This is a genomic window from Mastigocoleus testarum BC008, assembly GCF_001456025.1.
Taxonomy (GTDB): domain Bacteria; phylum Cyanobacteriota; class Cyanobacteriia; order Cyanobacteriales; family Nostocaceae; genus Mastigocoleus; species Mastigocoleus testarum.
In genome coordinates this window covers 1-57,671 of record NZ_LMTZ01000097.1, presented here as the reverse complement: position 1 = coordinate 57,671, position 57,671 = coordinate 1, and the positions used below count along the sequence as shown (strand labels likewise).

The following is a 57,671-nucleotide window of genomic DNA, read 5'->3' as shown; positions in this document are numbered from 1 at the left end:
AAAGCTGAACCTGCTTCTGTTTCAGAACTGATTGAAAAACTATTAAAAGCTGAAAAGGATGTAGTTGAAGCTCATCCGGCGATTGAAAGCGTTCCATATAACCGTTTAGCGCAAAGAGGTATCGATAAGTTTTATCTCAATAGCGACGGTGCAATGAGAAGCGAATCCCATTCCTATACTTCAGTTTTCTTGTACAGTAAAACCGAAGAAGAAGGGAAAAAACCCCGGAGTGCAGGTGCTTTTAGATTGAGTAAAAGTTTGAGTGAGTTGGATCTTGATGGTTGTGTCAAAGAAACCACAGATAAAACCATCAGCCACTTAAACTACGAAAAAATCAAAACCGGTAAGTACACCGTTGTTTTTTCCCCTGATGCTTTCTTAAGCTTGCTCGGTGCTTTTTCTAATTTGTACAATGCCCAAAGTATTTTGGATAATCAAAGTTTATCGAAGGCTGACGACCTAGGAAAGGAAATAGCTTCCCCCTTACTTTCAGTCTGCGATGATTCTTTACATCCAGCAAATATTGGGGCGGAAACATTTGATGGAGAAGGAACTCCCACTCGTAAGGTTTCCTTAATTGAAAATGGAATCTTAAAAAACTTCCTTCACAGCGCGGGTACGGCGAAAAGAATGAATGCTAAGCCCACAGGAAACGCTAACATTGGGGCTAAAGTAACAGTTAGTCCTAACTTCTATCACGTTTACGCTGGCGCAACTGTAGAAAAAGAATTTAGTTTAGATACGGCGGAAAATGTTGTTTTCATTGACGATTTGCAAGCTCTCCACGCTGGAGTCAAATCCTTGCAAGGTTCTTTTTCCTTACCCTTTGATGGTTGGTTAGTGAATAAAGGTGTAAAAACCAGTATTGACTCTGCAACCGTCGCAGGAGACTTCCTCGAAGTTATGAAATCGATTGTGTTTGTCGAGAAAGAACCAGAATTAACCCCTGGAGGAGTCTGTCCCAGAATTTGGGTTGAAGGTCTTTCGATTACTGGGGAGTAGGGATTGGGGATTAGGTAATGGGTAATTGGTAATTGGTAATGGGTAATTGGTAATTGGTAATTTTTTCTCATTACTTCTTATTCATTACTTGTTACTTATTACTCATTACTGTGCGCTTACGCGCCCCGCTGCGCTAACATTACTTATTACTCATTTCTCCCAATCCCTATCCTCAAGCCAAAAACAACTTGTAGGCGGGATTTTTATTCTCATCCCAATACTGATAACCCAAAGTATCTAAAAATGCTTGCCATTCTTTCATTTCTTCTGGTGGAACCTGTATCCCAACCACAATTCGTCCGTAATCTGCACCATTATTGCGGTAGTGGAATAAACTAATATTCCAGTTGGGACTCATGGAACCAACAAACTGCATTAACGCGCCGGGACGTTCGGGAAATTCAAATCGATATAATAGCTCATTATGGGCGAGGGGCGAACGTCCGCCAACCATATGCCGTAAATGCATTTTGGTTAGTTCATCATCGGTTAAGTCAATGATTGCAAAACCATTATTTTTAATTATTTCGGCAATATTTACCCCATCAGCACGGTTTTGAATTTGGATCCCGACAAAAATTTGGGCTTCCCTCTCATGAGCGATGCGATAGTTAAATTCTGTGAGGTTACGTTTGCCGATACATTCACAAAACTTACGCAGACTTCCCGCTTCCTCTGGGATTGTTACTGCAAATATTGCTTCTCGACGTTCCCCTAATTCTGCCCTTTCGGCAACAAACCGCAAGCGGTCAAAATTCATATTTGCACCACAAGCGATCGCAACCAATGTTTTATCCTCAATTCCTTCCCGTTCTACATAGGCTTTAGCCCCTGCGATCGCTAGTGCTCCAGCTGGTTCCACAATTGACCGAGTATCTTCAAATACATCTTTAATGGCAGCGCAGGTATTATCAGTATCTACCCGAATGATGTCATCTACAAACTCTTGACACAGGCGAAAAGTCTCTTCCCCAACTTGTCGCACCGCTACACCATCGGCGAATAAACCCACCTGAGGTAAACGTACTCGACGACCCAAGCGCAAGGATTGATACATCGCATCGGCGTCAGCAGGCTCAACCCCAATAATCTTAATTTCCGGACGCAACCGTTTAACATAGGCTGCAATCCCCGAAATTAAACCACCGCCACCAATAGCAACAAAAATTGCATGAATCGGTTGCTGATACTGACGCAAAATCTCCACGCCGATTGTACCTTGTCCGGCAATTACATGGGGATCGTCAAAGGGATGGATAAAAGTTAAACCCTTTTCTGCTTCTAGTTCGCGAGCATGGACGCAAGCATCATCATAGGTATCTCCATGTAAAACAACCTCTCCACCCCGAGCTTTGACGGCATTGATTTTTACTTGGGGTGTAGTTACTGGCATCACAATAATAGCTTGCGTACCTAGTTTACTGGCTGCGAGGGCGACACCTTGGGCATGATTTCCCGCTGATGCAGCAATTACACCCTGTTTTAAGATATCTGGGGGTAGTTGTGCCATTTTGTTGTAGGCTCCCCGGAGTTTAAAAGAAAACACCGATTGCATGTCTTCTCTTTTAAGCAGAAGTTTATTATTTAAACGTTTCGATAAATTTGGGGCGTGGTCAAGGGGTGATTCTTGGGCAACATCATATACGCGAGCTGTGAGTATTTGTACGAGGTAATCGCAGAACATGGGGCGAATGAGTTGGTAGATGCCTTACGGAGTTTTATTTTACGCTAATTTGGGGACATGTTTATTCGATAATATTTTCAACTATTAAATCCTAGTTAGTTTAGCCAACTAAAAATGCTACATAATATATAGTGCTAAGGTTACTATTCATTTACACTCCCACTCATTTTGTATGATAAAAATATCTTTATTTATAAGTCCTCCTTGTGGAGAGTACAAATCACCTTTTAAATAAGTCACCGTGTTGTTTTTAACAACATTTTTAGCTTTGAAACTCCAAGATTTACCAACATAATTGTCACCACTCCAATTAGGATGGATATCGTTTGGTTTTGGACTCGACAGAATACGGGATGTACTATCATGAGGTACACAACTTGTATTTACTTTTACTGATGTTTTTGACTGTTGCTCAATTCGCCAACCAAAAACAGTTTCTTTATCTTCAAAATTGTTTGCAGTGGTAACAAATAATTTTTCTCCATCAGCATTCTTGAATTGAAAAAGACAAAGCCCTAAACCGGTACCCGAACAATCTACGATTTCGGTATATCCTTTCTTTTCAATGAAATTATTTATTGTTATTCCTCTATTAGGATTATTTACCTGTTCTTTATTAAATAATGGTTTCCAACCAGCATTTATTAGCATATTTCTAGCTTTCGCATAAGGAATATTTTGTTTGAGGTTTGGTAATTCTCGTGCAGGTGATATTTGTGATGTCAAAGCAATGATTCCAGTCGCGATCGAGCTTGCGAACAATATTTTTCTTTTCATAACTATAAGTATAAGCAGGTGTAGTTTAGTGGAATACAGTTAATGATTGTTACAAGTTAAACCAAAGTTAGCAGTTCTTCCTCATGGATATTACACACTGAACTTTTCGAAAACAAGTTATAAGATTTACGACTTACCTATAGAGTCTTTTTGCTTTACCTTATTTCTCACCTCCTGCAAAAGGAAGTAGGGTCATATTACGTCCGGCTAAACAGTTATCACATCTGTGGGGGCGAAGTAATGAGTAATGTTAGCGTAAGCGCACAGTAATAAGTAAAAGGGTTATTAGGTAATAACCACCGTCTTTTCAATAGGGTCATATAGTAACTAATTAAGCGGACTTGATATCAGACTGCATGCAATACAGTTCAGTTAAAGTTAAACCATAATTGTTTTGGGCGTGTAGAGAGGTTGCAGAGCCTGTGGCGTCGGCGTTAGCCTCTGCAAAGGTCTCTACCAAATGGTTCAGTCTTCTTATCTCAACTGTATTGGGACTGTATGCGTCTGATGGGCTATCACGGCTATAGATATTGCGTTACGTTTTTCCTGATGTCAATTTATATTTTGATTAATCCGTCGGTATAATATTTAGTTTTTTTACAGAGATTATCATCATCAGTTTCTGATGTTCGATCTGGATAAATTTTTTCTACAAATATTATGAAGATAGGGATACAATATATGACCACTCGATATACAATATCGACGATAGTTCGCAATAATTGTTAAATTTGCAAATAAAGCATGGCAATTCGAAATTGCACTGCAATATAAAATAATTAAAATCGATGCTCGAAGCAATTATTGTTTTATTTGTCAGCTTCCTTATTGCAATAACGATCTTAATAAGCCCAATTTTAGTAAAAAAAGCCAGAAAACGTCTGCAACGTCGTTCTTTTCCCCGACTTTGGAATTTTATTATTGACGACCATCTTCCCATTTATTCTTATCTTTCCCCTGGGGAACGCAAACGCCTTCAGGGACACATTCAAGTATTTTTAGCAGAAAAACAATTTATTGGTTGTGCTGGATTACATTTAACAGAAGAAATGAAACTGTTAATTGCTGCAAATGCTTGTTTGCTACTTCTTAACGAACGAGGACAATATTTTCCTCGATTGCGTTCAATTTTAATTTATCCAACTGCTTATATAGTAAAACAAACCACTGTCACCGGAAATCATATTGTTGAAGAAAGTTTAGTTGCAAGATTGGGAGAATCATGGACAACTGACCAATTAATATTATCTTGGGAGCAGGTAAAACAAGATACTTGCAACTGGGGAAATGGACATAACGTTGTATTACATGAATTTGCTCATCAGTTAGATCAAGAAGATGGTCAAGCTGAAGGGGTTCCAATTTTGCGACGGAAATCAGACTACTCCACCTGGTCTAAGGTGATGACCGCAGAATACAAGCAACTGTGTGAAGACGTTCAGAAAGGAGTAGATACAGTATTAGATAGATATGGTGTAACTAACCCTGCAGAATTTTTTGCTGTAGCAACTGAAACTTTTTTTGAAAAACCACAGGAATTAATCAAAAAACGTCCGGCTCTTTATCGTTTATTACAAGGTTATTATAGGCTAGATCCTAAGCGTTGGGTTCAACAGTCTTCAAAATCAACTTTATCGTAGATATCTGCAAGCGTTATTCTAAAGGGAATTGAATCTAAGGAAATTGAATTTAAAGTAACTGTTTCATTCACATCATAATATTCTGAAAAAGTCCAGCTGTTTTGACCTGTCTTAAAATATTGCTCGACATACATCGTATATTGGTCAATGAGGAGATATTCAACAAAGCCAGGAATTGTTCGATAAGCCAAAAACTTCTTATCTTTGTCGTAGTTTCTAGTGGAATCTGATAGAACTTCAGCAATTATTAACGGGTTGGTGACTGTATCTCGCCGTCCCGATTGTAATTGCAAATCACCTTGAACTACCATCACATCAGGATAAGTATAAATCTGTTTTTTTGGAATCCAAACTCGTTGATCTGTGACGAAAACTCGATAGGGTTGACGTTTAAGTGCAAAATTTAGAGTACCACTAAGGTTGAGAGCAATTTGATTATGATTTGGGGTTCCACCAGTCACAGGAACAACCTCACCACCAATATATTCATGACGTTCTTCTGAGTTTACTTCATATTCGAGGTATTCTTCGGGCGTATAAAGTTTTTTCTCTTCAGCTTGCGTCATCATGCGATTTGAACCCTCAAGGCTTTTTTGGTGGGATAAGTAAATAATCTTGTCTTGATTCCACTATTTTAATTAATTTCAAGGAAGTGTTATATCATGTCCGGCAAAACGCTTGTAATAAGTTTCGTAGTAGCGTTTTAGCGCGATAGACAAATATTGGGGCTAAAGCGCTGCTACAAATATATTTTTTCATAAGTAATTAAGCGAACATCATATTAGTCAGCTTGGAGAGTTGATTGAAAAACTCGCAGAATTTGGTAGCGGTGGTATGGGAAGTAACTCATGCAGATTTTTCCCACGAGACAGATTTGCTAAGAAATATTTGGTGAAAGATGTGAATTTACAGCATTTAATAATTGTTCAATGGTATAAGGCTTCAACAAAAAAGTTTTAATATTGGGGGGGAAAGTTTTTCCAGGGTCCGCAGGAAGTCCACTGGTAGGAATGACCTTAACATGGGGGTTAATCTTATGAATAGCGCGGATAGTTGTTAATCCATCCATATTCGGCATCATAAGATCCATGAGAACAAGGCTGATTTCCTTTTTGTGTTCGGCATAGATGGTAATCGCTTCAATTCCATCCTTGGCAAGAAGAGTTTTATAGTTATAGTTTTGTAAAGAAGTTTTTGTAGTCTGTCGAATAATTTCTTCATCATCTACAATCAGAATCAACTCACCGTTGCCCTTTGGCAGTAGATTCTCTGATGAGTTTTGCAAGCAAGGTGTTCCTTCTACAGCTGGTAAAAACACCTCAAATTGGGTACCCTTTCCCAGTTGACTATCAACTTTGACAAAGCCACCATGACTTTTGACAATACCTTCTACAGTAGCCAGTCCCAGTCCTTTACCTTTACCAAATTCTTTAGTAGTGAAAAAAGGGTCGAAAATTCGCTTTGTTAGGTGTGGTGGAATACCGACTCCGGTGTCAGAAATTGTAACGATAACATAGGAACCAACCTTGGCTTGCCAATTCATGCGGGCATAATTTTCATCTAGGTAGCGATTTTGCGCCTTTATGGTTAAATTTCCGCCATTAGGCATTGCATCCTGTGCATTGATCAAAACATTCATGAATACTTGATGAATTTGGGTACTATCAGCCAAAATTAGCCCCAGTTTCTTTTTTGGAATTTGTTTGGATATATCTATGGTTTTGGGGAAGGTACTTTGAGCAATACTAATTACTTCTTCAAGCAAGTATTCTAATTGGATGGTAACTTGCTTACCCTCTGTTCCCCGATTGAAATAAAGAAGTTGCTTAACTAAATCAGCCCCGCGCCTTGCACTATTCTCAACCATTGTCAAGAGCTGTTGAGTGTTTTGATCGATATTGGAGAATCTAAGGGGAAGCAATTGAGCAATGGTAAGAATAGGGGTAAGAAGATTGTTGAAGTCATGGGCAATGCCAGTAGCCAAAGTACCAATGGTTTCTAAGCGCTGGGAATGGTAGAACTGTTGCTCCAATTTTTTCTTTTCGGTGATGTCGCTGTTAACAGCAAGAATAGATTTGGGTTGCCCAGATTCATCCCGCACTAGAGTCCAGCGACTAACAACTATAATTTCTTGACCATTTTTAGTAACTTGTTTTAGCTCACCTTGCCAGAAACCTCGATCTAGAACAAGACTAAGACCTTGAGCGAGTTGAGAAGAAGATTCGGTATGAAACAACTCATGGGCAGTTTTGCCAATAGCTTCTGTAGCAGTCCAACCATATAAGCGTTGAGCTCCTTCACTCCAAAATAAGACGCAATTGTCTAAATCTCGGACAAAAATTGCATCGGTAGCGATATCAATTAAAGCGGCTTGTTGAGCAATTTTCTGCTCGGTGAGTTTGCGTTGGCTAATATCAATCAACAACCCATCCCAGGCATCTCCTTGGGATGTTTTTTGCGCCTGGGAATTGCCCTCAATCCACTTCAATATTCCCGATGGGGTTGTGATTCGTCCTTGCCAGTGCCAGGGTAAAAAGTTTTCAACAGCATGAGTTACAGAAGTCAAGAAAGATGGTAAATCTTCTGGGTGAATCAAATTTATGAATGTATCGGCATCCTCGACAATCTTCTGTGGCGCTAATTCTAGCAATTGGTAGGAATGTTCACTGACATAGGTAAAATGATGTGGGCACTCTGGGGTATTAGGAAAGTAGCGGTAGACCATCCCTGGCATATTGGTAACCAATGCCTCAAATTTGGTTTGGCTTACCTGGAGCTTTGATTCAGCTTGCTTGAGAGTGGTAATATCCCGTCCTTCTAAAATTAGCATCACAACTTTACCTTCTGAATCAAAAAAGGGCTTGAGGGAAAAATCTACAAAAGCAAATGTTCCCGAAGTCCAAATATGTTTGGATTCAAAACGCACTAATTCACCTTTGGCGGCTTTGGCGATCGCTTGTTGCAATTGCTGCTGCTGTTGGGGAAAATCAGCCCACCAGGGGATTTTGTAAAAAGGTTGTCCAATTACATCCGAGCGCTGAGCAGCAATAGCATTTAATGCAGTTTGATTCGCTTCGATCGCAATTCCCTCAGGACTTAGCAGCACCATAAATTCAAATGTACTATCAAAAATCGCTCGAAATTTATGTTTGTTCTGCTGTAGAGCAATTTCTGCTTGTTGTTGGATTTGGTCTTGAGTAACTAAACCAAGCAATTGACCTTGGCGATCCAGTAGCGTTAAGTAAGGAACCTGTGAAGAGTGCATTAAAGATAAGGCGGTGAAAATATTTTCACAACCAGTAAGGGTCAGACTAGTAACTGGCTTTGTATTCACCTCTTTAATCTTGATCTGGGATAAATTTTTTCCTGCCCCAATTAGCTTGACTATATCTGGTGCTGTGAATACCCCTACTAACTTCATCCCATCGGCAACTAAAACACAACTGCAATCTCCCTGGTTCATTAAGGTGATTGCCTCAAAAACGGATGTATCTGGTGTCACTTTTAAAGGAGTGCGATAACGCTTAGCTGTAGTAGCATCAACAATCTGTTCCAAGGTTGGCCAATTTTCGAAGGAGTTGCTTTCCATAATTAAGGAGGCAATTGGACTGGATGTTTTAATGTGTAAGCATTATAAAATTATTGATATAAATTTAAAGTAACATTTTGCTTTTAGGCAGAGTTATACTCACAATATCAAGGGTTTGTCTGTTTGTTTATTTCCAGATTTAAAACAAAAAAGTGAGGAATTTGTGAGGAGTACAATTCAATCTGTATCGTATAAGATAGTGTAAATCAACTATACAATTAACATAAATTGCCTATTAAACGTAGCATTCAGGTGCACTAGTGAGGCGTACAAATTAGGATATCGTCACTTTTATTCGAGATAATTTAGTTTTATTGTCTTGAGACAAATAAATTTATCGTAACAATTTAAAACTCGTTTTTGATTAACAAAATATCTGGTTTTTCATCTCACGAACCTGTGGTACGATAGCAGGTTTATGATTTATATGATGTCCGCTTAATTACTTATGAAAAAATATGTTTGTAGTAGCGCTTTAGCGCCAATGTTTGTCTATCGCGCTAAAGCGCTACTACTAACCTTATTACAAGTGTTTTACCGGACATGATATTACCATCAGATTTTGATACTGCAAGCAAAATATTTATTAATAAATCAATTGTTGATCGGTAGGGGAATTTGCCACAACACTTTGGATTGGTACAACTTTGGATTAATATACCAATAATTTTGTTATACACCCCTTTCAAGTTAATGGATACTTGAGGCAGTGTATTATTTTACGAAAAAATTTACATTCTTGCTATAAATTATTAAGAATTACACGGTTAACCCGCATCAATCCTCTTAACTACATTGCTGTATAATTAAATAATATGCTTTATTTTGTGCGTTCCAGTTTTGCAGTGAAATATCTGGTGTGTGAATTAATTTACTGCACTTATTGGGCTGAAATCCTAATTATGCTTGTCTCATTAATTTATGCTTTATTTGAAAAACAACAAAAAGCTAACCTTATTAATATTTAATTGTTAAATATCGTTCCATAATAAAGCCATTGGACTCATGCCAAGAAATCACCCAGGCAAGCATAATAGCTGATTTTTTTAAGTACTTAATATAAGTAAAATAAATCCATCAATTTTGTAGAGGTTCTTTAATGACAATGCAAAATCAAGAGCGAGAAGCCAACCTATGGGCAATGTTTCTACATTTGTCATTATTAGGTGGTTATATAATTCCATTTGGAGGATTTATTGCACCAGTAATCATCTGGCAACTCAAAAAAGATGAATTACCAATCTTAGATATTCATGGCAAAATGGCTGTTAATTGGTTAATCTCATCATTAATTTATGGTGCAATATTTTCTTGTTTAACTATTGTATTCATTGGAATACCGCTACTAGCTCTTTTGGGAGTACTTGGAGTTCTTTTCCCAATTATTGCTGGGATAAAAGCAAATAACAGTGAATTTTGGAAATATCCCTTTTCTCTCACTATTCTTAAATGAATTCTTAAATGAAATGATCGTCAAAACTCTTGAAGTCTTGCTTGAGATCTTCCGTAAAATAGTTTTATCCCCAATGAACTCGATATCCTTATATTAACGATTTCCAGCTTGGAACTTGCTTATGAAATTTAGCCAGGAATTTTTAGATACCCTAAAGACTTTATTGCTAAATCAAAATTTCCTGGATAGAGTAATCTTTTTAATACTTACAGCGGGAGTAAGTGGTCTTTTTATTCCTCATGTTCTCAAGGGAATTGATGCAAGGAAGCTCCGAGCAAAAATGGAGTATGAGGCAGACTTAAAACGATCAGCCAATATAGTTGATGCACAAATAAATCTTTTGGAGAACATTTCTAAGTCACTATGGGAACTGCAACTTCTAGCTCTTGCAGTTTGCTACTATAAAGTTCACTCGAACTCAGAGAAATATATAGCCGCAGTAGAAAATTATGACGTGAAATCATGGGACTTATTTAGTAATATTAGACTTGAGATTAGTAAGGCTGCGCGTTTAGTATCAAACGACCTATACAATCAGCTGTTGTGTTTCTTTGAAGAAAATCTTATCAAGAGAATTGATGAAACATTAATGCCTTTGATCGAAAAAGGAGATGATACTTTATCCCAGGAATGGGAAAAACAGTATGATTTTTTGCTTTATAAACTACCGATTGAAATTGATGAAATAGTTATAACGCCTTTGGCTGAAGAGCTAAAGCTTTCATCCCCTCAAAAAAATAAGCCAAAGAGTAGGCGTTAAGTAGGAATCTATTGTTGTGTCAACATATTTTATTCTCATATCAAACTGGAAAGTTCAGTTTGTTTTAGCCTAACAATCGCGTTGCAACGGACGCACTGAAACAGATTGTGGTCTACCCTAAAATTGAAATCTAATCGTCGTAGCTGAAGTTAACCGGATGGAGTAATATTTGCAGCCAGGAGTATTGCAAAGTGCTTCTCTTGTCATAACTGATTATCCAGACATGATATTACTCCTGACTCCTGACTCCTGCGATAAATCCATCAAATTCGCTAACTTATAAACTATCCGCGCTCCTACATTCCCATCCCATTGTGCATCACCAACTTCGCAAACATCAAACCCAATAATTTTTTTCCCACTATTTACCAATTCCCGAAATAGACAAAAAGTTTGCTCTAACTCTAATCCAGAAGGAACCGGAGTACCGGTATTTGGACACAGTTTTGGATCTAAACCATCCACATCAAAGCTGATATAAACGTTTTGTGGTAAATAACTAACAATTTCTCGACATAGTTCAATCCAACTGCTTCCAGAGTAAAGCCTTTGTTTAATTTTTGAGTCGTAGAAAGCAATGATTCTACCGTTAGATTGCTCAATCATTTCCACTTCATCATGGCAAATATCTCGCAATCCCACCTGTACTAGTTTTGATATCTGCGGTATTTCCATTGCATTAAACATGATTGATGCGTGGGAAAATTTAAATCCTTCGTAAGCATCCCGTAAATCTGCATGAGCATCAATATGTAATATACCGTAATCATGATAATTGGCAGCTAATGCTTGGAAATATCCCAACGGGGAACTATGGTCTCCACCAATAACTGCAACTCGTTTCCCATCACTTATAGCTTGTTGACATTGTTGATATAACCATTGATTAACTTCTTCACTCGCTTGGTTAATTTCTGTAAGCACAGCGGTTAAATCTGGTTCAATAGTTAGGGATTGACCTTGTTCTAATCGTTCAATGATTTTTGCTGCTTGGTTTCGGTAATATTCATTTTTATCTACAACATCTTGGGGAATACCTATCATAAAAATTCCCTGTTTCCATCCATCAGAGTGATCAAAATCGAACAGGTCCAATTGTGGAGAAGCATCCAAAATTCGTTGTGGTGCATTAGCAGTTCCCGCACCATAGGAAACAGTAACCTCCCAAGGTACGGGAAAGATAATTAGTTTTGCAGACTCATAATCGAAAGGTAAGCCAAAAATATTACCATTAACTTGACCTACATCGCTGGGATCGTAATCTTGGAAATTCGCCATAAGAGACTCAGAAGGTATTTGACTGCAGCATATAATGTTAAAGATTTATCTGATGACATACTGTATCAATTATTTGCAGCAACCTAGAACGTGAAGAGTTTAGGAAAAAATGGTCACCTGGTAAAATATGTAAATTAAAGTCAGCAGCAGTTTGTGAACTCCAAGCTGCTAATTCTTCGCGACTAGCTTCTGTATCTTCTGACCCAGCAAATGCGGTAATTGGACAGTTTAAAGGTGGCTCATCGTAATAATTATAAGTTTCAATAACTGCAAAGTCTGCCCGTAACGTTGGGATAAAAAGCGCCATTAGTTCTTTATTTGCAAGGATTTCTTCAGGAGTACCACCCAAACAACGTAATTCTTGCAAAAACTCTGACTCTGGTAATTCGTAGATTGGTTTTTTAGTTGGAGGAAGTTGAGGTGCGCGACGAGCACAAACAAATAGATGGTTAGGAGATATTTCGCGATATCCCCTTTGGGGATGCGCGAAGCGATCGCGACGCAAACTACGAGCTAGTTCGAATGCAATTAAACTACCCATGCTATACCCTAAAAAAGCAAAAGGTTGCTTCAGGTAAGGAATAATCGCCGGTTTTAGCTCTTGAATTAAAGGTTCAATTCTGGTGAAAGCACTTTCCATTAGTCGTCTTTCACGTCCGGGTAATTGAATTAGGTATACCTCAATTGCAGGGAATAACTCATCAGCCCAATTGCGAAAACTTAGAGTTCCACCTCCTGCGTGGTGAAAGCAAAATAATCGTAATTGTGCATCAGGATTGGGTTTAGGACAAGTAACCCAAGGATTAAGAAATTGGTTGCGATTGTTCACAAATTTCACAAATATTATTCGCGGATATAGACTTCAGCTGTACGATGTCGGACACAAAACCCAGTTTTTCCCACTGATGTAGGTATTTTCAGTTTACAAGAGTGGGATACAGTGCTTAGCATGTCAATTTGAGTAAGTTGTGTAAGTACAAGAATGTAAGTACAAGAAATTTAGCAAAATTGTTAAAGTTAATATAAGCAATTACTTGCCATATAGCTTATGCTTTATGGGGTCATTGCCCAAATTAGGGAGGTGACCTGTCCAAGTAATTGTCTATAACCAACAGATAAAGGAAGTGAATTGTGAAACGCTATATTCCCAAGATATTTTTATTGGTGTCGTTCAGCAATATTCTTCTTTCTACGTGCTTAATATCTGTTGGAATCAATAAAGCATACGCAATTAGCGAAAGCTCTGGAAATAGGAATCAACCCCAGATTTCCCAAACAATTATTGCCCAAACGACTCCAAATAGCCAAGACTTGGAAATCCAAAGACAAGAATTGAGAAGACAAGTCGAGGCACAAATTCACCCAATAATTATCATTTTACTTGTCACTTTGGGCTTGATATTAGCTGCCGGGGTCGCAGCTTTAATATTTTTAAGACGAGCAGTGTTGCGAGAAGTTGCAAGTATTGTTACAGAACACCTGAAGGAACTGAAAGATTTAGAAACTAGAATTATTAGCGCAAATAAAAAAGTTGAAGAACTCGTTGGTGAAGCAGAAGAAATTGCGGATGAGTTAAATGATGAAGCGCAAAGTTTGAAAAAAGATATCAACGTCAAGCGAGAAAAACTATCAGAGATAGTTACACTGTTATCTGAATCCAAAGAAGAAGCATTAAATCAGATTAAGACGCAGGTCGGTTCTTTTCAACGAGAACTGCAAACAATTGATACAGATTTTGCAACTCAAGTTACCTTATTACAGACAAATACAGAAGAGCGCGGTAACTCAATTATTCAAAACCTAGAAAAATTAAGTACTGAATTTACTCCACGTCTAGAAGAACTAGAAACTGAATTACAAGAGCAGAAAGGTAAGGTATTCGAAAAATTACAAACATCGGAAACAGATTTTACAAATCAATTAAAAGAACTTCAATCTGCAGCAGAAACACAACGGGATTTGACTTTAGTTTCCTTACAACATTTGGCTGCAGATTTAACTCCTCAAGTTGAAGAATTACAAACACAAATCAGTCAACGCAAAGATAGCTTATTTGAAGAATTACAGCAGTCGGAAACAGATTTTGCAACTCAAATTGGTGAGATGCAAGCATCGGTGCAAACACAACGAGATTTGATTTTAGAAAATCTGCAAAAATTGGAATCTGAATTTGCACCGCAAATGGAATTACTACTGGAAAACATGCAAGGAGAAAAAGATACTACTTTGCAGCATTTCCAACAGTCTAGTAATGAATTTACAACTGCTCTTTCCCAATTAAAGGCTGATTTGCAGACCGAGAAACTAGAAGTTCTTAAAAGTTTCACCGATACTGAATCGGAGTTTGTTTCTCAACTTTCCCAACTCAAAGGAAAAGCCCAAGAGGAAAGGGATAAAATTATTACTGATCTGCAACAATTAGAAAATGAGTTTGCGCCTCAACTTGCAGATTTGGAAGCTAGCGCGAGGGAGAAAGCCCAACAGCAACAAGTATTAGCGTTACAAAATTTAGAGCAACTAGCAACAGAAATTACTGCTCAATTAACAGATGCACAATCTCAAATCCAACAACAAACTGAACAGACTCAAAATAACATTCAAACCCTAGAAACTGAGGTTGTTGCTCGCATATCCAATTCCGAATCTGGAGTCAACGAACAAAGACAGCAAACTTTGCAACATCTGCAAAAATCGGAAAATGAAGTTAAGAGTCAAATCGCAGCGTTCTTCTCAGAAATTCAGTCCCTTAGGGATGCAACATTGCAAAACTTGCAAAACTTACAAACTGAATTTGCTAACAGTGTTTCTGGTTCTGCAGTAAATATTAAAGCCCAGAAAGATAAAACTATTCAAAGTTTGAAACGGTTGGAAACCGAGTCTAGCAACCAACTTAATACTTTATTGGATGTAGTCCAAGCGCGTAAGAATCTAACCTTAGAAAGACTGGATAAACTAGAAACTGTTTTAGCTGAACAATTAGAACTGATACAATCCGATGCTAAGAGCGAAAAACAACAAATTTTGCAAAAACTGGCGGAAATTTCCCCCACGCAAATCGCTGAAAGCGCGATCGCAGAATTAACACAAAAAATTCAAACTTTAACGGAACCATTAGAAAAATTACAAGCAAGTAATCCGCAACTATTCTTAAATCCCAGTGAATTTATTGACCAAGGGAATCAAGCTTTTGCACAGCAAAACTATGAAGGAGCGATCGCAGCTTACGATCGAGCCTTAGAACTTCAACCTAATAATATAGATGGATGGGAAGCCCGGAGTATGGCACTCTGGGAATTGAAACGTTACGAAGATGCGATCGCTTCCTTTGATAAAGTTCTAGAACTGCAACCAGATAATTCCAATATTTGGTATCATCGCGGACTCGCACTCATGGAGCTGCGGAGATATGAAGCCGCGATCGCAACTTTTGGTAAAGTAGTTAAATCTGATCCCAAAAACGAGAAAGCTTGGTTTGTTTTGGGTATGAGTTTGGGAAGATTAAAACGTTATGAAGATGCAATTAAAGCTTTTGATCGAGCATTAGCAGTAAAAGAAGATTATCATCAAGCTTGGGTTGATAGAGGGGTTTTACTCGGAAAATTACAACGTCACGAAGATGCGTTTAAATCCTTTGATAAAGCTGTTGAAGTACAAGCAGATAACGGTATTGCTTGGATGAATCGTGGTTTAGCTTCAGAAGTTTTAGAACGTTATGAAGATGCATTGAATTCATTTGATAAAGTAATTGAACTTAATCCTTCTCCTAAAGCTTGGGATAAACGGGGTTATGTCTTAATTCAATTGGAACGAGATGAAGAAGCTTTGAGTAGTTTTGATAAAGCTTTGGAAATTCAAAAAGATTACGCCAGTGCTTACTATAACAAAGCAATTTGCTACGTATTTCAGAACAAAGTTAGTTTAGCTGTAGATAATCTCAAAAAGGCAGTTGAAATCAACCCCAAATATCGTCAAGAAGTTACAACAGATCCGGATTTTGAAGGAATTCTTAATGACCAGCGTTTCAAGCATATGATGAGCGAGAAAGAAAGTTAACAGTTAACTGTTATAGCAATCGTATTTGATTTATGAACGGGTGATTTCTGTAGAGCGGGTAAGGAGGGGTTGGGTATTCTCCTCCACAAAACACAAAATAAACTCACGCTCACAAAATCAAAAAGTACGATTTTATAAGCTTTCGAGTGTAAGTTTCTTAGGAGATGTTGCAGAGGCTAACGCCGACGCCGCAGGCTCTGCAACGTCTCTACAATATTTATTTTTACCTACGGTACCGCGTTCATCTTTGATCCGGCTAACACGAATTATTTAGGATTGCTATAGCATGGTTTGGGTACTTAGGTGTCCTGCTTCACTAACAATTAGCTATGGTAATTTTACTTTTAAGTATAGAGCTACACTGACACTCTTTTTATACCTGTGCTACCTTCATCTTCAGAGTTCGGTTGGGTTTAATGGATGTGGTATGACTAACCGTAACTCAAATTAATTACACAGAAACTTTCACTACAATTCATTTAATTTTGTAAAAAAAAGTATTGATTTTTGCGTACCAAAATATGTATTAGTAATGGTGATATACTGACAGAATTCTAGCAATTAAATAACTATTTATCGATTTAATTTTTTCTAAAAAATATAGCTATTAAGTAATAGTTTACGCGCCATTTTCTATTCACTAAAAACAACCTAAATAGCTCAAAATGATTAAATATTGCCGATTTGCATTTGTTATTACAACTTTTGTAATCGTGACAGGTATTAATTCTAAATCTGCTGCGATTTCTCAATTTATAAGTTCTAAAATTATATATTCACAGCAATTAGTCGCTCAAAGCTCTACTTCAAATACTCAAACAGAAGGAGTATTTAATAATGAACCAATAATTCAAGAAAAAACATCTGATACTCAAAGTTCTTCGCGTGATAGTGAATTTTATAATCTTTTTACCCCTATTTTATGTACTTTATTGGGGTATGCTGCAGGTAGCGTTGTAGGTAGTAAAAACCAAAGAGAAAGGGTAAAAGAGCGCGTTCCTAGTGAGAATTAGAAAATTAGGGTTTGCTGTTCGCATCTCAGCTATAACGTAGCGTTAGCTAAAAAATTTGTTGGGAAACTTTGGGAATCAATAGAGGAAGTCAGAATAATCTAGATACTTAAAAGTTACATGTATAAATTTTTGGAGTCGTTCAGCAGATCCTAATTAATTATCAAGCTAGAGAATAGAGAGCAAAAATAGGAAACATTAAATAGGGAACAGAAAATATACCCTTAGCAAGGCTTACTAATTTTTAAGTTTAATTACCACGGGTTCAAGCAACAAAAATTTGATTATTCTCGATAAGCTAAACTCTTATAAATTCAAGATTTACTGACCTTGCGCTTCTGATAAATTTCTTTCCCGTGGAGAAACTTCAAAAACGTAATAGTAGAATAATCCTGCTAAAAATGCACCCAATATAGGTGCTAACCAAAATAGCCACACTTGTTGTATCGCCCAACCACCAACAAATACCGCAGGACCTAGACTACGTGCGGGGTTAACAGAAGTATTAGTTACGGGAATGCTAATTAAATGAATCAAAGTTAATCCCAAACCAATCGCAACAGGAGCAAAACCTTGAGGTGCACGACTATCAGTAGCCCCCAAGATAATTAACAGAAACATAAAAGTCAACACTAATTCAGCAATAAAGCAAGCAAGTAGTGAATAAGCTCCGGGAGAATGTTCTGGACCAAAACCATTGGTTGCGAGGGGATTTGAACCAATTAGTTCAAACCCTGCTTTCCCACTAGCAATGACAAATAAAAGACCTGCAGCCAATATCGCACCCAAAACTTGGGAAACAATATAACCAGGTAGTTCCCTTGCGGGGAAACGCTTTGCTGTTGCTAAACCGATAGAAACAGCAGGGTTGAGATGACAACCAGAAATATGACCGATAGCATAAGCCATTGTCATCACAGTCAATCCAAACGCCAAAGATACACCAACTAATCCTATTCCTAAAGGATAAGAAGTACTTTCACTAATTTTGGCTGCGTCTGCGGTAAAAGCAGCTGCGAGTACTGCACTACCACAACCACCAAGTACCAGCCAAAAAGTACCAATTAATTCAGCTAAACAACGTTTTGTAAGAGGCATTTCAAGTATTTTTTAATACGGTTTTCAGATAAACCGATAATACTTAAAAGTATTAAATTACACTCAAAAACAATAAAATTTTACTTCGTTCAAAATTATTATTACAAATATCCTTCTGCTAACAGGATTTAATGCAGATAAAACTGATACAGGACTTAATATACTTAATACAAGTTATTGTAAGAGCCTGGAGAAAGATACTTTAAAATATTACTTGTCACAGCGAAGGAAGAGGGAAGAAGGAAGAAGGAAGAAGGTTTTATGTTGCCGTTTGCACGCAGCAAGCTGAACGCGCAGCGCGTCCAAAGTTGGTTGTACTCCTCCCTTAGCGGATCCGTAGGTAGCGAAGCTATAGCGTGACGTTAGTCAGAGGCTTCGCCGACGCCGTAGGCTCTAACCTTCTGGGTCCTGGAAGGACGGGGCTTGCATCCTTTCCTGTTGGAAGGAAGGAAGATTTTTTTGGAAAACGCGCTTATTGACATCTTCCCTCTTCCGTCTTCCTTCTTCCTTCCGACGAAGTCGGTCACGAAGAAATTAATAATCTCAGACTCTGACAACAAGCTCCTGTAGAAATCACTATGCTAATAACTTTTTCGTTAGCTTATTTTTTATATGCAACCATATAACGAAAAATATATTCGACTAACTCTGTATAATTACGAGCATCCGTAGTTGATTTTCCCCAAACAGTGACACCATGGTTGCGAATTAGTAAAGCTGGTATTTGTGGAGATGTCTTACTAAAGCGCTTTTCAATTTCTGCTGCAATTTGCGGTACTTGGAGATGATTGGTAAATACTGGTATTTCACAATTAGGATTTTCTTCCCATACTCCCAATCCTTTTAGCATTTCAAGAGGTGGTAGTGATAGATTATCTGAATTAGTAAATCCAGAAACTAAATTTGCTTCCACGGAATGAACGTGATAGCAAGCGATCGCATCGGGGAATAAACTATAAATAGTTTGGTGGATGGAAGTTTCGGCTGAGGGTTTTAAGTTATTAGCAGATCCTTCTCGTTCTATTCTTCCATCTGGGTGCATACGAATAAAATCACCCAATTGTAATTCACCTTTAGATCTACCACTGGCTGTAATCCAAAAGCTACCATCAGGTATCCGACAGGAAAGGTTACCCGCAGTACCAACCATCCAACCTTGCTGATAAAAGTGACTTGCTGCTGCGATTAACTCTAGACGAGGATCGACAAAACTTGTATTGGTCATAGAAAAATATTCAATGGTTTTTCGCAAGTCCCACCCCAACTAAAATCGTAGTGTTAGTTGGGGTATTTGACTCTAGTTCCACAATTTTTTGAGATAATCGCGGATTTCAAAAAAGTCATCCCAGGGAATATAACTTTTTTCTTGTTCGTCTAGATATTTCGCAAGGCGATCGCGTGCAAAAACCATTGGTGTCTGTAGCGCCATATTGAGATCGGTTAAGGAATCACCAATTGCTATTTTCTCATCACATGGGTACCGATCCATCACCTGTACTTTTGCAACTAATTCTGTTCCCCCTTCAAATTCCGAAAACACCTGCAAATATTCACTTGTGGTATTCACGTCGATCGCATGAATTTCTTGAACTCGGTTGACCAATTCACCCATAACTGTTTTTACTATTTCTTTGAGTCCTCCAGAAACTACAACCAACGGTACAGATTCAGCTTCAAGAAAATCTAAGAATGCTTCAAAACCCGGTCGTATTTCTCGATTTCGGCTAAAATCTAGAATTTCGGCGTAGCATGAAGATGGAATAGATTCGAGAATTCGTCGTACTCCCTGTCGCAAAGTTAATTTTCTGGTGTACATTTGGGGAATTAGTTCTCCAGAAACTTTAGGAGAAAACTTTTTCAGTATTGCAACAAAGGTTTCTTCAACAGTAATTGTCCCGTCAAAATCACAAAAAATTATCCGATCCACTTTTGTTCAGTTAATGCGCAATATCTACGGTACGCTTACGCTAGGAACGCGCACGCTTCGCTAACAGTTTATAGCTAACACCACACACCTTTATGGGCTAAAGCTATCAATACCTTTCAACTGTTCATTGTTCACTGTTAACTGTTAACTGTTAACTGTTAACTGTTCACTGTCAACTGATTCTGACTAAAGCGAATTTCTGTACCTGTATATTCTGGAACCCAACCTTCTGTATTACTGAAATAGCGTACTGCTTTGATCCGACGGTTTGGTGTTAAATAAAACCAATGTTCGGTTCCTGCTGGAACATTAATATATTCTTCTGGTTGGATAGTTAACTCAACTTGGCTTCCATCTGGACGTACAAACCCAAAAACCCCTTCCCCGTCAATGATATAACGAACCTCGTTGTCTGCATGGGTATGTGTTCGCTCAAATTTTGACAACAAACTATCTAAATTGGGTATACCTGGGTGTAAAGCAATCAAATCCCGAGATTGATAACCTTCAGTTTGTTTGAGTTGTTCGAAATAATTATCCAATCCTTGGAGTACCACTTCCTTTTCATCTTCGGTAAGACTATCTTTTGCGAGTAAGTCTCGTAAATGTGGTTCGTCTCCTACACTCCAATAATTAAGTGCGATCCTCAAAGATGCTAACTCATTAGTTATTAACTGCAAATCTGTATAGGAGGTTCCATCTTCTAGTTTAAGAATTGCCATCAATTACCTCGGTTGCTGAAAAATTTTTACTTTTGAAGAACCATATATTATATGAGTTTCTGTCAATAGCTATATTTTACTATCTATATAAACTGTTATTCACTAAACTTTTTAGATAATTACGATTAAATTATGGGTTGGAATCTTAAATTTTATATTTAGAATTTTAAATGATTTAATCAATAGTAGTAGTCGCAACAAAACTACATGGATTTAAAGTTTATTTTAAAATCGTAGGTAAATAATCTAGGAATCACATTTTATTTTTGAATATATATTTTGTAGAGAAATTCCAATAGTACTTTTATTTATGGCGATGAATACATTTAGATTTTTTTTAGTTGGAAATTTTTCCTTTACACATTTTACGTTTGTGAATTATTTAAGATTACTATCGCTTTGATAAGTATTTGTTTGGTAAGTATTTATTTGGTAAGTATTTATTTGATAAGTATTAATTTGATAAGTTAACCTCAATGTTTAATCAATTATTATGTATTAGCCGTCCGATTAATCAGTGGCTAGCTATCAAATCGATGATGGCAAAGTTATTGATGACGCCAAGCTTAGTAATTTTATTCATATCAGCTTTAATCTTATTACCCTGGCTCATTCCTAGGCTGCGACTAAAACGCGTACTGAGTACTTTTGGAACAATTATATTAGTTATTTATCTCAGTGCAACTTTACCTTTCACTGTTGCGATCGCCAATAAAGGGTTAGTCACATTCATCCCACCCGATCCAGGTAATAAAGTTGATGCAATTGTAATTTTAGGTCGGGGAGAACAATTACGTTACTCTCGAGTTAAAGTTGCAGCTAGACTTTGGGAAATGGGACGCGCTCCTTTAATTTTTGCTAGTGGGGTTGGAGACGGAGAAGAAATAGTCGAACAACTCAAAGAAGAAGGAATCCCCGATAAAGCCTTAGCAGAAGAACATTGTTCTCGAACTACTAAAGAAAACGCTTTATTCACTGCATCAATATTACAAAATCAGGGAATTAAGCAAATTCTGTTAGTTACAGATCCTCCCCACATGTTGCGCTCCATACTTACTTTCAAAAGTGCGGGATTTGAAGTAATTCCACATTCTAGTCCCGTTCCATCAGCACTAGTCCAAAGTCGAAAAGCAATGCTGGTATTTTATGAATATATGGGCTTAGTAAGTTATGGTTTGCACGGTCATTTTTTACCATCAGATGTAAACCAACAGGACCATCAACAATTTGCTTCGATAAAATCAAGAGATAATTAAAAATTGTTAAATTACGAAATATTATTTTTCAGGCATCAATTATACATGTCAATTGCTAGAGTAAATACTTAAACAATTATTTTACATACAGTTAACACCCATTTTCTTTGAGAATCTGGGTTTTTTATTTTAATTATATGAACACTATAAAATTAATTATCTGTCAATTGAATTTAACTAAAAATCATCTAACTACACCTATTGATAGACATATAAATAATTTCCAGTTAAGAGTGAAAAATTTAGCAAAAAAATGCTAATAAAAATTATGAACAAATAAAAAATTATCTCGACAGTTTTAAAGCAGGGAAAATCATGGAAGATCTATCACAACAGCCAGAAACAGCTGAAACAGCAGCACAAGAGGATACTTCAATCGTTGAAGCTTCCGCTGGGAACTCTGAGTTAGCGACCCAACCTGTAGATTCAAGCTCTGAATCAAAGTCTGACACCAAACGGCAGTTGATTGCCAAAAACATTGCAGATTTTTTGGGAGAAATACCTACTCGTGTCGGTGAAACTTACAAAAAATTCCAGACTCCCATCGTTAGTATTGTTTTAATCGTCACAGTTGCTATATTACTCAAAATCTTAGTTGCTGTATTCTCGGCTTTAAATGAGATACCTTTAGTAGAACCAATTTTGGAATTAATTGGCGGTTGCTATGTGGTTTGGTTTGCTTTTCGTTATTTACTCAAAGGTTCCACTCGGGAAGAGTTGAGATTACAAATTAACGGACTTGTAGAACAATTTCTGAACAAAAAAACTAAAAGCTCTTGAATTAACTTTAAAAGGATGTTCTCAAAGTATCCTTTTTGATTTTAAGTCGAGAGATAAATTAGAAAACCCCCAATTACCCCCTATTTTGGGGGTAAAGCAGGTTTAACTCCTGACTCCTGACTCCTGACTCCTGACTCCTGACTCCTGACTCCTGACTTCTGACTCCTGACTTCTGACTCCTGACTTCTGACTCCTGACTCCTGACTTCTGACTCCTTACTCCTGACTTCTGACTCCTGACTCCTGCTATAGTTTCTCAGAATTTGAGGTCATAGAATTTAATTTCCTAGAATTTAGTCGCGTTTGCAGTAAAACTTTTTGGTAGGATGGTCACTTATGTAGTACAAAAGGACTATGTAAGTTATGTCTAACTTAATTTTATTTTGGCATCGTCGAGATCTGCGTCTTGCTGATAATACGGGACTTGCAAAGGCGATCGCTAAAAGTTCTAAAGTTGTTGGGTTATTTTGTTTAGACCCAAATATTCTCAAAGCAGATGATGTTGCTTCTGTGCGGGTAACTTATATGATTGGCTGTTTGCGATCGCTACAAGAAAAATACACTCAAGCAGGAAGTCAATTACTAATACTTTACGGGAAGCCTACAGAATCAATACCCAAGTTAGCATCAGCATTAAACGCTCGTGCTGTATTGTGGAATTGGGATGTGGAACCCTATTCCCAAGAACGAGATCGTACGGTAATTGACGCTCTTAAAGAAAAGGGTATTGAATACCCCGAAAGTAAAAATTGGGATCAACTCTTACACGCACCAGAAGATATTCGCAGTGGTTCCGGTGGAGTTTACACGGTTTACACACCTTTTTGGAGAAATTGGAGTCAAAAACCAAAAGTATTTCCACAAGATATAGAAAATTTGGCGTCCTTGGAAAATTTGACAGAAGTCGAACAGGAAATTGCTCAACAAAATGGAACTGTAGAATTACCATCAGCGAAGGATTTAGGATATGAATGGGAAGGAGAACTAATTATTGCTCCAGGAGAAATCGCAGCCCAAGAACAGTTGGAAGAGTTTTGTTACAGTGCGATTAACGAATATCAAGAACAACGAAATTTTCCCGCAGTTCCAGGAACATCATTACTAAGTCCAGCCCTAAAATTTGGTGTAATTAGTATTCGCACAGTTTGGGAAGCAACAGTGGAAGCTTTAGAGAATAGTCGAAGCGATGAAACAAAAGCTAATATTGAAACTTGGCAAAAAGAAATTGCTTGGCGGGAGTTTTATCAACATGCGATGTACAATTTCCCTGAATTAGCTTCAGGTGCTTATCGCGATACCTTCAAGAATTTTCCTTGGGAGAGCAATGAAAAACATTTTCAAGCTTGGTGTGAGGGAAAAACTGGTTATCCTATCGTCGATGCAGCAATGCGTCAGTTAAATGAAACGGGATGGATGCATAATCGCTGTCGGATGATTGTGGCGAGTTTTTTAACTAAAGATTTGCTACTTAATCCCCAATGGGGAGAAAAATATTTTATGCAACGATTAATTGATGGGGATTTATCTGCTAATAATGGTGGTTGGCAGTGGAGTGCTTCTAGTGGAATGGATCCCAAACCAGTGCGGATTTTTAATCCGGCTTCCCAAGCCCAGAAATTCGATCCAGAAGGGGAATATATTCGTCAATGGGTTTCTGAGTTAAGATCTTTCGATACAAGATGTTTGTTAACTGGTAATATTACACCTTTGGAGCGTCAGGCTGTTAGTTATCCCGAACCAATTGTCGATCATAAAGTCCAGCAGCGTTTGTTTAAGGGATTATACAAACAGCAGAAAGAATTAATCGCTTGATATATTAGGATAAAATCAGGTTTACAAATCGGCTGTAAATCCAAGTTTTTTGCATAAACTCTGTTCCCTGTTCTCTATTCCCTGTTCCCTTTTATAAGGGTTCAGCTTACCGCGTTCTAAGTGTAGCAATCTTAAAAGAAATTGATATTAGTTACAGGCATTAAGTAAACCAATATTGAGAATTATTATGCTCAGACTAATGATGTAAACTTCATGATTTAATCATTTCATAGAGAGCCAGGAAGTCGAAATATGCCAGCACGACATATAATTCCGAAGAAGAAAAGTTGGTTGATGCTTTCGATCGCGGTTAGCATTGTCATTTCTTTCCCTTTTCCCTTCTTCAAAATTGTCCGTGCTGATGATGACAATTCAAGTTTTTCTCGCCACAATCACTTTTACTCAAGCCTAAAAACCAAGAGATTTTGTCGATACGCTCAGAAAATTATTGCTCAAACCAAAATCAAAGCTATTAATGTGGTGCAAAGTGATTTCAACTCATTTGTAAACTCTTTTGCTACCCCTTTCGAGAGTCCTGATGGTGATATGTTACCGTTGACAACGCAGCAACTTGTCACCTACGGAACTTACCCAAATACTGGGAGAACTTATCCAGAGATTATTTCCTGTAAAATGAAGAGCGCTGATGCTATCAAGTTTTTTTATGGGGAAGATGCAGCAGTATCTGGGTCCAGCTGTCGTAATATCCACAAGCGGATCCTCAAAAAAGTCTTCTCTAAACTGAAAATCAGGAATATAAAGAATTTAGCCTTCGAACAAGACGAGGTTATTCTTGAACCTGATATAGTTGCTACTAATGGTCCAGAGTGGCTAAACCCATTTCCCCCAGACTTGGCGTATTTAGGTAATGACGGATTGCTCCACTTGCAAGCAAAATCCCTACCTGTACCCAGAACTGTACCACCATTTGTCTCCATTGGACCCGAAAGAAAGGGCGTACATTACTGTCATCTAGCTGCACCAGAATACATTACTGCGTTGATAACTGGCGCTGTAGTACCTTAACTATGAAGGGATATAATTTAATTTGAATCTTCAGGACGCATTAAAGTGCGCCCTTACTACAAATAATGTTACAAAAAACAATTTGTAACATTATTTGTAAATTCTTAGCTAAGCTCCTGCACCAACAGCAAAGATATCAGATCCTTCAGGATTAGCTTCAGGAATTCCTTGAACTATTTTTGTCAGTGCAATATTACTATCTACGCCTGCCATAAATTTATTGTTAACTAAATTGGAAAAAGTGGTAACATCACTAAACCAATTTTCAATAGTTTGAGTAATGAAACTGAGTTTTTCCTCCGAGTTATTACCAGTAATTTGATGACTGAAATTACCGCTAAAAATCACAATTGGAATAGCTTTATCTTTTTGACGCAACTCAGCTTGAGTGATATTTAAAGCAACGGGAATATCTTGTAATTTATAAACCAAATTTAAAGATGCTTGCATGGGTACTTCCCCTTCCTCTTTCCAAGCACCCTCAGATAATAGATGCTTGGTAATAAAGTTGCGAGCTGCATCCTCCATAGTAAAAGCAACAAAGCCTCTAGGATTAATCCCTATCGCTTGAAAATCCATATTAGGTAATACTTGAGCATATTTTTGAGCAATCTTTGCAACTGAAACAGTTGCTGTTGTTTTATCCGCAATTGGTTCGGCAAAAATCACTCTATTAGGTTCACCTACAATGCTGACACCATTTTTAAAGCTAATACGCGTAAAATTATTGCTGAATACTGGCTTTCCAGCAAATTCCCATTCTGCAGGGACAATACCGCTATATTTGAGAAAATCTGGATTTAAAATAGAAGGGTTTTGGTTTTTCGCCGCAACAACGATTACTAGTTCTTGAATAGTTAATGGTTGGCTCATGCTATCTACCATATTAATTGATTTAACTGTAGTTTTACTCGTCAAAGCCAAATAAAAGTAAAATACTATACTAGTAAATCATAAATAATACATTAAATGTAGCAAGGGAAATACTTACTTAAAATCTAATGAAAGAGAATGAGATACAGGGATAACCCAAATCTGCACAAACACACTAAATATCCTCTGTTCTTTACTAGATTATAAGTTTTTAATTTCTTATCTTGAGATAGAAATGATTATGAATATGTCATCTTTGCACGAACGTAAAATCAATTTTTACAGTTTTTGCATTTTATTAGTCGAATTACTTTTAACTATAGATTTAGGCAGATATTTACGTATAACTGCCATGACTTTATCTGTAACTATAGGTTTAGTTATAAAATCAGTAGAACCAACAACCTTAGCACGAATTCGGTCAAACAATCCATCACTACCGGTTAAGATAATGACAGGTGTTTTTGCAAATTCAGATACTCTTCTAATTTGAGAACAAACTTCATATCCATTAACTACTGGCATCATTAAATCTAAGAAAATCATGTCAGGTTTATGTTGAATTAAAATTGGTAAGGCTTGGATTGTATCCTGTATTTTAAGAAAATCCATATCATTTGATGTGATGATTTTCTCCATGGTTTTACATATTTGTAAGCTATCATCTATACAAGCAATTAAAGGTTGTTTAGATTTCTTAGATGAAATAGAATTGGAAGGTTTTTTCTTTTCTTTATTTTTTGCTTCAGTAGGTAATGGTAAATCTGAAATTTTGTTAAGTATAATTAATTCTTTGAGAACAAATGGTATTAAATCTGAAGCAACTTTAAGAACATCAGAATTTAGTTTTAAAGCTAAATCTTGGAGGGTATTCTGTCCATTCAGTAAGGGAGCTAAGTTAGTATATAGTTCTGGATTAATCTCTTTTTTGAATAACTCTTGTTCTCTTAACATAGGTGATAAGTTAGGAGAAAAGGAAGCTAAACCAGCGTCAGACCAATCTTCCCATTCACGTTCCATACGTGTTAAAAAAACTTTAGTACTAATAAAATTAATTGGGACATTGAGTACAACTTTAGGTTTTCGGTCGCAACGAATAAAACTGAAGTTTGCTTGTTGTATAACTTCAAATAATAACTCTGCAACAATATTTTTAGCGATCGCATCTACTTGTCTGGGTTCTACTTCTTCTCTTTTATATATATTTATAAGTAATTTATAGTCCCAATATTCAAGAGCAACTTGCTCAGCAGTTAACTTAATTCTATCGAGATTAATTTGAGGACAATATTTTGTCATTAATCTGCGCCAACGCCGATGAGGATGAGTTCCTCCAGTCGCCCAAATAATGCGTCCAAATCTATAGTAAAAACTCCATTTCTGTTTATTCTGAGATTTAATTTCTAATTTCCCCGTATATTTAAGTTGAGTACAAATTTTAATTTCTTCTATTGGATCTGTATAAAAATTTGGCTGTGAATGCGACATGATAATCTCTTAATCTTAAATAAGATAATAAATTTGCAAAACTTCAACTAAAGATTTACTATTAAATCTCAAAGATAACTCTGTCGATCAATTTTAATCGGTACGCTACGTCATACTTTGTGGAAATATAAGAGTGAATGATTTTTCCATATTTATTAAAAATCATGAAATTTTATTTTCTTCCCAGTGTTAATTCCTAGGTTTATTACTTTCTAGTTTTATTTATTACTAAAAAAATAGCCCTAGAGAAATTACGGCATTGTTGAAACATATAAGATAAAAGTGGGAATACTAAATCTATAGCTTAGAAAGCAGCGAGCGGTTTAGCTGGTCTGATTTGTTCTAATCTTCGATGCAGAAATTGTTTGTGCATCGATCCCCATGACCTCCTAATCTTCGCTTACTAAAGATAACATAAGAGTATAATCTATGACTTTTCAAACCAGGGAAGAAGTACGCGAACGGCTCGGTAATATTGACCAAATCCGAGATATCATTTTTGGTGCACAAATTAGAGACTATGAAAACCGCTTTGTTCAACTAGAATCAGATATATCGCGCTTACAGCAAGAAATGCACTCCCAGGTTGAACAACTCAAATCCAGTTTTAGTATCGAAATAAAAGCTGTAACAGAAGCATTAGATAAAAAAATAAAATCTATAGCTTTGACGACTCAAGAAGAATCTGTAGATTTACGTCAGCAAGTAGATAGATTAAATCGTAAATTTTCCAGCAGTATCCAGTCCCTTGATGAAGCATTAGATATTCAAACAACTTCGGTGCGTCAAGAAGGATCCCAAACAAAAATGCAGTTAGAAGATGAGATTAAAGCACTGAGAGATTTAGTTTTGGAAGAAATGGAAAAACATTTTTCCCAATTAAGTAAAACTAAAGTCTCTAAAGATGATATTGCTGAAACTTTATTTGCTTTGGGAATGCGCTTAAAAGAAACAGAATTTATCCCAATGTTACGAGAAGCAAGCGATGAAATCAATGGTTATAACTCAACTCCAATATTGAAAGCAAACGAAGAAAAATTTTCTGATATATTGGGTCGTTCTCATAGATCTAACGATTTGAGTTCTTAAATCAAAATAGTTGGCAGTTAAGCTGTTAACTGTTAACTATTCAATATTTAAATATTTAGTATATAAATTGGTATATAAATATGACTCAAGTAGAAGAATCTACTTCTCCAAATATGGATATAGATTCAAAAGAAACTGCGCAATTAGAAGATTTTGTTAAATTATTAGTTGAATTAAAAATTGTTGATTCAACAGAACCATTGTCATCAAATAATGTTTTATCAACAGTTAGTTTACATTCGTCTAACCATGCTTCAATACAAACTAAGCCTGTAATAAATTTAGAATTGTCTGAGACTGAAGTGGAAGCAAATATCAATACTGTAGATAGAAATTCACAATTTCTTGAAAATGATATACCAACAGATTATCTAGAAGCTGCGATAGACCTGAAATCACATTTTATCTCAGATTCTCAACCTTTAGATAATAATATATTAAGTAAAATTAGTGTATTAGATGAAATTGATAAATCAAATATTTTTGAACTCCCATCGCATAATGAATTAGAATCGATCAATAACCAAACACCAAACTCCGATTTAAAATATAATCAATATGACTCTCACGGTAAATATTCTAAAATAACTAATAAAGAAGAATCTAATATTGCATTTAAAAAGCTACAGAAACTATTATTTGGACCAGAAATATCAGACTTAAATACTCGTTATGAAAATATTCAAAATAGTATTCTAAAATTAGAAAATAAAATTTATAATAATGATGAATTAATTAATTTATTATTACCACTATTTAGTGAAGTTATACGACGTAAAATATCTATATCTAAAGAAGATATTATTCAAGCGATCGCACCAATTATTGATGATTTAATTAGAACTAGAGGAAAAGAACACCCAGTCAATATGGGTGAAGCATTATCGACTGTAATTCCATCAGCTTTGGAGAATGTTAGTTTAGAAGACCTTGCAAATGCTCTCGCACCAACAATAGGAGAAGCTATAAAAAAGCAGATTGAAATAGAGCAAGATAAAATTGTTGATGCACTTTATCCTGTAATTGGAAACACTATTTCCAAATATATGATAGAAACAGTTAAATCTATTAATGAGAAGATTGAAGAAAACCTTAGTTTCAGAGGTATTAACCGTAAGATTAAAGCTAAACTACAGGGAGTTTCAGAAGCGGAGTTAATTGTTAAAGAATCTCTCGGTTTTAGCATTCAAGCAATCTTTTTGATCCATAAAGGTTCTGGATTATTAATTTCAGAAATTCAACCTTTACAGGAAGAACGTTTAGAGTCAGATATGGTTGCTGGGATGTTAACTGCAATTCGTGAATTTGCAAATGAATGTATAACTAAAAATGGAAAAATTTCTGAACTAGGTGAAATTGATTATGGTGCATCCAAAATTATTTTAGAAGTAGCAGGATATTGTTATCTTGCAATAATTGTAAATGGAGAACCATCTAAATCACTCATAAAAGAGATGCGAGCTACTCTCTGTTTTATTATTAAGAAGTATGGTAAATCTATAGAAAAATTTGATGGGAACTTAGAAATTATTCCATCAGAAATTAACGCTAGTTTAGAAAAATTAGGCAACTATAAAAATAATGAAAGTAATAAAAGTAAAAAAAGTAAATTATCTCCATTATTAATATTAAGCTTAACCATTTTAAGTGCGATCGGGATTCCTTGGGGAATTTGGGAATATCGTAGTGCAGTTATTAGTTTTACAGAAGACAAAATAAGGGTTGCGTTGGATTCTACTCCAGAGTTATCGATTTATAATTTGCACGTGAAAGAAAACCAAGGAAAACTAAAATTAACTGGGAAATTACCAAACAAATGGCTTCGTAAAAAAGCTGAGCAAATTACAAAAGCTGCAGTACCTAATTGGTCTATTGAGAATAAAATTATTCCTGTTGATATACCAATAGATCCAATATTAGCGAAGGCTGAAGTTGAAAGAGTTACCAAAATTTTGAATCAAATGTCTGGTACAGTCGTTTCTACTAACTTTATTGATGATAAAGTGATTATCAAAGGTAGTGTTAGACAAATTGCTGATAATAAAAAAATTATCGCAGCATTCGAGCAAATCCCGGGAGTAAAATTTGTCTCAAGTGCAGTTGAAGTTAAACCTTTAAAAGTTGGAGTAAGAATTTACTTTTCATCAGATTCAGCGACTTTACCTAGAAATATTGATGACATACTGAAAGAAGTCCAATCATTTCTCAATAAATATCCTACAACAAAGCTCAAAATAATTGGTTACAGTAACTCTCTTGCAAATCAAAACTCTCAAACAATTGCACTTAAAAGAGCTTTAAATGTCAAAAAAATGTTACTCCAAAGAGGTATAGATCCATCTCGATTACAGGAGAAAATTAGAATTGATTTACCACCTGGGGTAACAAAAGAACAACCCTCTTGGATGAGACGTTGTGTCATTTTTGAGCCGGTTACAGAAAATAATAGTTAATCAAAATAGTTAGTAAAATCAAGCAATATTAAAATCATTCAAGATAATTCGCATGATATTTAAAATATTTAATTATTTGATTTAAAACTATTTTATTTGAACTTTCGATTAAATCGACGTAATTCATTGCTAATAATACTGAATTTTATTGTTGTTAATCATGTCTATTATCTCTCGTAAAATTTGTTTGGTTGGTGATTTCGGTGTTGGTAAAACCAGTTTAATTCGTCGTTTTGTTGATAGACAATTCAGCGATAAATATCTTTCTACTGTGGGAGTTAAAATTTCTCGTAAACTTGTTAAAGCATATCCAAAAGAATTAGTAAATTCACAAGATCTGAATCTACTTATTTGGGATATTGAAGGTAGTAATAAATACAAAGCTATTTCTCCTAGTTATTTCCAAGGAGCTAAAGGAGGGATTATAGTTGCAGATTTAACTCGTGAAGATACTCTCGAGCATTTGAAAGACCGTATTGAAGCTTTTTTAAAAGTTAATCCTCAAAGTTATACAATATTAGCTCTTAATAAGTCAGACTTAATCGAAACTGAATATTTAGATCGGATTCAAAAAAAATATCAATTTGAAAATAATCCCATGATTTTAAAAACATATTTGACTTCAGCAAAAACAGGGGTAAATGTTGATGAAATATTCCAGTTATTAGCTAACAGTATAATATAACATTAAAGATGAACAATTTATTGACAAAATTTTTGTCTGCATGTGACAAAGATTATCTATTAATTAATCAAGACTGGAAAATAATTGAGACATCTTTAACAGATGATAAACTTCTGATTAACTTACCTCAGGAGTATTTAGGAAGAGATGTTAGAACAATTATTTCAGAACTAGTCGGTTTAGATAATATTGCCCATGAAATTATTCAGGGTAAGCGAAGTAAATTTGAAATCAAAGGAATAGAAAGTTTTCCAGATAGAAAATTGTATATTGATATCTGTATTCTTCCAAATTTCACAGATAATTTTGATAACGGCAAATTGATATTATTGATTTCAGATGCAACAGAACGGATGATTTTAGAACAATCATTAGTTCAAGGAGCAAATGAAACTAGTTTGTTGTTCAAACAGTTGACAGCTTCTAAACAATATATAGATGTAGTTATTACATCAATGGCTGACGCCTTATTAGTAACAACACCGTCTGGGAAAATTAAGACAATTAATTTAGCAGCAGAGATGCTGTTGGAATCTAAAGAAATAGATCTTTTAGAGCAACATATTTCTGTTGTTCTACCAAAATTTGATAGCTTGCAAATAAATAATTTTTATAATACAGAAAATTCAGATTTATTCACTAAGGAAGTAGAAGCTATATGTCAAACGAAAAGCGGTAAAAGTATTCCTGTAGCCTTTTCCTGTGCAAAAATTAAAACAGAAATAGAAAGGTTCCGAGGTTATATCTATATTTTGCGAGATATGACTGAACGCAAGCAAGCAGAACTTGCAAAACAAGAATTTTTGGCAATTATTAGTCATGAAATTCGTACTCCAATTTCTTCTGTCATGGGAATCGCCGATCTATTGCTTGAGACGGAATTAGAAGAGGAGCAACAAGAATTTGTCAAGACTATTCATACTAGCGGCAATTCTTTGCTTAAGATTGTGAATGATATTCTAGATTTCGCCAAAATTGAATCTGGTAAATTGGAACTGGAAACACAACCTTTTTATCTATGCAATTGTATTCAGGAAGCAATATCTTTGCTCTCGCTAAAAGCTGAGAATAAAAAATTAACTTTAAACTTCAATCCTTCACCGGACCTACCTGAAATGATTGTGGGTGACATTACCAGATTACGGCAAATTTTACTTAACCTGATTGCTAACGCGATCAAATTTACTTCAAAAGGAGGAGTAGAAGTTTTTCTCAATAGTCATCAAATTGGACAAACCCAAGAAGGTAAGGAGCTTTACGAAATCCAGTTTGCAGTGAAAGATACAGGTATTGGGATTCCCCAAGATCGTCTAGATCGTCTATTTCAATCCTTTTCTCAGGTTAATTCTTCCATCTGTCGAAAATATGGTGGTACGGGTTTAGGTTTGTCTATTTGCAAGCAACTAAGTGAACTGATGGGGGGTAGAATTTGGGTAGAAAGTAAATTAGGTGAAGGTACTATATTCTATTTCACAATTATTGCACCGATTTTTTCCTTCGAGTTGCAGAATAGAATATTAAGTTAATTTTTGATCTCCACCTTCAATTTACTTTTTATATATTTTATCTGAAGGCTTTGGGAATATGAACTACATCTTAATTCTGGTACTAGGTTTAGCTTTTATCGCGTTCGGCTTAAAAATCCAGGAAGAAGTTTATCGTTTATCAGGAGCTTTCATTGGAAGTATCATTTTGATTTGGGGTTTTACTTTAACACCTGCAGCTTTTCAGGTAATGGTTGAAGTTGGTATTGTTTTATCTGTTTTCTCTATCTGCGTACGTTGCTGGGAATGTGAATAGTAATGAGAATTGATGTTAGCGCTAGTAGGCGCTCCTACGGATCCGCTTTCGTTTCCTAAGTCCTGTAGTCATCCTTTAGGATGATTTTGATTAAATTATTAGTAAAATTTTTATTTTTATTTCCTATTTATCCGGATAGAAGATAAATAACCTAAAATCATGAAATTATATTCACATCAAATGATACTTACTCAATGAAGATTTCTAAACGTATTGCAACTCTTAACCGCGTTCGGAAACTTAGCCGCTTGATGGATTCATCCATACGCCTTCCAGGAACAAAGTTTCGGATAGGGTTAGATCCTATTATCGGTTTGATACCTGGAGCAGGAGATCTTATCAGTGCAGCATTTTCAGCGTACATCATACTTTTAGCGACTCGTTTGTCTATCCCTACTCGGGATTTGGGACAGATGATATTCAATGTTGGTTTAGAAGCAATCGTTGGTACAATACCTGTTGTAGGAGATCTGTTTGATGCTTTTTACAAGTCTAATATTCGTAACCTGGAAATTTTAGAACAACATTTGAGCCAAGCAGAACCAGAATTAGAGAATATTAATTCAGAAGTTTCAAGGTATGCTGAAATAAGATAGATTATTCCAGGTATGTATCTATACAATAAATAATTTTTATATCCCTTGCAGGATGCTGGGGATAATAATTTGCTTTAAGTTACACGTTAAATTTCTAATAATCTATTTTTCTTTGACACCTATAAACACCAAAATTAATATTCTGATATCGTTTTGATAATTTAGGAGCAGTTCACATCTTGAACCCTGAATTACACTCCACAAACTATACAAAGAGGAGGTTGAGTACAAGCTTTTTCATGCAAAACTACTTAATAATGCCGAATCAGTGAAAGTTTTTGTGTATTGAAGCTAGGAAGTTTTAAGTTATAAGTAGCTATTGTTAGTCAAGATATGCTAAGTTTTTTCAGGATTCTAGCAGACCTGAATATGACTTAAAGTCTTCATACTTATAACGAATATGCCTTGTGAACTTTGGCCTTATGTTACCCCTGGAATTCCAGATGAATTATTTGAACGTTTACCGGGAATTCCATTAAGCAAGCGAGAAATTCGCTTGTTGTTAATCGCTCAGCTAAGACTAAAACCTGATTCCATTTTATGGGATATTGGTGCGGGTACTGGTACCATCCCAGTAGAAGCAGGATTACTTTGCCCAAAGGGAAAAATTATCGCGATTGAGAGAGATGAGGATGTAGCCGATCTGATTAGGCATAATTGCAATCGTTTCGGGGTTAAAAATGTGAAAGTAGTTGAAGGTATTGCTCCTGCTTGCTTGCACGAAATCAAGGAGCTTCCCCGACGGGTTTGTATCGAAGGAGGACGACCCATTCAAGACATTTTACAAGTCGCGTGGAATTATTTACCTCCCCATGGGAGATTAGTCGCCACAGCTACTAACTTGGAAAATTTGTATGCGATTTCCCAGACTTTTGCTCAACTCCAAGTACGAAATATTGAAATCGTCCAGTCAGCAGTTAATCGCTTGGAAACACGCGGATTATCTCAAACTTTTGCTGCTTTAAATCCTGTATTTATACTCAGTGGCGAAAAGCTAGAATGAATAGGTCTAAAATAAATCATAGTTACCCGATGTTAAATTGTGAAACTTAATAATTCATAATTAATAACTATGCGAGTAAAACTGTGGGGAGTCAACGCTTTGAAATATCTATGATGCACCTCGCTGCAGTAGTTTAAGCCTAAGTACGCCGAACAAATGAACTGTAAGGGCAGCTAAAGGCTTTATTCAAACCGCAGGCTCTGTGGTTAGACTAACCCTAGCCCCTATAATTTATATCTTATTTTTTGTGTATGCCTTGGTCTCGGATTATCAGTGGAATTGTTGCTATTACACTGGCTTTAATTGCAACTATTTTGGGAGGATGGTACTTTACCATACTTTTTGCAGTAATTATTTATCTAGGACAGCGAGAATTTTTTAATTTAGTCAAAGCTAAAGGTATGGCTCCTGCGGCTAAAACTACTCTGTTCGTAAGTCAGTTATTGCTAATTATTTGTACCCTTGATGGTAATTTAGCTGATGCGATTATGCCTGTATGCGGTACATTAATTTGTTTTTATTTGCTGTTTCAACCCAAAATGGCAACAATTGCTGATATTTCTGCCTCGGTTTTAGGATTATTTTACACGGGTTATTTGCCCAGTTATTGGGTAAGGATGCGTGGTATTGACGGTGCAAACCTCAGCAATCTGCCCCTTGGAGGTTATTTACCGCAGTTAGATCCGAATATTTCCCAGTCCTTTGAAGTTTCTGCTTTACCTAGGGGGTTAACAGCCACATTATTAACTTTCTTATGCATTTGGGCTGCTGATATTGGTGCTTATATTGTGGGTAAGTTTTTTGGTAAAACACCTTTATCAGACATTAGCCCGAAAAAGACTGTTGAAGGAGCGTTATTTGGAGTTATTGGTAGCGTTCTTGTTGCCATATGTGGAGCATATTTATTAAAATGGCCGCACCCAATTATTGTTGGTGCAGCTGTAGGATTAACAATTGGTATTGCCAGTATTTTAGGAGACTTGACGGAGTCGATGTTAAAACGAGATGCTGGAGTTAAAGATTCTGGGCAATTAATTCCTGGTCATGGTGGAATTTTAGATCGTACTGATAGCTATATTTTTACTGCACCTCTAGTTTATTATTTTGTCACGCTTTTATTGCCGTTGTTGTAGGGATTGGGGATAGCACTGCGTGCCGCCTTGCGGCATATAGGGATTAGAGACTGGCGACTGGGAATTGATATTAATTGAATACTTTCTGGAATTTTTCGTTTATTTCTGCTGTGGCAATTTGCTTCTTTAAATATTTTCTCAAATAATATCAAATCCGTTAGCATCGGAATTATATATTTTGTATAAACAAAGGTTCAGAGATTTTTAAATCACCTTTTCAATCATTCCAAAGTAAACGGAAAGGATAAGTAAGTAGGCGAGAAAAAAGTAAACTATGTAAATAAATATAAAATATCTGTATTTAGCTAGTAGTAGCGCTAAAGCGCTAAAGCGCTATTACAAGTTATGATTTTTCTTACTAACGTATCTCAAGCAAAAAATTATTCTAGGATTATTACTCTAGGGCACAGTTCTGTATGCCAACACCGCATCTCTTTGTTTTTATTTCATATGGGGTTATAACAGACTTAAAGTTGAAGTAACAAAAAAACATTACATATAGATGCGTTTATTTTATAGGGTTAAAAAAAAAACATAATTTCAGTCGCGACTAACTGTAAGGTAATTATTCTTTATTTTTCTACTAGGAAATTCCTCAGATTATTGGGTTTAGGAGTTTCCTTTACACTAATTATTCTATTCCTAACTAATTTTTATTTTTTATTAGCGGCGCAAACATCAGAAGTCGTAGCTGTTGAAGCTAAAAAAATTGAAACTATAAAAATTTCTTCATCTGCATTAGTAGAAACAGCGAAAAATGATTACCAAACAGGAAATTTTATACAAGCTATAGAAAAATGGCAGCAAGCATTGAAAATTTTTAGCTCTACAAACGATATTCTCAATCAGAGCATCGTGCTGAGTAATCTAGCGTTAGCCTACCAAAAGTTAGGAAATTGGCAACAAGCTAATAAAACAATCGAAGATAGTCTGAATTTATTAGATAATCTAGAGACTGTAAAAGCAAAGTCTTTACAAGCTGCAGCTTTAAATATCAAAGGTAGTCTTTTACTTGCTCGAGGGAAGACAGAGGAAGCATTAAATATTTGGGTTAATGCGAGCAAAAAGTACAAGGAAGTAGGAGATAATGTCGGTTATATCCGCAGTCTAATAAATCAATCTCAAGCTTTGAGAAGATTGGGGCTTTATCTTCGTGCTAGGGTTACTTTAGAAGAGGTAAATCAAAGCTTGAAGAAAGAATCACCCTCTTCGCTCAAAGCAGCTACCTTGCTTAACTTTGGTAATACTCTGAGGTTATTGGGAGACTTACAAGCATCTGAAGAAGCTTTACAGCAAAGTTTAGCGATCGCCGAAAAATTAGATTCTCCAAATGATATTGCTGCGGTACTACTTAGTTTGGGTAATAATGCTCGCGATGATGAATTGTCAGAAAAGGCACTAAAATATTATCAACGGGCGATTGTCGCATCAAAATCTCCAATTAATAAACTTCAGGCGCAACTCAATCAATTATGTCTGTTGATAGATATGGAAAAATGGCATCAAGCTAAAGAGTTAATCGCGAAAATCGAACCAGGAATTGAAAACTTACCCCCGAGTCGTCAAGCGATATATACAAAAGTTAACTTCGTCCAAAGTTTGGTAAGAATTAAAGATAAGGATATAGATAAAGATAAGAGAAATGAATATAGCGCTAAACTTCTTACCAAAGCAATTGCAGAAGCTCAAGCGATCCGGGATTCGCGAGCAGAATCTTACGCTTTGGGTTATTTGGGAGAACTTTACGAACGAACACAGCAGTTAGCAGAAGCGCAAAAGCTCACAGAACAAGCATTGATACTTGCACAAGCAAATAATGCTGCTGATATTTCCTATCATTGGCAATGGCAATTAGGAAGATTATTCAAAAAGCAAAATCAGATCGATAAAGCAGTCTCAGCATATAGTAATGCTGTAGCCACTTTAAGTGTAATTAGTAATGATTTAGTCGCCAATAATGTCAATGTCCAATTTTATTTTCGTGAAAGCGTAGAGCCAATTTATCGGGAATTAGTTGATTTATTGCTTCAAGGCGAATCTAACGAAAACTCTAACTCTAAATCTTTTAAATCTGGAAAAAAAGTAAGTCAAAGCAATTTAAAAAAAGCTCGCCGAGTCATAGAATCTTTGCAATTAGCAGAATTAGATAATTATTTTCGAGAAGCTTACTTAACCGGGAGTTCAACTCAACTTGATATCGATAAGGTAGATCCGCAAGCAGCAGTAATTTATCCCATCATTTTACGCGATCGCTTGGAGGTAGTTCTTTCTCTACCGAATCAAACTCTAACTCATTACAGTAGCAAGATTTCAGAAAGCGAACTGGAAACTAATATTGAAAAAATGCGACGTTCTTTGAGACGTACATCCTTAAAAAAAGAACGTTTAGCGATCGCCGAAAAATTTTACGATTTACTTATTAAGCCAGCAGAAAAAGAATTACAAGCAAATGGTGTGAAAACTTTGGCTTTTATGCTTGACGGTTCCATGAAAAATCTGCCAATGGCGGTACTTTATGACGGTCAGCAATACTTAATCGAAAAATATAATTTAGCAGTAACTCCAGGATTGCAACTATTTGCTCCTCAATCTTTAAAACATAAAAACTTAAAAGTATTATTTGGTGGCTTAAGTGAATCCAGACAAGGATTTATGTCACTTCCTGGAGTAAAAACAGAAATTAATCAAATTAAGTCTAAGATTTCTTCTCAAGTACTGCTCAATCAGAAATTTACCACCAAAGCTTTAGAAAAGAATATTAGTAATACACCATTTCCTGTAGTTCATTTAGCTACCCACGGTCAATTTAGTTGTAGGGTTAAGGATACCTTTATTCTTACCTGGGATCATCGCATCAATGTTAAACAATTGGGTAACTTACTGCAAAACCGAGAGAAATACAGTAACAATCCCATAGAATTGTTAGTTTTAAGTGCTTGTCAGACAGCACAAGGCGATAAACGGGCTGCGTTAGGACTTGCAGGTGTAGCGGTGAGGTCGGGTGCGCGCAGTACTGTAGCTAGCTTATGGGCTGTAGACGATCGCTCAACTTCAATATTCATGGTGGAATTTTACAAACAACTGGCAAAACCGAATGTCTCCAAAGCAGAAGCATTACGTCAAGCCCAACTTTCATTACTCGGACAGCGTGGATTTAAACATCCTTTTTATTGGGCACCTTTTGTACTTGTTGGTAACTGGCTTTAATTAACTTAGGACTTACGCAAAATGAACGTATTTCCGTCATTACGTATGACTAACGTCACGCTTTGCTAACAGCTACGCTGCGGGCTAGCGTTAGCGACGTAATCCCCCCCAGACGCTGTGATTGCTATCTCCTAAACGGAGACGCTGCGCTAACCCTACACTACGTTTCGGTCGCAATGACAAATCTTCATTGCGTAAGTCCTGTAACTAAAAATAAGAAGTTTGGGAATGAAAAATAAGGAATATTCATAACTAAAGCTACATTGATGAAATTTAGTTGTTGATAATTTCTACATCTGTGATCTATTTCTTAATTCTGGGAATTATGTTCTTGGACGGCTATATAGCAACACAAATTTAAATATAAATTTAATATGAATCAGATCGGAATCACTCGCTTGCTTGTACTGTTTGCAACCACGATGTCACTGCAATGCGGTTCTATTCCCAACAGTATAGGACAAGCTCAAGCACAGGGTGCTACTTCTGAAAAAACTACCAATAAGCAGTCAAAAGTAACCTTTAAACCTCGTAAAGGTGAAAGAAAACCTAAAGTGACGGTTGGAGGTGGTAGACGGGATAACGGTATGTGCGAAGCGTCAGAGGAAATAAGTTCTCTTGGAGTTAAAAGTCAAACTATTGATAAAACTTTAGTACCATTATTACCATCCTCAAAACTGGGATTAACAGCATCAAGTCACCCAAGTTTTATGGTTTATATCCCTCCAACTTCAGCCAAAGCTGTGGAATTCACTTTAGAAAATGAGGAAGGAGAGGGAATTTATCAAACGGAAGTAAATGTAGCAAATACTCCAGAAATTATTAGTTTTACCTTAGCTAAAACAGAGCCAGGGTTAGAAATAGATCAAGATTACCGATTTGTAATATCAATAGTTTGTCAACAAACTGGTCCTAAAAACCCTTTTGTAGAAGGATTAGTACGCCGAATTTCACCCAATTCTAAATTGACAAATCAGCTAGATAAACCAAAATCTTTGGAACAAGTTATACTTTATAGCGAATCCGGATATTGGTTTGAGGCTGTATCGAATCTCGCTGCACTCAAAGTTTCTCAACCAGAGAATTTGGAAATTGCTACAGCTTGGGAAAGCTTACTGGAATCTGTTGGTTTAGATGCGATCGCTAAGACTCCATTACAACATAAAGGGATCCAATAAATAATATCAGGTTTGCCTAATTACTTGTAAAAATGCTTGTAGTTGCGCTTCAGCGCTAAAGCACAACTACAAACCATGTGATAAATTCATATTTGTAGGAATCCTATATCATTCACACAAATCTTGAAAGCAAACTTTAATATCTGTAGGTAATGCAGTAAAACGAAGACGAAAATAGTTTTGCTTTTCATCCAATACTTTAACTACTTTGGCATATATTTGTTGATGATTTAATTTTTCGTCATCTGTCGCAAGTTGAACCCGAAGATTGCTGAGAACTTGTAATGGTTCTCCCGTGCATATGTCAGCACTATCCAACGATAATTTGACTAACCAACCTTGCAACACTTTATCGGAAATATGTTTTCCTTGAGTCACTCGATATTTTACAAGTATCTTGGTTGCTAAAACTTTGAGAGATTCTTTTTTATCTTGCAAAAACAAGTTGTACTTACCACCAATTCCCTCCACCTCATAAATTGTAATTGGATTGGTGAATCCTTTAGGCTGTACCTGCAATTCTCCAGAAATCCGCATAATTTCTCCCACTGCGTCGAGAGTCTCTTGAGATACAAGTATCTGTCCACCGACGGTATAAGTTTCAATCCGAGCTGCAAGGTTAACATTACTACCCATGACAGTGTACTTAGCGCGCTGATAAGAACCAATACTTCCCGCTAATACTTCCCCTGAATGGATACCAATACCCATTTCCAAAGGTGGTAATTGCATTTGTAATAATTTTTGATTGATTCCATCCATTGCTAACTGCATAGAAATGGCGCAGCTGACAGCGCGTTGTGCATTATCTGCAAATGAAACCGGTGCACCAAACATCACAAAGATACCATCGCCCATAAAATCGTTAATCGTACCTTTGTAGTGGTTGATAGTATCAGTCATTTCTGCCAAATACAGATTGATAATCTCTAATACTTTTTCTGGAGAAACCTGTTCCGACATAGCGGAAAATCCTCGCAAATCAGAAATTAAAACTGTCACATGTTTCTTTTCTCCGCCAATTTTTAAACCTTCTGATGTTTCCAACAAAGTTGCAACCACCTCATTTGTGAGATAACGACCAAAAGTTTGCCGCATTTTTGATGAGTCGCGAGCAACGATTCCTGTAACGGTAGTCGCACCACCAAATAAAGCTAAAAATCCTGGGACAACAGGAATCCACAGCGCTGCTTTCCAGAAAGCTAAATAACTTCCACCAAGCAAACAAGTCCCCAATAATAAAATAATCAAGCTACTAGACAGATGGGACCAACGAGTTTGTTTTTTGTAGCGCTGCGCCCAACTTAATGTAGCTCCGACCAATGACCAGATTGCAATCCATAAGTATTCATAGGTGTCAGACCACACCTGAATTTGCGGACGACCTTCTTTAGCTGCGCTAATTATTTGACTAGCAATATCAGCGTGAATTGAAACTCCACTACTCCTGTCGCGATAGGGAGTATAAAAAAAATCCCCCAGGCTTTCAGCAGTTGGTCCAATTAAAACTATGCGATCGCGAATAAATTTAGCTGTTATTTTCCCTTCTAAAACCTGACTCATGGAAATTGTGGGAAAACCAGCACGAAGATTGTGGAAGTTAGCTAATATCTGATAACCACCAATATCATTTCTGATATAACCACCATCATTTTCATCTAATTCAATAAAAATTCCTTTACCAAGTTTGAGTTTACTAGCTTGTTCGTCAATAATTTCTAAACTAATCCCCTCGGCTTCCAGATAACTTAAAGCTAACTGCGTTCCCAAACCCAAAGTAATTTCGCCATCTTTATTTTCAACAGATAATAAATTTCTTCTTACTCTACCATCTTGGTCTACCACTATATCAGAAGCACTTACCTGCCCTAACTCCCTTAACTTTGTTGGTGGATTTACTCCGAAACCAACGGTACTACCTATCACCTTATGAATTGCAAATAAATTTGGCGTGGATGCAAAAACCTTTTCTAGCTCCTCGAATCCAGGTTCTACTGGTAAATCGCGGTAAAAATCAAGTCCAATAACTCTAGGTTTATGTTGTTTAATGACCGATAATAAACGAGCAAGCTTTGCATCTGATAAAGGCCATCCTAGCTTTCGTATATCTGATTCGTTCATCTCAACAATTGTAATGGGCGAATCAACTGTTTCTGAGGGGCGCAAGCGAAAAAATTGATCCCAAGCAGCCAATTCCAAAGATTGTAGCAACCCAGCCAAGCGCAATCCAATCAATAACAAAGCAACACTAGGAGAAGCAATTAAAACACCGCGCCATTGCCACATTAACTCTTTTAGGCTCACCCACATGAATAAATTTCCGTCTGTGCGCTACAGTTCCAGAATTCCCAAAATCTACTAATAATAAACATTAAGTTAGATATGGAGTAGAAAGAACAGGAAACAGGCAACAGAAATTTTACGGTAGGCATAGGTGTGAGCTACAACAACACAAATCAGTGAAGTATTTCCTATGAATACCGAGTATATTTCGAACTACTATAAAGATTAATAACTTGAATATTTTGGAATCCAAATTAAATTAATAATAATAGAATTTATTAACTAAATTTGTCGATTAAAGCTGTAATATTATTGATGCGATTAGCTCTAATAACTAAATTTTTATCTTTATAAACTAAATTTTAAAACAACAACACCCAAGCTACTAATCACTTAGTAATTTCCTCTTTCTAATCCTTATAAATGGGGTTGCACTGAATGAATAACTTAAACCTAGAAATAGAGTTATAATCCAGTTGTATTGCCCCCTATTCAACAACATGAGGAAATATAAGTTTTCGCGTCGGGTGTTGCAGTTGGGTTACGAGACAGATGATGAAACAGCTTTTTTACCTCTTAACTAATTTGAACTAAACAACGTTGGCTGTTGTCTCTGCCAGGGAAGCTTCTCAAGCTTCAATTATTAATTTATCACCACTTTCAAACTACCTGCTTTATTCGCAATGAATCTTTACACGTTGGTATTAACAAAAACAATCCCATATTATCTAGAATACCTCAAAATTTAGCATATAAAACCTTATATTTAAGGTATATTTTCCCAAAGAAGTCTAATATATATGAGACAGACATATGATTAAGCAGCTAGAAAAGCACAAGTGAAAAATCTTGAAGGTAAAGTCGCACTAGTGACAGGTGCTACGCGGGGAATTGGAAAAGGAATTGCAATTGGGCTGGGTGAAGCAGGCGCAACTGTTTACATTACAGGACGCAGCCTCAGTGATTCTGATTCCGATGGCGATATCTCAGGTACTTTGAATGATACCCAAGCAGCAGTTGAGTCTGCCGGTGGTGTTTGCATTCCCATTCGAGTAGACCATAGCGATGACGAGCAGGTGCGCTTACTATTCGAACGCATTCAGGACGAGCAAAGTGGACAATTAGATCTATTGGTCAATAATGCTTATTCCGGCGTCAGAGCATTGAGAGACGCTCAAGGAAAACCATTTTGGGATTGCGAACCAAATTTATGGGATGCAGGAAATAACGTTGGTCTTCGCAGTCACTACGTCGCCAGTATTTTTGCTGCTCGGATGATGACTAAAAATCTCTCAGGTTTGATTTGCACTATTTCCTCTTGGGGTGGGATGTCTTATATCTTTGGTGCAGCATATGGTGCGGGAAAAGCTGCATGCGATCGCTTAGCTGCTGATATGGCTGTCGAATTAAAATCCTATAATGTCGCTTCCATTTCAATTTGGCCTGGTATTGTTGGTACAGAGCATATTTCCAGCATTGCCAATGAAATTAAAGAGAAAAATATGAGCGACCCTCAAAGTAGAATATTTGGCGATCGCTACAATTGGGAAACTCCTCTACTAACAGGACGAGCGATCGCTATGCTGGCTTCCGAACCAAATGCAAATATAATGCGTCACACCGGACGGGTACAAATTGTCGCCGAACTAGCTAAGCATTATGGAATAGCAGATCGGGATGGAAATCTTCCTGCATCGCTCCGTTCTCTTCGCTTTGTACTACCTTCTGCGTTACCAGCACTTAGAAATTATTCGTCGCTGATTCCCGATTTGAAAATACCATGGTGGTTGATTTTATTAGGTGGACTTAGCTCTCCTAAGATTTGATTTGGGGATGTTGCTTCTCGCGGGTGTTTGATTTCAAGGGGTTTGATTTCGGCTGTCATTTAGGATTGTTATATTAGTGATATTGAGCTGAAGAACATTGAAATGAGCGAAAAAAAAATCCATACCCAAGAGTTAAAAGTAAGTGGTGATAAACTTCTGAGCCAAATCAAGGAGTTAGTCCGTAAAGGTAACATACGCCGTATCATTATCAAGAACGAGGATGGCAAAACCTTAATCGACATACCTCTGACCTTGGGAGTTGTTGGGGCTTTGCTTGCACCTCAATTGGCTGCTATCGGCGCGATCGCAGCCCTAGTAACCCATAGTACAATCGTCTTCGAGAAGGTAGACGAGTAATAAGTAATAAGTAATAAGTAATAAGTAATAAGTAAGAAGTTTTTACATTCCTTTAATTGATAAAACTCGCCACATCAAATGAGGTAACACCATTAATAGAAATTTCTTGCTTCACTGTTACCTTATCACCCGATACTAATTTTCTTCCTCTCCGGGTTTCAACGACATCATTTACTTTGACAGCACCATCAAAAATCATCATTTTGGCTTGTCCTCCAGTTGAGGCTACACCTATGAGTTTCAAGAATTGGTCGAGTTTAATTATGTTTTGATCGTTCATTGGTAATGGGTAATTGGTAATTGGTAATTGGTAATGGGTAATTGGTAATGGGTAACAAAAAAAAAGAAAATTCCCCCGATTAATTTTATTAATTAAGATCGCATTTGTACTATGCTTGTGGCTTCAAGTAAATCTTGATGAACTGTTTTAGAAGTAGCAATTACTAACCCAGGTAAACAATAATTTTTACAGGTATGCAAAGGAGGTAAAGGCGAACCATCTAAAGTCGTAACAATAAAACCTGCTTCCCTTGCTAAAAAAGCCAATGCTCCACCATCAATAAATTGACCGCTTTGTTTCACTGTTCCACTTAATAGACCAACGAACATACCATTCAAGTTGGGAACTTGCACAGAGCTTGAATAATCAACATTGGGATCTATTACTTGATATTTGTTTTTAAGTGTTGGTGCTAACGCGCCCATTTTCGTTCCCAACAATATAGTTGGTTCGGGATTTGAGCTTACCGTCAGGGGAGAACATTCTTCTAAACTCATGTCAAGCTGACCCTTAAAAGCACCTTCACCCCTCAAAGCATAGAAATAAATATTCTGTGCAGGGGAAATTGCTAGTACCGCTTCATAATCATCTGCATTCAACACGGTGAGAATGATTTGATAATTAGAATGCCCATCCATGTAATATTTAGTACCATCAATTGGGTCAAGAGTTACTAAATAGTCATCTTGCTCTCCTAAATCAATTGCACGGAAGTACCCAGTATTAGGAGAACTCTGGTATTCTTCGCCATAAAATCTAGTATTTGGGAAACTACCTAACATTGCGACTTCCACAAAATTCTGAATTGCTAAATCTGCATCAGTGAGTGCTGCAGCAAAAAAGTTACCATCTGTGGTGTCCTTATCGGGAAGTGCAGCAATTTTTGGTTGGAGAAAACGAGCATAACCAGCTGCAACTCTGAGATGGGGGAGTAGAGTTTCTAAAATTTGACGAGGAGTTGGTGTTGTGGACATTGGAATAAAGTCCTTAATAATGAATCATTAATAATGGCTGACAGCTGATAGTTTACATTTAACTGTCAACCAATTGAATATTCCAACACCATCAAAGCCAATTACCCATCAAAACGAAAGGAGCCCAAAAATAAGGACGTTTTTCTCGATCCAAAGTAGCTAATTGAGCCTGATGAAGCGCTTCGGTTTTATTTACTCCAGTTTTTAATTCACTATAAAATTTATTCATTAAATCGGCTGTAGATTCATCATCCACTGACCATAGTGTTGCGATCGTAGATCTCGCACCAGCCTTAAGAGCAACCCCAGCTAATCCTAAAGCTGCTCTTCGATCACCTTGTGCTGTCTGACAAGCGCTAAGGACAAGTAAATCGATACTGTTGGGGTCTTGGAAGCTATTGTATCCATTGGTTTCCCTCAAAAGATTATCAAATTTTCTTGATTTTAGTAACTCATTCCAGGTCAAAATAAAGGTATTTTGTGGATCGGAACTAAACTCACCGTGGGTCGCCAAATGAACAACTGAAAATGGAATGGTTTGTAATTGATTATGTAAATTAACTTCAGTAAATTTTTGATTAACAAGTATTTTACTGTTTGATACTTCTGACTGAATATTTTTTAGTTCTCGTTCAACGTTAGTAAGTGGAGGAAATGTTTTACCGTCCACGGAAATTTCTCGATCTACTCCACCTGTCAAAACATTTAGTGCTAGTTTCTGTCGGATTTCAGTATCTAAAAGTTGTAATCCAGGAGTTATAGTAATTGCATATTTTTCGATTAAATATTTATCTTGCTGTCCATCGTACAGAACGGACATAGGAATATTTCTTAGTTCTCCATCTAAGACAAAAACCAAGGTTTTAATTCCACTCTTTGCTAGTTCGGTTTCAAAGGGTTTAATCATCCATTGATAAACTTTCCCCGATAACCGTTTGACATCAGCGGTACGAGTGACATTTTTTAAATATTCCCTAAGCTTAGCTACAGTACTCTCCAACTCTTCTTTATTGATGGCAGTTTTATAATGAAGTAAATCGGGTTCACCTGGTACCTTCAAAATTACATCTAAGCTTTTTGACAAAATAATCGGATAGATAACAGCACTATGGAAATCCTGTTTTTCGATTAATGTATCAACAATTTCTGAAGGTTCTAAACATGCAGAACGGAAAAAATCATCAAGTTCTGCTAATTGTAGTGATTCAATTGTATTTCGAGCTAACTTAAGATTTTCTGAATTAGGTACTTTTTCTTGTAAGAGTAATTCTAATAATTCTCGATATACTGGTTCAACACTTTGAGTGAAAGAAAATTGAATATCTGTATTAATTGAAATTAAATCCTTACGTAACCCTTGAAGAGTTTCAATCGCATTTTTATAGTGAGCGATCGCGTCCTGAGTTTTCCCATTCTGCTGAAGTAAAAGTCCCATTTGCCATTCCCACTGATAAGTAATATCTAATGCATGAATAGTTTGGGCAATAAATAAAGCTTTTTCCGTTAACTTTTCAGCTTCATAGAATCGTTTATCTTGTTTATATAATTCACCCAAAGTTCCAATTGCATAGGATTCTATCCGTCTATCTTTTAATTTTCGAGCATCTTTAATTGCTTTTGCTAATATTTGAGCAGGTTTAGATGAAGATATTGATTTAAATAATTTCCTATTTTCTCCTGCTTCACTGCTTAATTTAATTAGGCTATGCACAAAATTAATTTTGGCATTAACTCCCGGACGACTAATGGGTAAATAATTTAATTCAGGCTGAATTTGAGATATTAATAAATAGACATCAGGATATTGTTTTACATCGATAAGTAAGCTGAGTAAATTTAGTTGAGATTGAAGACGTATATCAAAATTATTAGACCTTTCTATAGCTTGCTTATAATAGTTTACGGCTACTGGCATTCTGTGTTGAATACGTGCTAAATTTGCCAGACTTAATAAAGTTTTACTAATCTCTGTATTTGAACCTGAGTCTTGAGCATTTTTTAAACTTGACTCTAAGAGTCTGCTTGATTCTTTTAAGTCGTCAATCACTGCTACAATATTACCTAAACTGCGTAATAGCTTAGCTTTTAAAATGGGATTTGCTTGACTATTAACAATTTCTTCTAAACCATTTAAAACTTGATTTGCTTGACGAAAATGACCTAAAATTTGTAGAATTTGAGCCCGGCCAATACGGTTATTTATCAAACTATAAGTATCATCTAAGGATTTATAAATATCACCTACTTCTTTCCAAGTTGTAAGTGCAACTTGTGTCTGTCCCCGAGCTAACTCTAAATGTCCTCGAACATCTAAAGCTTTAGCGATGTATCTTAAATTTTCTGATGAACTATTTAACCTTTGCAATAAATTTAAGCTAGTTGCAACAGCCAAATCTGCATCTTCCCACAATCCAAGTTTTTGATACGCTGAGGAAAGATTACTCAAGCTGATTGCTTGATGTAGGGTGTCTCCAGATAATTCAAATTTATTAATTGCTTGCTGTAATAATTTTACTGCGGAAGCGAAATCTCCTGTTTGATATAGTTTTTGACCTTGCTGTGCAAGTTTATCTACATCTGCTTGACTAACAATCAAATTACTGTTTTGATATCTTCCTTTATATAAGTTTCCCTTGGAAGGAACATTCGCACCAACAGGTGATTCGATTACCACAAGACATGCTGTTAATAGCATTATTAAGAGTCTTGCAATCCATCTTTTTAGATAGCGTCTATATATAAAAACTAATTCTCGCCACATATTTTTCATAAAAAAGAACTACGCACCAGATTTCCAAACGTCAATTGCTTCGGAGTGCGATATTGAAGCGATTATATGGCAAGATGGTTTATTTGAAGTTGATGCGTAATTTTTTTTGTATGTTGCTTTTCAAGAAATAAATTTTTCCAGAGCTTCTTTACCCGAACTTTCTGGATGTAACCAAAGAAAATCTGAAAAGATAGAATCTTTAATATTATCTTCACCAATTGGAATTAAAGCCAAATGATGTCGTAACCAACGTCTTTTTGTTGTCAAACCATAGGGTAAATATCCCAGTTGCTTCATGAAATGATAAATTTCCAGCGGATTCATCCCCATATTATCCATAGAATTACTCGATTCTACTGTTTTGACAACAGGCTTCCAAGATGCTTCTGTCACCACAACAGGTTTCCAAGTTTTCAGGGTTTGTTCTAATCCCCTTAGAACTTTGTATTCAAATCCTTCTACATCAATTTTGAGAAATTTTATTGGTTTTGAATTTTCCTTGAGAATATCATCACCAATAGAAACAGGTACTTCAAATTTTTGAGAAATCACTTCATCTTCTATACCTTCAGGTATAGTTAAAGTACCCATACCTGAATGTTCGTGAAGGATACTGAGGGTTAAAGTGTCCCGTACATCTGACAATCCAACTTCATGAATTTTGACATGTTTAATATCATTCAACTCTAAGAATTCTCTGATCCTCTGACAGCACTCGGGATTAGGCTCAAAACTATCAACATGACCGGAATCACCTACTAATGCAGCACCATGTAGAGTGATCATCCCAATATTTGCGCCAATATCTACCAGGCGATCGCCAGCTTTCAAGACTTGATTCATAGCTAATTGGAGATCGAGGTCGTAAAAACGACCAAGAAAATATGTATGACGTTCGGACCAATTGGAAAGATCCAACTTCATTAGGTGATTATGCCAAGAATGACGTATTGTCTTAGTAGGTGCAGATTTCCACAACGAATGATGTTCAACAGTAGAAATTTTAAAAGCTTTGAAAAGATAACCCCAGCCAGGTAGTTCATGACGGGTATAGGGTAAAATCAGAAAAGCTAAACGCGGATAGGTCATATTACCTCTATACAAATAAAATACATCTTAGCGAAATATCTCAGAAGTATTGTCTTAAACCTTGCACAATCAGCTTTACAAATTAAAGTTTTGTGTAAACAAATTTGTTTAATAACTCAAAGAAGTAGATGATATACAAATATAGCTTTTAATAAAAAAATCACCACTTGGACTCTGATAAAAACCAATTCATGGCAACTTACGAAAATCGAGAAGCGTTTATTCCCTACCGTCGCCGGGATATTATTAGACTTTGCCTTGAAGATGGTCAATTAAATAGTTTTGACACCAAAAAATTTCAAGATTTCTGTCATATTTTGTCAGCATATTATCATTTTTCTTTTCATCAAACTATGGAAATTATAAAGGATAATTATGTACAATTTAATCCTAATACAGATATTAAAATTATAAATAAATTAACACCAGAGCAATATGATGAAATGGAATCGCAAGTGGTAAATAAATTTCATCATATCTTAGAAAGAGCTAATTATATTAGCCTGCCTAGATCAATTATTAAAAAAGCATTAGAGACAAAATCCCTAATTAATTTGAAAAGTGAAGTTAATTTTGATGATTTTGATAGATGCTTATGTTATTACCGGGGTGACACTATTAAGAAAATTTCGATTAAGAAGTTCTTGTTTTGGCGTCAAGAAAAAACAATTGAAATTTTTGAGCGAATTGTTTTACTTATTAAATTCAAGGAAGCAGCTTACTTTCATGGGAAAAAGATTAAAGTCAAAGACTTGAATTTCACTCCAGGTAAAATGTATTTATATTTTTATAAAGATATTCCAAAATCAGATATAGATTTACTATTTCCTAATGTTACTACTAGTATGACTTGGAAAGATAGACTATTATTTGGAATTCCTGCTATAGGGGCTGCAATTCCGTTAATATTAAGAGCATTACCAAATATTTTATTACTTATAGCTGCAATTCTAATATTTTTAAATGCACAGCCTTTAGTTGAAGATTTAGATATAGAGCAATCTAAAGTACGTGATTTAATGCCAGTTTTAGTCGCAACTTTATCTTTAGGAATGGCTTTGGGTGGATTTGCTTTTAAACAATATAGTAAATATAAAAGTAAAAAAATACAGTTTCAGAAAAAGGTCAGTGATACTCTTTTCTTTAGTAACTTAGCTAACAATGATGGTGTGTTTCAAATGCTGATAGATCTTGCTGAAGAGGAGGAATGCAAGGAAATCATTCTAGTGTATTATCACCTCCTTACTAGTCCAGTTCCCCTGACTCCCGAACAGCTAGATTCTCGCGTTGAAGAATGGATGGAGAAAAAGTTAGGCACTACAATTAATTTTGATATTCACGGTCCTTTGGATAATTTGGCAAATATCCGTGGTAAAGTTCACCAAAACTGTAATGAAGTAGAAAATACCCCTGAGGTACCTTTACTAACTTATGATGAGCAAGGGTATTGTCAGTTGCTTTCTTTAGATGATAGTAAAGCTGTAATTGACTATGTTTGGGACAATGCTTTTAAGTACAATGCGATCGCTTTGTAGAAAAATTTTTCCAAAATCATCTTTTATTAGAGTCCTCCAGCTTGAAAAATTACATCATGAAAAGGTGTATTAAGAATTTTTACTGAATATTGTGTATATTAGGGAATGGTGCTACAAATTAAATCTCTATTCCAACCACCGATACATCACATAGGCATCAATATATCCCAATTCTTTATGTTTAAATGCTTTAGGTAATGTTCCTACAATTGTAAATCCCAATTTCTCCCATAAGGTGACTGCGGGTTTATTCGTACTTACAACAAAGTTAAATTGAATCGCAAGATAACCGGCTTTTTTCGCTTCTTCAATACAGTGCAATCCCATTAGTTTTCCAATCCCTTTACCCTGAAGGTTTGGATTAACCATAAAAGAAGCATTTGCAACGTGGGAACCAAGATCCCGTTGATTTGTAACAAGCTTATACATTCCAACTATTTGTTCGTCATCTTCAATCACAAATGTTTTTATACCTGTTTCAAACCAGTAATCAAAAGCATCTTCGCGACTAGTATCAGGAGCAAATACGTATGTATTACCTGGTTCTATTACAACTTGAAAAATACTCCAAATACTTTCGAAATCTGATTTTGAAGCTCTACGAATTAACATGGCAAAACCCCTAGTTTAACAACTTGAATGATTGTAATTTCCCTGAGTTTCCTTTACCGTCAAAGAATTATTGACTGAAAATAGTGATAGGAAATCTCATTTAAACACCTACAAAACCAATGATTAGCTTAAAACCTTGGCAATGGATTACCTTAGCAACCCCATTTGCAACTATCGTGATTTTTATATTAGTATCTGCAAGTTTGCAAATTCACGAATGGGGAATTAACTGGATTTGGGGGATATTCACCCTTGTCTTGGTAGGTTGGCGTTGGTTACTGGTGAAATGGACGCGTTCGCAATTCGAAGAGGTAGAAGCTGTAATCGCCGAGGTTAACGAAGAAATCGAGTCTTTGGCGGAGAATACAGCCCAAATAGCAGGAGATGACAACGTCAGACAAGTAGAAGAGACACTCCAAAGAATTCTCCAAGCAACGCGAGAAGATGCACCAATTTGGGAAGACTGGCAAACTTTTTGGCAAAGATGTCAAGATTTAATCGTTGCAATTGCTAATATTTACCACCCGGAAGTCAAATATCCGCTGCTAAATATTTACGTCCCCCAAGCCTACGGTTTAATCAGGGGTACAGTAGATGATATGGACCGGTGGATGCAGAAATTATCACCAGTCCTCAATCAAGTTACGGTAGGACAAGCATATCGCGCCTATGAAGTTTACCAAAAACTAGAACCATCAGCCCGCAAACTCTGGAATACTTGGAATTTAGCCCAGTGGTTCTTAAATCCCATCGCCGCGATCGCGAAACGGGTCAGTCAAAATTATGGGGATCAAGCCAGTCAACAATTACTAGTAAATTTAAGTCAGATGTTGCGCGAAGCTGCATTGCGTAATCTCTGTCAGCAGGCTGTAGCACTTTATGGTGGGGATAACTTACCATTTGTAGAAGTTTCTGGATCCACGTTAAGTCTACCAAAAGCAAAAACCCAAACTTTGAAAGAAATTCTGGTGCAAGCCGAACCTGTAGAGGTCGTCGAACAAAAACCAGTAAATATTTTACTTGTGGGGCGAACTGGAGCGGGAAAAAGTAGTTTAATCAATACATTATTTCAATTGGAATTAGCGGAAGTTGACGTATTACCCAGTACCGATAAAATTCAAAATTATCACTGGGAAACTTCCACCGGTGGAACCCTGACACTTTGGGATACTCCCGGTTACGAGCAAATTAATAATGCAGATTTCCGCAAACTTGTACTTGATTATGCAACTACCGCAGATTTGTTGTTACTAGTTACACCTGCTTTAGATCCAGCACTACAAATGGATGCAGACTTTCTCAAGGAGATGAAGGAGGAAGTAGAAGATTTACCTGTAATTACCATTGTCACTCAAGTTGATCGCCTGCGTCCGATCCGGGAATGGGAACCTCCCTACAACTGGCTAGAAGGGGGACGTCCCAAAGAAATTGCAATTCGGGAAGCTACGAAATATCGGGCTGAATTACTTGGGGAATTTTCCCAGCAGGTTTTACCGGTTGTTACCTATGATATAAAAACCAATCGCCAAGTTTGGAATGTAGATGAACTATCTTTGGGACTAATAAATGCGATCGCGCCAGCAAAGCAACTACGTTTGGCTCGATTTTTGCGGGATCTCGAAGCCCGTACAGTTGCAGCAGCCAAAATAATCGATCGCTATACTTTCCAAATGACTACAACCCAAGGAGTCACAGCTTTACTGAAAAGTCCTGTGCTGCAGTTTATTTCCACATTATCAACAGGTTCCCCAACTTTGGCATATGCGCTAGCAGAAAAAATCCCAGTAGAACAGTTACCTATAGTTATTGGTAAATTGCAAATGGCGTATGATTTGTTTCTACTATTAGATACAGGTGAAAAGCAACTCAAATTTGATTTACTAACATTATGGCCTGTCCTGATGAAAAATTCCGAATCCCCGGATAGCTTCGCGCATCCCCAAAGGGGATATCGCAATGCTTGGGCTTTTGGTCATGCAATGGTTGAATATTGGACTCAAAATTTAACAGTAGAACAACTACAGGAAAGATTTGATGAATATCTTAGTTCTTGAATTTATTTAACATTTATGCAAGAGTACAGCCTCCTAATTCATTTGCCTTTTACTAATTCAAATGAAGTGTAATATCATATCCGTTAAAACACTTGTAATAAGGTTCGTAGTGGCGCTTTAGCGCGGTAAACAAATATTGGCGCTAAAGCGCTACTACAAACATATTTTTTCATAAGTAATTTAATTAAGCAGACATCATATAAATTCTCTTGGTGAATAATTCTTACAGGTTTTAAATTATCTTTAGTTGTTCTTCGGTACTTTACTGGTAGTACTTTTACCCAAAATTATTCTGTATATTTTAGAGGTCATATCAACATGCGTATTGAACCATACGACCCACAGCACCTTGATGCCGTTATTCGTCTTTCACTTCGAGCATGGACTCCAGTCTTTGATTCTATTCAGAAAGCCATGAATACTGATGTATACCAAGCATTTTATCCTGATAATTGGCGTGTGAGCCAGCAAAAAGCCGTGAAGGATGTCTGTGCTGCAGAGGATACAAATGTATGGGTTGCGATCAATGTAGGAGCAACAGTAGGTTTTGTCGCCGTGAAACTTCACTCAGAAGACAGGATGGGTGAAATCTATATGCTTGCTGTCGATCCAGACTTTCAAGGTCGCGGTATTGGCAGCGCTCTGATAGAATTTGCTTTGGATTGGATGAAAGATGCTGGCATGTCTATTGCAATGGTTGAGACTGGAGGCGATCCCGGTCATGCTCCAGCACGTCACACCTATGAAAAGTCAGGTTTTGAACTTTGGTCAGTTGCTAGATACTTCAAAAAGCTCTAAGTATGGATTAGAAAATTATATGACAATCAATTTCCTTAATGAGTTATTCGTTACTACCACTGAAGTTTAAGGTAGCAAAATCAGTCACAACAAATTTAACAAGTGGAATTTACCTTAACTTTATCGTCACTTAACCTAAAATTATATTCATGTAATTAAATCCACATAAAAATTCCAAACCAAGTGCAAAAGCTTCCAAACGCTCTTATCTGCTGAATATGTAAAAGTGAGCTTAATTGAAATTCATAGTATTTTTTATACATTTTTTGGTTTCAAACCAGCGATAATTAAATGATTGAATCAGAAACGAAGAACAGGAATTACAGATCGTGAAAGTTCTCAAAAGAGCCATCAAGCCAAAAACTTATATTTCGTTCCTTTATATCTACAAAACTACTTGGGGAACAGCTGGTGATATCTGTTTAATACGCGAATCTGTTGCTAACTCACAGAAGAAAGCAAAGTTTGTAGGACACAAAGTTCAATTAGTCCTACCCATATCAATGGAGCGTGATACGATTAGCATCCGCACCTATGCTGATTTATCCGTAGATATTCCCATTATTAAAGTAGCAGGTAATATAGGTGATGGACATCCTAAAGAGCATCCCGAAGAATGGGAAGCTTATGAAGGTATAGATGAAGAAGTCGCGATCACAGCATTAAAACCTTGGGGCTTTAAGTTAATTGAGCCTAATGACTGACTGCAGTCATATTAACGTTGCGCTTTCCTCACTCCAATCTAATAACTGCATCCGCTGCTTATTATTTTCAGGTTTTAACTCAGGTTTTAACTCTGTCTTTAATTCCTGTATTCGCAGTACCTTTAAACCTATTATTCTTACAACTTTTACTACAAAGAAATCCTCACATCATGAATTAAGTACAACTTCAAAAAAAGCTTTTGAGTACGTTATTTTTATAGGCTTATGATGATTTCCATATGCCTTTCTCTTTTTCTTATCTCATGATGTTTATTATTTATTAAAAGTTTTTTCTATTTTATTGAAATTAAAATAACTGTTAATCAAAATTTACAATTCAACTCTTTAAACAAGTGGTAACGCTCATTATATGTAATTATTGATGAGAAAAAATTTGGTTTTAATATCATTATGTAGTGGTTCTCGTTTGATTATAATACGCTCTCCAAGATGCGTCAGCTTAGCGTAGCCACTAGGTTAAAGTTAAGATGCATCTATGTTCTGCGGACACGCTTTGTAACGATGAACGCATCTCTATATTTAGAAATACAAGATGTATTTTATTCAAGTAGAAACTGCTATAGTTTACAACTTTTAAGTTTATACAAGTTTTAAGTTTATAGATCTAAGATTGTTGAGTCTTAAATAATATTTATATTTGATACAAATTCTTGTCAAATAGCGTCTATACGAACAATATTCCACTACAAGTTAATTATAAATACAAAATACGTAAAATCAACCATGCTGCAAAATATAAAACTTAATAAGCAACCGAGTAAATTTTTAGAAACGATTGCGATTTGCAAACAGGTTGCGATATCTATCGCTACAATACTTATCTTAACAGCATCAGTAAATCCCACTTATGCTCAATCAACTGATCGCAATAATCCAACTACATTAACTAAAGGTGAGGTCACAGGAATAGTAGTGCGGGTCGTTGGAGATACCAAGAAATAAATTTCTGAAGTTCTCCTCACCAAAAGAAAATTTTGGTCAATAGGGAAAGATTAGT

At 36.3% G+C, this 57,671-nt stretch carries 45 protein-coding genes (1 of these 45 running past the window's edge); 27 read left to right on the top strand and 18 right to left on the bottom strand.

Going from position 1 to position 57,671, the window contains the following annotated elements; genetic code table 11:
* Positions 1-1,002, top strand: the 3' portion of a protein-coding gene (locus BC008_RS21550) for a TldD/PmbA family protein (protein ID WP_027846517.1). Its footprint begins 339 nt before the window's first position; 1,002 of the gene's 1,341 nt are visible here — the last part of the coding sequence; the start codon falls outside the window, past its left edge; the stop codon is at positions 1,000-1,002.
* Between the two features lie 172 nt (positions 1,003-1,174).
* Here BC008_RS21550 and ilvA read toward each other — a convergent pair whose 3' ends face one another.
* Together ilvA and BC008_RS21540 are read right to left on the bottom strand one after the other, a co-directional pair.
* Positions 1,175-2,686 carry a threonine ammonia-lyase, biosynthetic gene (gene ilvA, locus BC008_RS21545; protein WP_027845822.1) on the bottom strand — a complete coding sequence of 504 codons (1,512 nt, stop codon included), beginning with the start codon at positions 2,684-2,686 and terminating at the stop codon, positions 1,175-1,177.
* Between the two features lie 147 nt (positions 2,687-2,833).
* Positions 2,834-3,463: a hypothetical protein gene (locus BC008_RS21540; protein WP_058183781.1), complete on the bottom strand. Its 630-nt coding sequence runs from the start codon at positions 3,461-3,463 to the stop codon at positions 2,834-2,836.
* Positions 3,464-4,251: 788 nt separating this feature from the next.
* Between BC008_RS21540 and BC008_RS21535 the strand changes: the two genes are divergently transcribed.
* Positions 4,252-5,103, top strand: coding sequence for a M90 family metallopeptidase (locus BC008_RS21535; protein WP_027845823.1), 852 nt, complete (start codon positions 4,252-4,254; stop codon positions 5,101-5,103).
* Here the strand turns inward: BC008_RS21535 and BC008_RS21530 are convergent.
* Together BC008_RS21530 and BC008_RS21525 are read right to left on the bottom strand one after the other, a co-directional pair.
* Positions 5,073-5,669 (bottom strand): Uma2 family endonuclease, encoded by a 597-nt coding sequence (locus BC008_RS21530; RefSeq protein ID WP_036267595.1) that lies wholly within the window; start codon positions 5,667-5,669, stop codon positions 5,073-5,075. The genes BC008_RS21535 and BC008_RS21530 overlap by 31 nt on opposite strands.
* 311 nt (positions 5,670-5,980) lie before the next feature.
* Complete coding sequence (locus BC008_RS21525; protein ID WP_058183780.1) at positions 5,981-8,692, bottom strand: PAS domain S-box protein; 2,712 nt, start codon at positions 8,690-8,692, stop codon at positions 5,981-5,983.
* Between the two features lie 1,099 nt (positions 8,693-9,791).
* Here BC008_RS21525 and BC008_RS21520 point away from each other — a divergent pair.
* On the top strand, positions 9,792-10,145 hold the full coding sequence (locus BC008_RS21520; protein ID WP_153009625.1) for a DUF4870 domain-containing protein: 354 nt from the start codon (positions 9,792-9,794) through the stop codon (positions 10,143-10,145).
* Positions 10,146-10,266: 121 nt separating this feature from the next.
* Positions 10,267-10,905, top strand: a complete 639-nt coding sequence (locus BC008_RS21515) for a hypothetical protein (protein ID WP_027846047.1) — start codon at positions 10,267-10,269, stop codon at positions 10,903-10,905.
* A gap of 213 nt (positions 10,906-11,118) precedes the next feature.
* Here BC008_RS21515 and BC008_RS21510 read toward each other — a convergent pair whose 3' ends face one another.
* Entirely contained in the window at positions 11,119-12,183 is a 1,065-nt protein-coding gene (locus BC008_RS21510) for an agmatinase family protein (RefSeq protein ID WP_027846046.1), read from the bottom strand.
* Between the two features lie 37 nt (positions 12,184-12,220).
* A complete protein-coding gene (locus BC008_RS21505) occupies positions 12,221-13,012 on the bottom strand; it encodes a thioesterase II family protein (RefSeq protein ID WP_027846045.1) in 792 nt (263 codons plus the stop codon).
* 302 nt (positions 13,013-13,314) lie between these two features.
* Between BC008_RS21505 and BC008_RS21500 the strand changes: the two genes are divergently transcribed.
* On the top strand, positions 13,315-16,236 hold the full coding sequence (locus tag BC008_RS21500; RefSeq protein WP_036267939.1) for a tetratricopeptide repeat protein: 2,922 nt from the start codon (positions 13,315-13,317) through the stop codon (positions 16,234-16,236).
* Between the two features lie 713 nt (positions 16,237-16,949).
* On the top strand, positions 16,950-17,249 hold the full coding sequence (locus tag BC008_RS21495) for a hypothetical protein (RefSeq protein WP_153009624.1): 300 nt from the start codon (positions 16,950-16,952) through the stop codon (positions 17,247-17,249).
* A 318-nt stretch (positions 17,250-17,567) separates the two neighbouring features.
* Here the strand turns inward: BC008_RS21495 and aqpZ are convergent, their stop codons facing one another.
* The 4 genes from aqpZ to BC008_RS21475 form a co-directional block, all read right to left on the bottom strand.
* A complete protein-coding gene (gene aqpZ, locus BC008_RS21490; protein ID WP_027846937.1) occupies positions 17,568-18,344 on the bottom strand; it encodes an aquaporin Z in 777 nt (258 codons plus the stop codon).
* A gap of 601 nt (positions 18,345-18,945) precedes the next feature.
* On the bottom strand, positions 18,946-19,569 hold the full coding sequence (gene mtnB, locus BC008_RS21485; RefSeq protein ID WP_027846627.1) for a methylthioribulose 1-phosphate dehydratase: 624 nt from the start codon (positions 19,567-19,569) through the stop codon (positions 18,946-18,948).
* Positions 19,570-19,641: 72 nt separating this feature from the next.
* The gene (locus BC008_RS21480; RefSeq protein ID WP_027846628.1) at positions 19,642-20,271 is read right to left on the bottom strand and encodes an HAD-IB family phosphatase; all 630 of its coding nucleotides are present in this window, start codon (positions 20,269-20,271) and stop codon (positions 19,642-19,644) included.
* Between the two features lie 158 nt (positions 20,272-20,429).
* Positions 20,430-20,993, bottom strand: a complete 564-nt coding sequence (locus tag BC008_RS21475; RefSeq protein ID WP_027846629.1) for a 1,2-dihydroxy-3-keto-5-methylthiopentene dioxygenase — start codon at positions 20,991-20,993, stop codon at positions 20,430-20,432.
* Positions 20,994-21,469: 476 nt separating this feature from the next.
* Between BC008_RS21475 and BC008_RS21470 the strand changes: the two genes are divergently transcribed.
* The 4 genes from BC008_RS21470 (at position 21,470) to BC008_RS21455 (ending at position 25,866) form a co-directional block, all read left to right on the top strand.
* A complete protein-coding gene (locus tag BC008_RS21470; protein WP_027846630.1) occupies positions 21,470-22,249 on the top strand; it encodes a YdcF family protein in 780 nt (259 codons plus the stop codon).
* Positions 22,250-22,564: 315 nt separating this feature from the next.
* Positions 22,565-23,029, top strand: a complete 465-nt coding sequence (locus BC008_RS21465) for a CAAD domain-containing protein (protein WP_027846631.1) — start codon at positions 22,565-22,567, stop codon at positions 23,027-23,029.
* Between the two features lie 362 nt (positions 23,030-23,391).
* On the top strand, positions 23,392-24,840 hold the full coding sequence (locus BC008_RS21460; RefSeq protein ID WP_027844721.1) for an FAD-binding domain-containing protein: 1,449 nt from the start codon (positions 23,392-23,394) through the stop codon (positions 24,838-24,840).
* A 252-nt stretch (positions 24,841-25,092) separates the two neighbouring features.
* Positions 25,093-25,866, top strand: coding sequence for a hypothetical protein (locus BC008_RS21455; protein WP_027844720.1), 774 nt, complete (start codon positions 25,093-25,095; stop codon positions 25,864-25,866).
* Between the two features lie 108 nt (positions 25,867-25,974).
* On the opposite strand, the gene BC008_RS21450 is transcribed toward BC008_RS21455, so the two are convergent.
* Together BC008_RS21450 and BC008_RS21445 are read right to left on the bottom strand one after the other, a co-directional pair.
* The gene (locus BC008_RS21450) at positions 25,975-26,739 is read right to left on the bottom strand and encodes a hypothetical protein (protein WP_063800787.1); all 765 of its coding nucleotides are present in this window, start codon (positions 26,737-26,739) and stop codon (positions 25,975-25,977) included.
* A 279-nt stretch (positions 26,740-27,018) separates the two neighbouring features.
* On the bottom strand, positions 27,019-28,227 hold the full coding sequence (locus BC008_RS21445) for a response regulator (protein ID WP_027844719.1): 1,209 nt from the start codon (positions 28,225-28,227) through the stop codon (positions 27,019-27,021).
* A 429-nt stretch (positions 28,228-28,656) separates the two neighbouring features.
* Here BC008_RS21445 and BC008_RS21440 point away from each other — a divergent pair, with 429 nt between their 5' ends.
* The 10 genes from BC008_RS21440 (at position 28,657) to BC008_RS21395 (ending at position 41,371) form a co-directional block, all read left to right on the top strand.
* Entirely contained in the window at positions 28,657-29,316 is a 660-nt protein-coding gene (locus tag BC008_RS21440; RefSeq protein ID WP_027844718.1) for a hypothetical protein, read from the top strand.
* 80 nt (positions 29,317-29,396) lie between these two features.
* Positions 29,397-31,769, top strand: a complete 2,373-nt coding sequence (locus BC008_RS21435) for an OmpA family protein (protein WP_027844717.1) — start codon at positions 29,397-29,399, stop codon at positions 31,767-31,769.
* Positions 31,770-31,929: 160 nt separating this feature from the next.
* A complete protein-coding gene (locus tag BC008_RS21430) occupies positions 31,930-32,454 on the top strand; it encodes a Rab family GTPase (RefSeq protein WP_027844716.1) in 525 nt (174 codons plus the stop codon).
* Positions 32,455-32,462: 8 nt separating this feature from the next.
* Entirely contained in the window at positions 32,463-33,980 is a 1,518-nt protein-coding gene (locus BC008_RS21425) for a PAS domain-containing sensor histidine kinase (RefSeq protein ID WP_058183777.1), read from the top strand.
* Positions 33,981-34,038: 58 nt separating this feature from the next.
* The gene (locus tag BC008_RS21420; protein ID WP_027844715.1) at positions 34,039-34,254 is read left to right on the top strand and encodes a hypothetical protein; all 216 of its coding nucleotides are present in this window, start codon (positions 34,039-34,041) and stop codon (positions 34,252-34,254) included.
* 194 nt (positions 34,255-34,448) lie between these two features.
* A complete protein-coding gene (locus BC008_RS21415; RefSeq protein WP_027844714.1) occupies positions 34,449-34,850 on the top strand; it encodes a DUF4112 domain-containing protein in 402 nt (133 codons plus the stop codon).
* A gap of 400 nt (positions 34,851-35,250) precedes the next feature.
* Positions 35,251-35,853 carry a precorrin-6Y C5,15-methyltransferase subunit CbiT gene (gene cbiT / locus BC008_RS21410; protein WP_027844713.1) on the top strand — a complete coding sequence of 201 codons (603 nt, stop codon included), beginning with the start codon at positions 35,251-35,253 and terminating at the stop codon, positions 35,851-35,853.
* A gap of 251 nt (positions 35,854-36,104) precedes the next feature.
* Entirely contained in the window at positions 36,105-36,986 is an 882-nt protein-coding gene (locus BC008_RS21405) for a phosphatidate cytidylyltransferase (protein ID WP_027844712.1), read from the top strand.
* A 603-nt stretch (positions 36,987-37,589) separates the two neighbouring features.
* On the top strand, positions 37,590-40,193 hold the full coding sequence (locus BC008_RS21400; protein ID WP_235595893.1) for a CHAT domain-containing protein: 2,604 nt from the start codon (positions 37,590-37,592) through the stop codon (positions 40,191-40,193).
* Positions 40,194-40,567: 374 nt separating this feature from the next.
* The gene (locus tag BC008_RS21395) at positions 40,568-41,371 is read left to right on the top strand and encodes a DUF928 domain-containing protein (protein ID WP_027845769.1); all 804 of its coding nucleotides are present in this window, start codon (positions 40,568-40,570) and stop codon (positions 41,369-41,371) included.
* Between the two features lie 108 nt (positions 41,372-41,479).
* Here BC008_RS21395 and BC008_RS21390 read toward each other — a convergent pair whose 3' ends face one another.
* A complete protein-coding gene (locus BC008_RS21390; RefSeq protein ID WP_027845770.1) occupies positions 41,480-43,681 on the bottom strand; it encodes a CHASE2 domain-containing protein in 2,202 nt (733 codons plus the stop codon).
* A gap of 812 nt (positions 43,682-44,493) precedes the next feature.
* Between BC008_RS21390 and BC008_RS21385 the strand changes: the two genes are divergently transcribed.
* Both BC008_RS21385 and BC008_RS21380 read left to right on the top strand, forming a co-directional pair.
* A complete protein-coding gene (locus BC008_RS21385; protein WP_027845771.1) occupies positions 44,494-45,480 on the top strand; it encodes an SDR family NAD(P)-dependent oxidoreductase in 987 nt (328 codons plus the stop codon).
* 102 nt (positions 45,481-45,582) lie between these two features.
* Positions 45,583-45,837, top strand: a complete 255-nt coding sequence (locus tag BC008_RS21380) for a DUF4342 domain-containing protein (RefSeq protein WP_027845772.1) — start codon at positions 45,583-45,585, stop codon at positions 45,835-45,837.
* A 52-nt stretch (positions 45,838-45,889) separates the two neighbouring features.
* Here the strand turns inward: BC008_RS21380 and BC008_RS21375 are convergent, their stop codons facing one another.
* From BC008_RS21375 to BC008_RS21360, 4 genes are all read right to left on the bottom strand, one after another.
* On the bottom strand, positions 45,890-46,102 hold the full coding sequence (locus tag BC008_RS21375; protein WP_027845773.1) for an RNA-binding S4 domain-containing protein: 213 nt from the start codon (positions 46,100-46,102) through the stop codon (positions 45,890-45,892).
* A gap of 107 nt (positions 46,103-46,209) precedes the next feature.
* Positions 46,210-47,091, bottom strand: a complete 882-nt coding sequence (locus BC008_RS21370; protein WP_027845251.1) for an inositol monophosphatase family protein — start codon at positions 47,089-47,091, stop codon at positions 46,210-46,212.
* Between the two features lie 91 nt (positions 47,092-47,182).
* Positions 47,183-49,786 (bottom strand): CHAT domain-containing protein, encoded by a 2,604-nt coding sequence (locus tag BC008_RS21365; protein WP_027845252.1) that lies wholly within the window; start codon positions 49,784-49,786, stop codon positions 47,183-47,185.
* 195 nt (positions 49,787-49,981) lie between these two features.
* A complete protein-coding gene (locus BC008_RS21360) occupies positions 49,982-50,950 on the bottom strand; it encodes an FkbM family methyltransferase (protein WP_027845253.1) in 969 nt (322 codons plus the stop codon).
* A 191-nt stretch (positions 50,951-51,141) separates the two neighbouring features.
* Here BC008_RS21360 and BC008_RS21355 point away from each other — a divergent pair, with 191 nt between their 5' ends.
* Complete coding sequence (locus tag BC008_RS21355; RefSeq protein ID WP_027845254.1) at positions 51,142-52,485, top strand: TMEM143 family protein; 1,344 nt, start codon at positions 51,142-51,144, stop codon at positions 52,483-52,485.
* A 126-nt stretch (positions 52,486-52,611) separates the two neighbouring features.
* On the opposite strand, the gene BC008_RS21350 is transcribed toward BC008_RS21355, so the two are convergent.
* On the bottom strand, positions 52,612-53,097 hold the full coding sequence (locus BC008_RS21350; RefSeq protein WP_027845255.1) for a GNAT family N-acetyltransferase: 486 nt from the start codon (positions 53,095-53,097) through the stop codon (positions 52,612-52,614).
* Between the two features lie 119 nt (positions 53,098-53,216).
* Here BC008_RS21350 and BC008_RS21345 point away from each other — a divergent pair, with 119 nt between their 5' ends.
* From BC008_RS21345 to BC008_RS21330, 4 genes are all read left to right on the top strand, one after another.
* Complete coding sequence (locus BC008_RS21345) at positions 53,217-55,151, top strand: GTPase family protein (protein ID WP_027845256.1); 1,935 nt, start codon at positions 53,217-53,219, stop codon at positions 55,149-55,151.
* A gap of 318 nt (positions 55,152-55,469) precedes the next feature.
* On the top strand, positions 55,470-55,949 hold the full coding sequence (locus tag BC008_RS21340; RefSeq protein ID WP_027845257.1) for a GNAT family N-acetyltransferase: 480 nt from the start codon (positions 55,470-55,472) through the stop codon (positions 55,947-55,949).
* A 329-nt stretch (positions 55,950-56,278) separates the two neighbouring features.
* On the top strand, positions 56,279-56,653 hold the full coding sequence (locus BC008_RS21335; RefSeq protein ID WP_027845258.1) for a hypothetical protein: 375 nt from the start codon (positions 56,279-56,281) through the stop codon (positions 56,651-56,653).
* A gap of 744 nt (positions 56,654-57,397) precedes the next feature.
* On the top strand, positions 57,398-57,616 hold the full coding sequence (locus BC008_RS21330; protein WP_058183775.1) for a hypothetical protein: 219 nt from the start codon (positions 57,398-57,400) through the stop codon (positions 57,614-57,616).
* The last annotated feature ends 55 nt before the right edge of the window (positions 57,617-57,671 follow it).

Coding starts and splice junctions, on each gene's coding strand:
- BC008_RS21405 (WP_027844712.1), top strand. CDS start 36,105: ATGCCTTGGTCTCGGATTATCAGTGGAATTGTTGCTATTACACTGGCT.
- BC008_RS21445 (WP_027844719.1), bottom strand. CDS start 28,227: ATGTCGCATTCACAGCCAAATTTTTATACAGATCCAATAGAAGAAATT.
- BC008_RS21370 (WP_027845251.1), bottom strand. CDS start 47,091: ATGTCCACAACACCAACTCCTCGTCAAATTTTAGAAACTCTACTCCCC.
- BC008_RS21425 (WP_058183777.1), top strand. CDS start 32,463: ATGAACAATTTATTGACAAAATTTTTGTCTGCATGTGACAAAGATTAT.
- BC008_RS21345 (WP_027845256.1), top strand. CDS start 53,217: ATGATTAGCTTAAAACCTTGGCAATGGATTACCTTAGCAACCCCATTT.
- cbiT (WP_027844713.1), top strand. CDS start 35,251: ATGCCTTGTGAACTTTGGCCTTATGTTACCCCTGGAATTCCAGATGAA.
- BC008_RS21390 (WP_027845770.1), bottom strand. CDS start 43,681: ATGTGGGTGAGCCTAAAAGAGTTAATGTGGCAATGGCGCGGTGTTTTA.
- BC008_RS21455 (WP_027844720.1), top strand. CDS start 25,093: ATGCCAGCACGACATATAATTCCGAAGAAGAAAAGTTGGTTGATGCTT.
- BC008_RS21530 (WP_036267595.1), bottom strand. CDS start 5,669: ATGACGCAAGCTGAAGAGAAAAAACTTTATACGCCCGAAGAATACCTC.
- BC008_RS21430 (WP_027844716.1), top strand. CDS start 31,930: ATGTCTATTATCTCTCGTAAAATTTGTTTGGTTGGTGATTTCGGTGTT.
- BC008_RS21440 (WP_027844718.1), top strand. CDS start 28,657: ATGACTTTTCAAACCAGGGAAGAAGTACGCGAACGGCTCGGTAATATT.
- BC008_RS21460 (WP_027844721.1), top strand. CDS start 23,392: ATGTCTAACTTAATTTTATTTTGGCATCGTCGAGATCTGCGTCTTGCT.
- BC008_RS21380 (WP_027845772.1), top strand. CDS start 45,583: ATGAGCGAAAAAAAAATCCATACCCAAGAGTTAAAAGTAAGTGGTGAT.
- BC008_RS21330 (WP_058183775.1), top strand. CDS start 57,398: ATGCTGCAAAATATAAAACTTAATAAGCAACCGAGTAAATTTTTAGAA.
- BC008_RS21340 (WP_027845257.1), top strand. CDS start 55,470: ATGCGTATTGAACCATACGACCCACAGCACCTTGATGCCGTTATTCGT.
- BC008_RS21350 (WP_027845255.1), bottom strand. CDS start 53,097: ATGTTAATTCGTAGAGCTTCAAAATCAGATTTCGAAAGTATTTGGAGT.
- BC008_RS21395 (WP_027845769.1), top strand. CDS start 40,568: ATGAATCAGATCGGAATCACTCGCTTGCTTGTACTGTTTGCAACCACG.
- BC008_RS21435 (WP_027844717.1), top strand. CDS start 29,397: ATGACTCAAGTAGAAGAATCTACTTCTCCAAATATGGATATAGATTCA.
- BC008_RS21535 (WP_027845823.1), top strand. CDS start 4,252: ATGCTCGAAGCAATTATTGTTTTATTTGTCAGCTTCCTTATTGCAATA.
- BC008_RS21415 (WP_027844714.1), top strand. CDS start 34,449: ATGAAGATTTCTAAACGTATTGCAACTCTTAACCGCGTTCGGAAACTT.
- BC008_RS21360 (WP_027845253.1), bottom strand. CDS start 50,950: ATGACCTATCCGCGTTTAGCTTTTCTGATTTTACCCTATACCCGTCAT.
- BC008_RS21475 (WP_027846629.1), bottom strand. CDS start 20,993: ATGGCAATTCTTAAACTAGAAGATGGAACCTCCTATACAGATTTGCAG.
- ilvA (WP_027845822.1), bottom strand. CDS start 2,686: ATGTTCTGCGATTACCTCGTACAAATACTCACAGCTCGCGTATATGAT.
- BC008_RS21465 (WP_027846631.1), top strand. CDS start 22,565: ATGGAAGATCTATCACAACAGCCAGAAACAGCTGAAACAGCAGCACAA.
- aqpZ (WP_027846937.1), bottom strand. CDS start 18,344: ATGCCTCTTACAAAACGTTGTTTAGCTGAATTAATTGGTACTTTTTGG.
- BC008_RS21420 (WP_027844715.1), top strand. CDS start 34,039: ATGAACTACATCTTAATTCTGGTACTAGGTTTAGCTTTTATCGCGTTC.
- BC008_RS21510 (WP_027846046.1), bottom strand. CDS start 12,183: ATGGCGAATTTCCAAGATTACGATCCCAGCGATGTAGGTCAAGTTAAT.
- mtnB (WP_027846627.1), bottom strand. CDS start 19,569: ATGACCAATACAAGTTTTGTCGATCCTCGTCTAGAGTTAATCGCAGCA.
- BC008_RS21525 (WP_058183780.1), bottom strand. CDS start 8,692: ATGGAAAGCAACTCCTTCGAAAATTGGCCAACCTTGGAACAGATTGTT.
- BC008_RS21365 (WP_027845252.1), bottom strand. CDS start 49,786: ATGCTATTAACAGCATGTCTTGTGGTAATCGAATCACCTGTTGGTGCG.
- BC008_RS21470 (WP_027846630.1), top strand. CDS start 21,470: ATGTTTAATCAATTATTATGTATTAGCCGTCCGATTAATCAGTGGCTA.
- BC008_RS21515 (WP_027846047.1), top strand. CDS start 10,267: ATGAAATTTAGCCAGGAATTTTTAGATACCCTAAAGACTTTATTGCTA.
- BC008_RS21520 (WP_153009625.1), top strand. CDS start 9,792: ATGACAATGCAAAATCAAGAGCGAGAAGCCAACCTATGGGCAATGTTT.
- BC008_RS21540 (WP_058183781.1), bottom strand. CDS start 3,463: ATGAAAAGAAAAATATTGTTCGCAAGCTCGATCGCGACTGGAATCATT.
- BC008_RS21355 (WP_027845254.1), top strand. CDS start 51,142: ATGGCAACTTACGAAAATCGAGAAGCGTTTATTCCCTACCGTCGCCGG.
- BC008_RS21450 (WP_063800787.1), bottom strand. CDS start 26,739: ATGAGCCAACCATTAACTATTCAAGAACTAGTAATCGTTGTTGCGGCG.